Origin of the sequence: Caballeronia sp. GAFFF1 (genome assembly GCF_023630705.1) — a bacterium.
In the GTDB taxonomy this organism is placed as follows: domain Bacteria; phylum Pseudomonadota; class Gammaproteobacteria; order Burkholderiales; family Burkholderiaceae; genus Caballeronia.
In genome coordinates, this window is record NZ_JALQEM010000040.1 from 1 (window position 1) to 57,671 (window position 57,671).

A 57,671-nucleotide genomic window follows, 5' to 3' on the forward strand; every position below is an offset into this window, starting at 1 on the left:
TTGCGGGAGCCGCGCAAGCCGCAGTCAACGATACCGCGCCCGCGTCGCAGGATACGCAGTCGTCGGCGGTGCATCGCGTCGCGGGCAAGACGCGCGCCGAAGTCCGCAGCGAACTCGTGCAGGCGCAAAAGAGCGGACAGATCGCGGCGCTGGCGAGTCTGTATCGCGGCAGCTGAAGACTCGCGCATCGCATCGCCTGATTCCCGACTATTCGAGGATCACTTTCAACCTCAAGGAGCTCAATCATGAAAACTTCGATCATCGCTTTGTTCGTCGCCGCCAGCGCTTTCGCGGGAGCCGCGCAAGCCGCAGTCAACGATACCGCGCCCGCGTCGCAGGATATGCAGTCGTCGGCGGTGCACCGCGTCGCGGGCAAGACGCGCGCTGAAGTCCGAAGCGAACTCGTGCAGGCGCAAAAGAGCGGACAGATCGCGGCGCTGGCCAGTCTGTATCGCGGTAGCTGAAGACTCGCGCGTCGCATCGCCTGATTCCCGACTATTCGAGGATCACTTTCAACGTCAAGGAGCTCAATCATGAAAACTTCGATCATCGCTTTGTTCGTCGCCGCCAGCGCTCTTGCGGGAGCCGCGCAAGCCGCAGTCAACGATACCGCGCCCGCGTCGCAGGATACGCAGTCGTCGGCGGTGCATCGCGTCATGGGCAAGACGCGCGCTGAAGTCCGCAGCGAACTCGCGCAGGCGCAAAAGAGCGGACAGATCGCGGCGCTGGCGAGTCTTTATCGCGGTAGCTGAAGACTCGCGCGTCGCATCGCCTGATTTAAAACATTCGAGGATCACCATGACGACACACATGGATACTGTGCTTTATACCGGCAAAACGCGGGTGACCGGAGGCCGCGAAGGACACGCGCGCAGTTCCGACGGCCGGCTCGACGTGAAGCTCTCGACGCCCGGCGCGGCCGGCGCGGGCACCAACCCGGAGCAGATGTTCGCGGCAGGCTGGTCGGCGTGTTTCATCGGCGCCATGCGCAAGGCCGCCGCCGTGTTGCAAGTGAAGTTGCCCGACGATACGGCCGTCGACGCCGAAGTGGATCTCGGCACTCACGACGGCGCGTATCTGCTGCGCGCGCGGCTTGCGGTGAGTCTGCCGGGCATCGACCGCGATACGGCACACGCGATCGTCGAGGGCGCGCATCAGACCTGCCCGTACTCGAAGGCGACGCGCGGCAATATCGACGTGACTATCAAGGTCGTGTGAGAGCGGCGGCGCGAGGATGCGTTCGCTGCCGCCGCAATCTCGTGACTTCCGGGGATGCGTAAGAGCGGGCACGGCGCGTGCCTTGCCCCGAACCGCCGTGCGATTGCGGTCCGCGGTTGAACGGCGCGAGACGACCTGATATGTTCGCTTGAACCTCACTCAGCCCTCGGAGTCACGATGCAGTCCAAGTTGCGCGAAGAAGATATCCGAACCCGTGCCTATCTCCTCTGGGAGGCCGATGGCCGACATTCCGGGCGCGATCACGTTTATTGGCAGCAGGCCATCGCTCAACTGAAGGAAGAAGGCGCCACGCCGTCGCGCGATGCGGTCATCGACGAGCATGCGGCGTCAGGCGCAAAGAAGCCGGCGAAAGCCAAGAAGGGCGCTGCATCCGCGAGCCCCGATACGTCCGATACGTCCGATACGTCCGGCGCCGACAAGAAGGCGAAAGCCAAGACGAAGCCGCCGGTAAAGACCGCAGCCAAGACAGCGGCCAAGACCGCAACCAAGACAGCGGCGAAGTCGGCACCGAAGTCCGAACCGAAGTCCGCCGCGAAGAAGCCAACGAAGGCGAAAGAACCGGCGGCCGAAGCGAAGCCGAAGTCTGCCGCCGCTGCGAGCGAGCCGAAAGCCAAACGCGGCAGCAAGACGGCTGGTGCCGAAGCTCCCAAGCCCGCGAAGAAGCCGCGCAGGGCGAAGGCCGTCGAAGGGCAGGCCGAGTCGAATTAACACGGCGGTAAGCGTCCGACAGGCATATCGGACGCCAGGCGCGGTTCGCTACGCTTGCGCGCCGCCGCGCCTGCTCACGATAGCCAACGCCACCGCGCCCAGCGCCAGCGCCGCAGCCGCGATCCACAGCGCGTACGAGAAAGATCCCGTTCGCTGGGCGATCGGCGCGGCGACGATCGGCCCGACGATCTGTCCGAGACCATAGGCGCCCGTGGCGTAGCCCATCAGGCCGGCTGCCGCGTCGCCGCGCAACCGGCGCGCTTCGCGCATGGCGAAGAGCGTGATCGCGGTGAATGGCAAGCCGAGCAGCACGGTGCCCGCGCCCAGCCCGATGGCGGTCGGCGACACGACGCCGAGACCGATGCCCGCCGCCTGCACGACATAGCACGCGGCCAGCAAGCGCCGGTTGTCCCATGCAATCGGCAGACGCGCGGCGAAGAGCGCGCCCACCATCAGCGCCAGACCGAAGGCCGGCCAGAACAGATCGGGCCACGGCGACCCCGGCAACGCATGTCGCGCGATGACCGGCAGAAACGTCGCGGTGATGATGTAGCCGAAGCCGGCGAGACCATACAGGCTGACGAGCCAGAACGCATCGCCACGCGTCGAGGCGTGCGCGGTGGCGTTTGTAGCGCGCCCGTGCGCGGAGGCCGGCGAGGGCGTCAGCGCGAACGCCTGCCAGATGAACGCGATCGCCACGGCCGAGCACGCCGCGAAGCCCGTCCACACCCACGGCGCGCTGACGCCGGAGGCGGAAGCGCCCGCGCCAAGCAGGCCGGTCGCGACAATGCCGACGCCCGGCCCCGCGTAGATCACGCCGCTCATGCCGTGCGCGTTCAGTTCCGCGAGACGTCGCAGGCCCCACTGCGATGCGAACACGAACGCCCACGCGCTGACGACGCCCGCCGCGAAGCGTATGGCGGTCCACGCCCAGAAGGCGTGCACGAGGCCCATCGCCAGCGTGAGGACGGCGGTCGTCACGAGCGCGAGTCGCACCATGCGGCCGTGATCGATGCGAATGGCCGCGCACGTGAGCGCGCCGACCAGATATCCCGCGTAATTGGCCGATGCGAGCCATCCGCCCTGACGAATATCGAGCGCGCCGCTCTTGAGCATCATCGGCAGCAGCGGCGTGAACGCGAATCGCCCGACGCCGAGCGCCACGGCGAGCGCGACGGCACAGGCGAGCGCCGCATCGCGCGCGGGATGCGTTGACAGTGCGTGAGCTTCAGCAGACGTAGCCATGACAGATCGAGAAAGACGAGCAGTTTTTCGATGCTAGCTTGACCGCCGCATCTTGAAAAATGAATAATCAAGATGCGATCAATCTCGGATGCAGATCATGGACCTGGGCTCATTGGCGATTTTCCGGACTGTCGTGCGCGAAGCGGGCGTGACCAAAGCGGCGGCGAAGCTCAATCGCGTGCAGTCGAACGTGACCACGCGCATTCGCCAACTGGAGGAGACGCTCGGCACCGAGCTTTTCGAGCGCAACGGCCGAAAGCTCGTGCTCACGCCCGCGGGCGAGACGCTGCTGCCGTACGCCGAACGCCTGCTCGCGCTGGCCGACGAAGCGCGTCACGCGGTGCGGGAAAACCGTCCGCAAGGGCGTTTGCGTCTCGGCACCATGGAAAGCACGGCCGCGAGCCGGCTGCCGCGCGTGCTCGCGGCTTACCATCAACGCTGGCCTGATGTGACGCTGGAACTGGCGACGGGCGTGACTCGCGCGCTCATCGACAGCGTGCGCGCCTATGAAGTCGATGCCGCCGTGCTTGCGCGTCCCATCGAGCCGAACGCGCTTCCCGCCGAACAGTTCGAAACGATCCCCGTGTTCGAGGAAGAACTCGTGATGGTCACGCCGCGCGGGCAGCATCCGACCGCCATGGCGCAGCAGATCGCCGGCCTCACGCTCGTGGCATTCGAGCGCGGCTGCGCGTATCGGGCCTATGCGATGCGCTGGTACGACATGCAAGGCGTCCGGCCGGCGCGCGTGCTGGAGCTGGGTTCGTATCACGCGATTGTCGCGTGCGTGTCAGCAGGCGCGGGCGTGGCCGTCGCGCCGCGCTCGGTGCTGGAACTGGCGGGACTGGCCGACGAAGTGGAACTGCATTCCCTCGGTGATCTCGGCCGGGTGGACACGCTGCTCGTGTGGCGCAAGGGGCACTTCTCGGCGGCGCTCGGCGCATTGCGCGACTTGCTGCTCGCGCGTTCCTGAGCGCCGTACGCGTCGCCCGTCATGAGGCTTGGCCGATGCTCAGCTGCACCTGATCGATCGCCGCCATGACGAGATCGTCTGCGTGGCGAATGCCTTCGGCGGATGCGGCCAGTCCGTCCAGACGACCATCGACCAGCAGCAAGGCGAGCCCGTGCACATACGCCCACGCTGCGGTGAGCGCGACGGCGCGCGACGCGTCCATCGGCCCGAAAGTGTGCTTGCCGGATGGCGGCGCGGGCGGCGCGTCGCCGAACACGCCTGCCAACGCGAGGCCAGCGGTTCTTCTCGCTTCGATGAGCGATGGCCTTTCGGAATCGAACATCTCGCCGCGCGACATCAGCCGCATGAGATCCGGGTTGTGCTTCGCGAACTCGATATAGCCACGCGCGATGGCCCTCGGCCTCTCCGACGCGTCCTGCACGTCCCGCGCGCGATTCGCGATGCACGCCGACAGACGCATGAAGCCATCGGCCGCGAGTTCGCTCAGGACGCCCGCTGTGTCGCCGAAGTGATGTTGAGGCGCGGTATGCGACACGCCCGCCTGGCGCGCGATGGCTCTGAGGCTTAGTCCGCTGATTCCGTCGCGCTTCAGGACCACTTCGGCGGCCTGCAACAAGGCTTGCGGCAGCGACCCATGATGATAGGGCTTGTGCTGTTCTTTTTCCGTTGGCGTCGCCGCGCGCTTTCTGGCTCGCGTCGGCTGGGCGAGGCCGCTTTCGCTCTTGTCGATCATGACGGTAGCATCGAATTTTTACATTGGAAACTTATGGTGATGCGTTCACGGCGAAATGTCAAAGACCGCTTCACATGGCGAGCGTGAGCGGCGCGTCCGGTCACGGCGAAGACGATTCCCCGCGCGTCGGCCGTTCGCCCGTCATCGCGCGATGCGCGCCTGCAACGGGCGCTTCGTCCGCGAGCGCGCCGAACCGCGCGGCCAGCCATTCCTGCGCCCATTGCCGGGCGAAGGCCACCGCGTCGTCGCGCAAGTCGAAGCCTGCGAGATCGCCGCTCATGAGGACGTCGGTCTCGCTGCCGTCCGCGTTTCTCGCACTGATGCGCGCGTGAGCAATGTATTCGCCGTCCGCCCTGCGGGGCGTCGGGTCGATGCGATAGGGGGATGAAGTCGATTGCATGATGCCTTCCTTCGATGCAGCGTGTCAGCCATTCCGCGCGTCAATCGAAGAGCGTCCGATCCTTCGCGCACGTGTCGATCATTGTCTCGGCATAAGCGGTCGATGCGCGCCGCGCGTCGCCCGCGTTACGGAACGGCTCTCGCGCGTCGAGCCTGAACACGCGGCTTCGCGTCACGCCGTCTGGGACGCTCGGATCCTGAATGCGCACGGCGGCGTCGAAACCGTCGTCGTAATTGTGCGCGCGGCCGGCCATTGCGGGCCGGTGCGGAAACACGAGCGGATAGATTTCCAGACCACGGTAGAGACGGAAGTCGACTGTCATGAGATGCTCTCGCGCCGCGCGATGGCGGCAAAGTTGTACAGGGCGTGGAAGGTATCGGTACTGATGACGCATTGGCCGTGTTGCACGGCCGCGATCCATGCGGGCATGAGCTTGCGGAGTGCCGCTCGCGTCTTTAGCCGTTATTCGCCGTCGGTCACGACTCGCTAAGCCAGTCCATCGTACGCGCTTCGGAGACTTTGTACAGCGAAATTTCCGGCTGCCGTCACGAGCGGCTCGACGTGCTTCAAAGAGGCCGCGGCGTTGCGCGGTTATGTGCCTATAATGGACCGCGCTCGACACATGCTCCCCGCAAGGGCGAATGATTGCGGCACCTCGAGCGCCTCATGGTCCGTACCCTTCCTTCTCGCGGCTTCAAATCGGAGACTCGCATCCAGGGCAAGCCGCGATCGACTTGCTGCTCGTTCATGCGAACGACGATTGACCGCTAGCGTCGGTTGCCGGATTATCCTCATCGGCCGAATGCGCAATGGCGCTCCAACAGGACACTCACTCATGCAAGCGCATATCCTCGACGTCTATTCGAGCCCCAATGGCGATACATGGCGCTTGCGTATCGGCGCCGACAAATCGCGCGTCGTTCAACATGTCCCTAACGCGGCTTCGGGCGGGCAGGCATCGGAGATGTCGGTCGAGGCGTTCGTATCGTCCGACGAAGGAACGCCGCAACGCGAGGCGCTAGTCGTCCTGCTCGACCAGCTTCGACGCGATGCCGAGCAGTCGAGCACGCATGCTTCGAGCGAACGCGCAGTGCCCCGCATGCCCGCTGCCGACCCGCTATTGCTCACCGCTGCGCGCGTCAGGACCTTCGCGCACGAAGCGCATCTGACGAATGCGAGCGGGTTCTTCTTTGCTCGCGATGAACGGCTCTTTCTCGTGACGAGCCGTCATGTGGTCAGCGATGCGCCGAGCGAGCACTTTCCCGATCGGCTCGAAATTGAACTGCACATCGACGCCGACAACCTCGGCGCTTCGACGTGGTTCTCGTTGCCGTTGTATGCGAATGGCGTCGCGCTCTGGCGGGAAGGCGCGGACGACGGCGGCGCGATCGACGTCGCGGTGCTTGAACTTCAGCGTGATCGCCTGCCCGCGACCGCGCGCTTCGATGCGTTCGGTCCCGAGCATCTGCCGAAGCCCGACGGCGCGCTGCCGGTCGGCGCTTCGGTGCTGATCGTCGGTTTTCCGCTGGGCTTTCACGATTCGCTGCATCATCTGCCGGTCGTGAGGCAGGGCGTCATCGCGTCGGCGTTCGGGCTGCGTTTCCAGGGCAAGGGATGCTTCATCACCGATGCGCGCACGCATCGCGGCACGAGCGGCGCGCCGGTCGTGACCCGCGACCCGTCGAACGTAGGGACGCCTGAAGAATCACGTCTGCCGTGGCTGCTGCTGGGCATTCACTCATCGACGATCGACATGGGCTCCCGCGACGTGCAGATGGATGAGACGCTCGGCCTTAACAGCGCGTGGTACGCGGACATTCTCATGACGCTGACGCGTTGAGCGAGCGCGCCGCCCGGACGCGATTTTCACCATCCTGTTAAAATAGGCGCTCTTCGTCACGTCCCGACGCATCGCATGCGCGAGCCGCAGCTATCGCGTTGCTAGCGGGCCGAGCCTCTGTTGTCCCTGTGTCGGCGCACTCGCGCCGCACGTCTTAGTCCGAATCCATACCGCCATGACTCAACCCGCGACCGGGACCCACACGCGCGTCGTCTCGCGCCTATCATTGCCGTCATCACGCGCCGAATGGGTGCGGGAGATTCTCGCGGGCGTCGTGACGAGTCTCGCGCTGATCCCCGAAGTCATTTCGTTCGCCTTCATTTCCGGCGTCGAGCCGCGTGCGGCGCTGTTCGCCTCGGTCGTGCTGCTGATCGTCACGTCGCTGCTCGGCGGACGGCCCGCGATGGTGACGGCCGCGGCGGGTTCAGTGGCGCTCGTCGTCGCGCCGATGGTCCACGCGCACGGCGCGGGCTACATTCTGCCCGCCGTGCTGCTCGCGGGCTTGATACAGATCGCCTTCGGCGCGCTGGGCTTCGCGCGCATCGTGCGCTTTATTCCGCGCTCGGTCATGCTCGGTTTCGTCAACGCGCTCGGCGTCCTCATCTTCTGCGCGCAGGTTCCGCATCTCGTCGACAAACCGCTGGCCGTGTACGCGCTGTTCGCGATCACGCTCGCCATCGTAGTGATCGGGCCGCGCGTGACGCGCGCCGTGCCGGCGCCGCTCATCGCGATTATCGTGGCCACCGTGCTCGCCATTGCGTTGCACTGGTCGGTGCCGACGGTCGGCGGCGACCGTCCCATGTCGTCGGACTTGCCCGGCCTCACGCTCTGGTCCGTGCCGTTCGATCTGGGCACCTTGAAGATCGTGTGGCAGACGGCGGTGTCCATTGCGTTCGTCGGCTTGCTGGAGACGCTCTTGACCGCGAAGCTCGTCGACGAAGTGACCGCGACGCGTTCGCACAAGTCGCGCGAATCGTGGGCCCTCGGGCTCGCGAATCTCGGCGCGGGCGCGTTCGGCGGCATTGCCGGCTGCGCGATGATCGGGCAGACGGTCGTGAACGTGGAGATCGGCGGGGCGCGCACGCGCGTGTCCACGCTCGCGGCGGCGGCCACGCTGCTCCTGCTCATCACCGGCCTGAGTTCGGTGATGGCGCGCATCCCGATGGTCGCGCTCGCCGGCGTGATGATGGTCGTCGCGGTCAAGACGGTGGACTGGCACAGCCTGCGCCCGGCCACGTTGCGCCGCATGCCGCTCATGGAAACGTCCGTCATGCTCACCTCGATTGCGCTGACCGTGTACACGGGCAATCTCGCGATCGGTGTGGTCGGCGGCGTACTGTTGGCGACCGTCCTGTTCGCGCGCCGCGTCGCTCACGTGATCCGCACGACGCGCGCCGTATCGGACGACGGCGAAAGCGTGCGTTACGAAGTGCACGGACCGCTTTTCTTCGGCAGCAGCAACGATCTCGTCGACCAGTTCGAGTACGACGCCGATCCGCGCTCGGTCGTCATCGACTTCACGAAATCGCAGGTGTGGGATGCATCGACCGTCGCGGTGCTGGACTCGATCCAGAGCAAGTATCGGCAGCGCGATGCGGCCGTGCAGTTCGTCGGGCTGGACGAGCGCAGCCGTGCGTTCCACGCGCGGTTGAGCGGAAACCTGAATGCCGGTTGAAAGGCGTCGCGATCCGCCGTCGAAAGTCGCGCCAAAGTCAAAGGTAAGACGAATTCGCCCGATACGTTAAACACCGCACAATTGCGCGTTTGCCTAGCGTGTACTGTTCTCCCTGACCGCCCGACTTGAGAGGCGGAACAAGCGAAAACAAATACGGGGAAGCAAATGAAATCACGTGCAGCGGTTGCGTTGAGTGTCCTGTTGGCTGCGTGCGGCGGCGGTGGCGGTGGCGGTGCGTCGAACGGTGGAACGACGGCGGCGTCGGCCGCGCCTGCGTCCGGTTCCACGGCCACGGTGTGCTCGGGCGGTCCTTTCACCACGGACGCGTCGAAAGCATGTTCGGATGCATCGGGCAAGGTCGTCACGGCCTACGTGTACGCGCAGCCGCAAACCGTCATCGCCGATGGTACGGTCATCTCCGCGGATACGACGTGGCCCGCGAGCGGCTCGCCGTACTACATCGCGGGAACGGTGCAGGTCGCCAAGGGCGCGACGCTCACGATTCCGGATGGCGTCGTCGTCGAGGGCCTGAAGCCCGTGCCTTGCGCGGCCGACTGCATCGGCACCGTGCCGGCCAAGGGCATCATCAACGTGGCGGGGCAACTGAACGTGGGCGGCAGCAATCAGGCGCAACTGCTCGGCGTGACCGTCAGCAACGTGGACGGCACCGTGGGCGGCGGCACCGTCAGCATCCAGCACGCGCTGCTGCAAGACGCGTTCGTGCAGATCAGCCCCGCAGCGCCGTTCTCGATGACCTACAGCCAGGCGTACCGGATGAACGTCACGCGGATCGTTCGCGCGGGCGTCACCACCTATCAGGCCGGAACGAACGGCTATCCGAGCTTCAAGAACGCCACGCTGAAGTACAACACGTTCGTCGACTCGGCCGCGTTTGCATTCGATCCTTCGGTCGTCATGCAGAATAACCTGTTCGTGAACATGGTGGACGGGCTCGTGCTGATCGACGATTTTCCGGCGACGGGCGCGCCCACCGGCATCGCGAAGAACAATTCCTTCCTCTTCAAGAAGGATTCGCCGAATCTCAATCGCCAGGTCATCGCGGCGCATGGCACGTATAACGCGTCGGCGGTCCATACGCTCGATTTCTCGAACAACTTCTGGGGCGTGACGGACAACACGACGATTCAATCGCGCATTCTCGACAGCACGAATTCGAGCAGCCCGCGACTGCCCAACATCGTGAACTACGCGCCTGCGGCTACCACGGCCGACCCGGCCACGCCGGCCGATCCGCAAAGCGGCACACCCAACGTCTGATCTCTGCCGGCAGGAACAGTCGACGGCCTCACCGAGCTTTCGGGTTCGGCGGCCGTCGGCCGCGACATCCTGCACAAAAGGCGACGAACGCAGCGAATGCGCGTGGCATACTCGACACGGTACTCATCGGAACGTCGGGCTCATGCGAAGCCGTTTTACTCGGACCATTGGCACGCTGTTGGGATTGCTTGCAATCCTGATGGTGTCGCTCGCCCCGACCGTTTCGCAGACAGTCGCCGCGTCGCACCACGAGCACGCGGCAGCCGACATGGACTGTTCCATGCCGGAGATGCAGCATGCGCCCGCCGGGAAGTCGAAGGACGGCACGTCGATGTCCGACGGGCAGGCGTGCGGCTATTGCGGCCTCTTTGCGCACATGCCCACCGTGCCCATCGCGCCGACCCGTTTCGCGCTGACGGTCGAGGCCATCGTCCATCGGGCGGCGACGCGCTTCGAAAGCGTTCGGCTGGTGGCGCGCGTGTCGCCGTCGCAGCCTCGCGCGCCCCCTGTCTTGTCCTGAAGTGATTCTGATCGACGCGATGCGTGAAGCGCATCGCAATGCCCCGCGCATCGGCGAACCGACCCGCGGCGGCATGACGACGACCTCATTCAAGGACACGACATGCACGTCATCTCGACGCGCTGCGGGCATTTGCTGCCTGCGGCGTCACTCGCTTCGGCCATCGCGGCCGCCCTGTTTCTCTTGCCTGCTGTGGCCGGGGCGCACTCCGTTGCCGGCGATCGCATCTTTCCCTCGACCATGGCGGTCGACGACCCCGGCGTCGGCGACGAGGCCAATCTCCAGTTCGGGCACATTCGCGTGCCCGGCGACGACGGCGATCAGAGCATCAATACCTTCGAATTCGAATACGACAAGCTGATCACGCCGAGGCTCGCGGTGTCGGTCGGCGGCGCGTACGCGATGCAGAACAATCCGACGGCGCACGGCTTCGACAACGTCGAGGTCGGACTCAAGTACCTTCTTTACGTCAACGAGGCGCACGAGTTCATGACGTCGGTCGGCGTCAGCGCCGAGCTGGGCGGCACCGGAAGCCGCGCGATCGCGGACAGCCATTCGACCATTTCGCCGACGCTTTATGCGGGCAAGGGCATGGGCGATCTGCCGGACTCGCTCGCCTACCTGCGGCCCGTGGCGATCACGGCGGAAGCCGGGCCCGCGCTGACCACGGGCTCGGGCCAGCCGAACGCCTTCAACTACGGATTCACGGTGCAGTACAGCCTGCCGTATCTTCAGCAGCACGTGCGCGACGTGGGCTTGCCGCAGCCGTTTTCGAACATCGTTCCGCTCGTCGAGATTCCGCTATCGAGAAGCCAGGGACAGACGACGGGCACGGTCAATCCCGGCTTCATCTGGATTAATCGCTACGGGCAGTTCGGCGTCGAAGCGCAGATTCCGCTCAACCGCGCGAGCGGCTCACATGTCGGCATTCTGGTTCAGGCGCACATTTTCTTCGACGACGTCGCGCCGAAGACGCTCGGCAAGCCGTTCTTCAAATAAGCGAGGCCAGAAAATGAGAAAACATCGCAATGCCGGGCGGTGGCTCGCGAGCGGTGCGGCGTGGGCGGTCGGGCTGATGGTGTCCGCCGCCGCGTGCGCGCATGTGTTTCCGCAGAAGCAGGAACCGGGCGCGGGCGCGACGGTGGCCGCGCCGCCGCGCATCCGCATTGTCTTCGACGGGCCGCTCGAGCCCGCCTTCTCGACGCTGACCGTCACCGATGCAAGCGGCAAGCAGGTCAACACCGAGAAGTCGAAGGTGGATGCGCAGCAGCCGTCCATCGCCACGCTTGCGCTGCCGGCGTTGCCGGCGGGGCGTTACACCGTCCACTGGGCGGCTGTCGCGGACGACGGGCATCGCACGCACGGCGATTACAGCTTCGAAGTGAAGTGACTTGCGTGAGGGCGGCGGCGGATCGGGCACAGGGTGAGTCGTCCCGCCGCCCGCCGCCCGCCGCCCGCCGCCGCCGTCCGCCGTCCGCGGCTCGGCCGGCGCGGCGAGCGGCATACCCTGAAATCCGCCAGGTGCGTGCACGTTGCGGATGGTTCGTCCGCTTCATCGACGACGAACCCTTACCGATGTGTACGGTGTGCGCAGGCTAGGCCGTGGCCAGGGCCGAGAACGGCCGTTCGGGGCGTGTGCATCGTGGACAGACTGGGGCGAGGCCTTGCGGTCGGGAACCGAACGGCGCGGACGTGACGCGCCTCGGCCGCCGCCGGCGATTGCTGTCGCGAGCGGCAAGTCAAATGGGCGCTCGATGATATTTGCAGCACCATCGCCCCGGCGCGGTGAGGGCAACGCGACGAGCCGAGGGACGTCCGCTACCAGGCCCGAACTCGCGAGCCGGTACACCGTAAGCAGGCTGCGGCACCGCTTGTAAAGGATCCGCAAAGAGCCGCCGAGGTCGCGGCACAACGGTTGCGTAGCCCGAAGGGACTTCCACGCCGGCGGCCTCATGACTTGCGTTCTTCTGGTCGATGACGACACACTCTCTCTTCACGCGCTCGAAGCGGTCTTCGAGTCGCGCGGCTTCAAGGTGCTTCTGGCGCGAAACGGTGTCGACGCGCTCGCCACCGCCGTTCGCATGCTGCCGGACCTGGTCGTGACCGACTGGGAGATGCCGCTGTTCGACGGCGTGACATTGTGCGAGCGACTCCGCTCCGTTCCCGGGCTGGCGCGCATCCCTGTCGTTCTGACGTCGGGAAAAATGCGTCCCGCCGATGGCCCGCAAGCGTGGGACGTCTTCCTTAAGAAGCCGCTGGACTTTCGCCTGCTCGAACCGATCTTCCGGAGGTTCTAGTCGAACGTTCGTCGCGGGTGCTCAATGTTTCGAAATGGAGAAACCGCCATGAATCGAACGGAAACGGCGCTGATCGTCGGCGCTGGGCAGGGGCTGAGCGCATCGCTGGCCCGGCTCTTCGCGAAGGAAGGCATGCAGGTCGCGCTCGCCGCGCGCGACACGATCAAGCTCGCGCCACTCGTCGATGAAACCGGCGCGGTCGCCGTCGCATGCGACGCGAGCCAGGCGCGCGACGTCGAGAATCTCTTCGCGCAGGTGAGCGCTCAATTCGGTGCTCCGGACCTCGTCGTGTACAACGCGAGCGGCCGCTATCGTTCGCCCGTCGGACAGATCGACGCCGGCAGGCTCCGCGATGCGCTCGACGTCACGGCCATAGGCGGCCTGCTCGTCGCCCAGGCGGCGGCCGTGGGCATGCTCGCGCGCGGAAGCGGCTCGATCCTGTTGACCGGCGCAACCGCGAGCGTGAAGGGCCTGCCCGGGTCGACGCCGTTCGCGATGGGCAAGTTCGCGCTGCGCGGCATGGCGCAATGCCTCGCACGGGAATTGGCTCCGAAGAATATTCACGTCGCGCACTTCGTGATCGACGGCGGCATTGCGAGCAGCGCGATGCAGCGCGACGGCGCGGACGCGCCCGACGCATGGCTCGACCCCGACGCGATCGCGCGGGAATATCTTCACGTTCACCGGCAGCATCGGAGCGCCTGGACGTGGGAGATCGAATTGAGGCCGTGGGTAGAGCGCTTCTAAAGCGAACGACACTGCGTCGACATGCGCTCAAGTTCAGGGAAGAATTGCCGATACAGACCGGCTCGCCAGGCGGGGCGAGCAAATCTGGCTAAAGCGTCCTCGCATCCTTGCCGATAAGAACGAACGGAAACGTTCATAAGAAAGCCGCAAGAGATGTTGATCCCCTGTGTCCCATCGCGACGCCCGTGCCTCGCCGCCGCGTCGGTGCCTCTGCTTGCCGGTACGGTCCTCGCCGCGGCATTGAGCGCTTGGACCCCGCCTGCTTGCGCCGCGTCAGCGGCGTCGCTGGCGGGCGCTTCCGCACAGGCCGACGGCGGCGCGAGCGATGACCTCGCGTCGATGCCGCTCGAATCGCTGATGAACCTGACCGTGAGCGGCGCGACGCGGATCGAACAGTCTGCATCGAGCGCGCCTGCCGCCGTCATGGTCCTCACAGCGAGCGACATCCGCGATTACGGCTGGCGCACGCTTGGCGACGCGCTCGCCACGCTGCCGGGCCTCTATGTCAGTTCGGACCGCATGTACTCGTATCTCGGCGCGCGCGGCTTCCAGCGTCCGGGCGACTACAACAGCCGCTTCCTGCTGCTGATCGACGGCATGCGCCTGAACGACGCCGTCTATGGACAGGCGCCCGTCGGCCGGGATTTTCCGGTGGACATGGATCTCGTCGAGCGCATCGAGTACATACCCGGTCCGGGATCGGCCGTGTACGGCTCGAATGCGTTGTTCGGCGTCGTCAACGTCGTCACGAAGAAGGGCAGCGCAATCGGCGGCGCGCAGGTCGCGGGCGCCGTCGGCAGCTTCGGCGAGAAAGAAGCGCGCGGCACGTACGGCTGGCATGGCGCGAACGGCGCCGATCTCGTGCTGTCCGCCACGGCCTACGAGCGGCACGGACAAGATCTCTACTATCCGGAGTTCGATACGCCGGAGCAGAACCACGGCATCGCGCAGAGCCTCGACGGCGAGCGCAACCAGACGGTGTTCGCCAAGTTCGGCGTGGGCGGATTTCGCATCAGCGCGGGCTACGGCAACCGGACGAAAGACGTGCCCGGCGCGCCGTACGACGCCGTGTTCAACGCGCCGATGAGCGTGACCGACACGCATTCCTTCGTCGATGCCACTTACACGCAGAGCGTGCGTGAAGACATCGCGATCGACTACGAGCTGTATGCCGGCCGCTATGACTACACGGGCCGCGAGTTGCAGGCGCCGGCGCCCGGAATCGCGAACCTCGACGGCGATCATGCAGCCTGGTACGGCGGCGATGTCCACGCCACCTTGCGCACCGTGCCGCGCAATCGCATCATGGTGGGCGTCGATTACGCGATGAACGCGGCGCAGAATCAATGGAATTACAACGTCGCGCCGTACGCCAAGCTGCTCGACGATCATCGCATGAGCCAGCGCGCAGGCTTTTATATCGACGATGAAATCAAACTCGCCGAACCGCTCACGCTCGATATCGGCGGGCGCTTCGATACGGAGACGCACGTGGGCGGCAACTTCAGCCCGCGGATTGCGCTGATCTGGCAACCGACCGCGAGCGATACGCTCAAGCTGATTTACGGTGGATCCTATCGCGCCCCGAACGCGTACGAGATGTACTACGCGATTCCCGGCGATGGCGGCCAGCTCGCGAATCCGTTGCTGAAGTCAGAGCATATCGACACGCAGGAAATCGTCTATGAACGCGCGCTCGGCAGCCTCGGGCGCGCGACCGTCACGCTCTTTCGGTATACGTTGCGCGATCTGATCACCGAGTCGGTCGATTCGGACACGGGCCTCTATGTCTTTCGCAACGTCGATCGCGCGCAGGCACGCGGGGCCGAACTCGCGTGGCAGCAGCAGTTCGCCTCGGGCGTGCGCGCCCGCGCGAGCTACTCGTATCAGTTTTCGCGTGATTCCATCAACGGCGGCGCCTTGCAGAATTCGCCGCGCCACATGGGCAAGGTCAACGTGAGCGCGCCGTTGTTCGCAAAGTGGGCGCGCGTGGGCGCCGAAGCGCAGTGCATCTCGTCGCGGCTGGCGCAAGCCGGTTCGGCTGGCGGCTACTGCGTCGCGAACGTCTCCGTTCATAGCCGTAAGCTCGTGCCGCGCGCGGACGTGTCCTTGTCCGTCTATAACGTGTTCGATCGCCGCTATGCCGATCCCGCCGGCCCCGGCTTCGTGCAGGACGTCATCGCGCAACAGAGCCGCACGTTGCTCGCCAAAATGGTCTACGGGTTCTGATGATGTGGATGCGTCGCTGCATAGCGTTGTCTCTCTGCGCGGCCGGATCGGTCACGGCATGGCACGCGTACGCGCAGGCGGACATGCGTAAGCTCGAAAGCGCGTACATCTTCAACTTCACGCAGTTCACGCAATGGCCCGCTGACCGCACGCGCAACGGCGAGTTGCGTGTCTGCGCGAGCGCGCGCAGCTCGATGCGCGAGGCGCTCGCCGCGCTCAACGGACGCGCGGTCGGCTCGCGCGTGTGGCGCTTCATCACCCTTGCGGAAAAGCGCTTCGCCGATTGCGACGTGCTCGCCCTCGATGACGGCGACAGCGCGAACGCGGAGATCCGCGATGCGCTCGCCTCGGACGATGCGCTGCTCGTCGTCGCGGGCGTGGGCGCGACCCCGCCGGGCGAGCCGGTTGTCGCGCTGATTGCGCAGGACGATCATCTGCGCTTCGATATCAACAATGCCGAGGCGGTGCGCCGCAAGCTCGTGCTCAGTTCCAAACTGCTGCGGCTTGCAAGGAGGCTCAAATGACCGCCATCAAAACGCGCAGCGCAAGCACGAGCCGCCTCACGGTCCGCGCGAATCTGGTGAGCGTGGGCATCGCGCTCGTGGTCGCGAGCGTCGTGCTGCTGCTGTATCAGGCCGTGGCCTTTCGCAGCGCGCTTTACGACGATGCATCCTTGCAAGCGACAGTAATCGCGGAGAACGTGAGCGCGTCGCTCATGTTCGACGACGAGGGGTCGATGCAGGACGTCTTGCGCTCGCTCGGCCGCGTTCCTTATGTCGAGACGCTCAGTGTCTATAAGAGCGATGGCCGGCTCTACACGCGCTATGCGCGCGCGGGCATCACCCCTGAGGAACAGGCGGAGGGCACGCTGGAGTCGACGGAGCATCGTGCGGCGCTTTCGCTCGGCGACGTCTTCGTGCGCGCGCCCATCGAACACAACGGCCGCGTTCTGGGACATGTGGTGCTCGTCGCGACGAGCGAGCTCGTGCGCCGGCACCTCGCGCACTACGCGTGCTTTCTCGGCATTGCGTGTCTTGGCGCGATGTGGATCTCGACACTCGTGATGAACCGCATGCGGCGGCGCGTGAACCAGGCCGAACGCGAACTGGAGCGTCTTGCCCGGACCGATCCGCTCACCAATCTGCCGAACCGTCGCACGTTCTATGAAATGCTGGAAGAGCGCGTCGCGAGCGCGAAGGAGCCGAGCCGTTATTTCGGCATCGTGCTGATCGACCTCGACGACTTCAAGACAGTGAACGACACGCTCGGTCACGGCGCTGGCGATGAACTGCTGCAGCACGTTGCGCGCGTGCTGAGCGACACGGTAGGAGGCCGCGCCATCGTGAGCCGCATGGGCGGCGACGAGTTCGCGGTGACGCTCACGACCTCATGGAAGCGCACGGCGGTCGCGGAACTGGCGCGCGAGATTGGCACGGCGTTGTGCCGCCCGGCGACCTTCTTCGGCCGCGAGATCAACGTGACGGCGAGCGTGGGGTATGCGAGCTTTCCCGAGGCGGGCGACGACAGCGGCAGTCTTATCACGAGCGCCGATATTGCGTTGTACGAAGCAAAAGCGCTCGGTAAGAACACGGTGGTCGGCTTCTCGCCGGAGATGATGCACGCGGCGCAGCGGCGCGCGTATCTGGAAGCGGAGTTGCGCAAGGCCGTCGACAGCGACGCGCTCGAACTCGCGTTTCAGCCGCAGTTCGACTGCCGCAGCGGCACGCTCGTGGGCGCCGAGGCGCTGGCTCGCTGGACTCATACGAAGGAGGGCGCGGTGTCGCCGGGCGAGTTCATACCCATTGCGGAGAACAGCGATCTGATCGTGCTGCTTGGGCGCTCCGTCCTGCAGCGCGCGTGCGTTGCGGCCGCAACGTGGAATGCCGCGTGCCCCAGCGTTGCCGTGCGCGTGGCGGTGAATGTGTCGGCGCGTCAGTTGCGGCATCCGGCCTTCGTCGGCGACGTCATGGCGGCGCTTGAGACGAGCGGCCTCGCGCCGGCGCTGCTCGAACTCGAATTAACCGAAAGCCATTTGATTGCGAATCGCGAGACGGGTATCGCAGTAATGAATCGTCTTCGGGCAGCGGGCGTGTTGCTGTCGATCGACGACTTCGGCACGGGCTATTCGTCGCTCTCTTATCTGCATGCGTTTCCGGTGAACGCGCTCAAGATCGACCGGTCGTTCATCGAGCGGCTGCCGGAGGACGGCCAGCCGATCGTGACCGCGATCCTTTCGATGGCGCATAGCTTCGGACTCGATGCGGTGGCCGAAGGAGTCGAGGATCCGAAGCAACTCGAGTGGCTCGTCGATGCAGGTTGCGACGTGGTGCAGGGATTCCTGACCGGGCGGCCGATGTCGTTGCAGCAGTTCCGGGAGCTGGTGGCGAGGGAGCGAGAGGAGCGCGCTGAACGCGAGATCGGAGGCGGGACTGCGTTGGTGGCGGAGGCTTGAATGTCGCTTGCGTCGCTAAGAGAGTGGTTTTGTTGGCCGACTGTTTGATTCTCGAGCGACGTCGCACCATCTGCTTGCCGCCATCGCTGAACGAAGTGACGGCAAAAACCGAAACCGCTTCTGGTTGATTGCTGTTTGTTCGAATCCTCCAGTGCGATTTCGTACGACGCTTATCGAAAGTGTCTTGATCTGCGCCTCGGTGACTACACGCGGTGCTGACACCGCGGAACCTGGCGCGAAAACAGTCAGACGGTTCAGTTCAGTTTGCGAAATATGTCGCAGTGGACGTTGGTTCCTATATATCAACGGTCGTAAGCAAAACGACGAAATCTTTTTTGGACAACTTACATTAACGACACGCGCTGGCGTTATGCTTATGCGTCCCGACGCTACGGAATACGCATAGGAGTGCGTGTCTTACGGGCGACACGATCGAGACAGCTTCATAGTCACTCAGTCATCTTATCAAATGAAGTTTGACGCGCGGAGGTTTCGGCTATGGTCCAGGTTGTCATTCTGAGCCTTGCGAGATTAACCGAAGACAGCGATGGGGAGTGTGTTATCCCGTTTCGGTTGAGTGATGAAAGCGGATCTGTCTTGGACCAAGGGGTCCTGTCCTCGAAGCGCATTAAACGTATTACCATTTCTCGCGACTCTCGCGGGGACATCAAAGCCTTTGCTGGGGCGAGTTCAAATCCTTCGGCTTTGACGTATCTGACGCTCGAGTTGATGAGGAGAGACGGCACTAGTATGTCGTGTCGCATCCCGTTGATTGGTCAGTTCGTCACGCACACAGTCGATCTCGTGCCCGATGAACTTCCGGGCTGGCTCAGGTGGGCTGCGGCAGATGTCGACTTGTCGGAACGGGCGAGGGCTCGCTTTATCGATACCCGCGCGCACGACGTTTGGGGTCGACTCTGGACGCGGCGGTTGAGTACATGGCGCCCTGGCAGTCTTAGGATCGAGCAGGAACAGCGGAATGCGTACGCGGCACAGTTTGAAACGACGATAGACGAACCATCGGTACTGGAAATCGGAGGGCCGGAGCTTCGTTCGAGATTCATAGTCCTGCCGCAGGGGCGAATAAAGGTACTGCTCGCGCCGAACAACGCATGTCCCGGGTCTGAAGATCCATTGCGAGTTGTCGTCACTCGATGCTCGTCTTCTGCGAGAAATGTGCTGTTGTCTCTTCTTTCGATAAACCAGAACATTTACTCGGCCGATGTAACGCGGGAGCTTGCAAGCGACTTCGACTGGGACGCCATTGGCCAGGACACGCTGAGCGGATGTGCGTTGGGTTACGCCGCGCTGCGGCTGGGTGCGTTAGATCTCTTCTCCCAGAGCGACGCAGAAACTCTTTTCGAAATGGCGCACGCTTCGTCTGACGCTGCTATCCTCCTCACGACGCGAACCATTGCAGAGGGCACGACTGATTCGGCCAAACTGCTTCGATTGTTGGACGTCGGCATCGGCCGAGGATTACCCGTGTTTGGCCAGTCACTCAGCGCAGCCAATGTGGCTTTTGATCGACTGCGGCGAAGCGCAGATTCCATCAACCAAAAAAAGCTCGACACGCTAGCAGAAAAAGGACGAACGTATGCTCATGCCCGGGCCGACGTGTCGCCATTCATGAATTTCTACGGGTGTTCGCCCGATGCGCCCGGGCGGTCTCGAAGCACTGGCTCAACAAGGCACGGCACATTGCATGGTGCAACCGCAGCGGCGGCTGCGCTCATGTCATCCCTCAGGCCCATGCCGTGGGCAACGCTAGTTTGCAGCGAGAAAGCTGCCGTTGCGCCGCAGCATAATCAGGTCGATATTCTCTAGACCATAACATTCGCCGAAACCCTGAAACGCAATGTGACGAACGAAAGGCTGGACTTCGCGCATCCAGAATTTTTTCGGTGATAGTGTTAGAAACAGTAGCCAAGGTTTCATGCCTTCGACGCAATCGCCGTTTCACATTTGACAATAGGCTGACCGTCCCAACCATTGGTCGCGGGGATGCCCACCTGACTCAATACGGACTGCAAATAGTCCTATCAAATTACTAATGAGCGTTGCGAAATCGCGGATTAAGACCGGCACGATTTCGATTGAAACGTTTTCTTAACGGGGTGCCCGTTAATGTGTGGGTTGCCGCACGTACATAAACTTTCGTTAACCCGAATGTAGCACTCTCCAGAAATAATTACGCTCAACGACAGTCGATTCACGCCTTAGTACAAAGGCCTCTTTCGCTGGTGTCCCCGTGATGGATTGATATCGGCCTATCAGTCAGCGAGATGGCTATCGAACGACATACTGTAAGGAACTTGTAGATGAACACACCTATCCTTGGTCTTGACCCAGTGCCGCCCAGGAGGGTGGACGACTCATTTTCTGCAAGCGATTTCTGGAAGTTGATCGTTGATAATGCATGGCTGGTACTCAGCATAGTCATTCTGGTGACGGGCGCCGCAACGCTCTATGCGTTTATTGCCACGCCGGTTTATTCGTCAGACGCGTTGGTCAAGGTGGAGTTTCCTAATCCCAATGCCTTGGGCGTCAACGCGCAGCCGCAACCTCAAACCGTGCCTTCCACGCTCCCGACCGACGCGGAGATGCAGATCATTCAAAGCCGTGCGGTGCTTTTGCCGGTGATCAAACAATATAGCCAGAACGTCGTTGTCAAACCTCATGAAGTGCCCTTGTTTGGCCGCATTTCCGAGTTGTTCGCGACCACTGGCGAGCCGTCCGCGCCGCTTCTCGGCCTGAATTCCTTCGCTTGGGGCGGCGAGGTCGTGAAAGTCGCGAAGCTGGAAGTGCCCGCGCGTCTGGAAAACATGACGCTGAGCTTGCGAGCTCTGCCGCAAGGCGCGTTCGAGCTAACCGATCCCAGCGGTAATTCGATTCTTCACGGTAATGTCGGGCACCCGGCAACCGCGGACGGCACGACCATTTTGATCGACAACCTTGTTGCCAGGCCAGGCACCGAGTTCAAGGTCGTGCGTTACAGCGACTATCAGGCGATGACGCGATTCCTGAAGAGTCTGAAAGTCATGGAGTCGATGAAAGACTCGGGCGTCGTTCAGATCGTCTATGAAAACGAGGATCCGAATCTCGCGCAGGAGATCACGAACGCAATCGCTCAGAAGTACATTGCGGCTCACGTTAATGAGCACCGGCAAGAAGCGAGCGTGACGCGCGATTTCATCATCGGCGAACTCCCGCGTCTGGAGCAGGAACTGCAACGCGCAGAAAGCGCACTGACTCAATACCGCACGTCCGCGAGTTCGATGACGCCGGGCACCGAAGCGTCGTCTTATCTCCAGGGCAGTATTGACATCGAGCGGCAGATTGCGGCGCTTCAAATGCAGCGTACCCAGACGGCAAGCCGCTACGCGCCCACCACTCGTGAAGTACGCACGATCGACGAACAGCTTGCCACCTTGAACGCTCAGAAGCAGGCGTTCGACCAGCGTTTCGGGCGGCTGCCTGCGTCGGAACGCAAGCTGATGGATCTCACGCGCGACGCGAAAGTCGCTGAGGATATCTACGTCGCGATGCGCGAGAAGGCCAGTGCGTTGGCAGTGACGCGCGCAGGAACGATCGGCAACGTGCATCTTGTCGACTCCGCTATTTACCCGACGGATCCGGCTAAGCCCAAGCGTCCCCTTATCATCGCTGGCGGCGCAGCTGCGGGAATGATTATCGGACTGCTGTTCGTTTTCTTCCGTGATCAACTGTCGCGCAATGTCAAAACCCCGGAGGCAATCGAGCGCCGTCTGAGCTTGCCCGTGTTCGGCGCAGTCAGTTTCAGCCCGGTTCAGGCGCGTCTCGATCGTCGGACGAAGCCGTCGCTTCTCGCCAGCAAGAGCCGCGCTCTTTCGTTGACCGACAACTCGTCCGCGCGCGTATCCGGCGATGAGTCGGCCTCGGAAGGGGGAATCGATGCGACGCAGCTGCTCTCGGCGCACGGCGATCAGGACATGGCCGTGGACGCGTTGCGCGCGGTGCATGCTTCGCTCATGCATGACATCGCCCCGGCGCAGAACAACGTGCTCGCTATCGTCGGCGCCGCGCCGGGCACCGGCAAGACGTTCGTGGCCTCGAATCTCGCCGTGCTGCATGCGCAGTCCGGCAAGAGCGTTTTGCTTATCGACGGCGACATGAGGCGTGGTCGCATCGCTTCGATGTTCGGCCGTACCAATATCAACGGACTCTCCGAAGTGCTCGCAGGCAAGGTGCACGTCGACCAGGCGGTCGGCGAGACCGACATACCGGGTCTTTCGTTGATGACCGCGGGGCGCTCGCCGGCCAATCCGTCGAAGATGCTATCGACTCCGCGTATGCCGATGATCCTCGAGCATGTGCGTGAGCGCTTCGACCTCGTCATCATCGATACGCCCGCAGTCCTTGCGGTCAGCGATGCGAATTTCATCGCGGCTAATGCAGGATCGTCGGTCATTGTCGTGCGTCCGGGTCTGCAAAGCGAAGACGAACTCGAAGACGCCATCAAGCGACTGGACTCGACGGGTGCGCGCATCGCAGGCGTGATCTTCAACGCAGTTCCGAAGCGCCGTAGCGAAAGACGTACGTACGCTTACGCCAGCGCGTACATGTCGCGCTCCACGGCGGAGTAGCGCAAGCATGCACCTTTCGCGATGGACAGTAGATTCGCAAGAAGTGCGGCGGGATAGCGTGGTGTCGTCGGAAGGCTGCTTCACTGGAGCTTCGCTGCCGCTCCAGTGGGGCACTTTCAGCACGGCGCGTCGAAAGCGGCGTTTCATCGCGATGGCCCGCGCCGCCTTGATACTCGCCGCACCGTTCGCAGCCTTGATCGACGCCAGCCCCGCGCGTGCTCAGAATGCGTTGCAGTTGATGAGCGCGCCCGGTTCATTGATCATCGAAGACGCGGGTGACAAACGACTCAATTTCAAAGTGACACCCGCGAATGCGTTCGACGGCGAGGCCATCGCGACGCTTTATCGCTACGACGATAACGGTGAGCTCTCACAGTCGCCAATCAAGGACTACCGCATCTCGCCCACCAAAAGTTCCGGTGGCCAACAGCTATCGTTGAACGTGTCTTTACCGGGCGCGGGACTTTATGTGCTCGACATGAAACTCTCATCGAAAAGCGGTGATGAGATCGCCTCGCAGAAGGTTAGTCTTGCAGTTCTTGCCGCTGGTCAGGGCAGCTTCAGCGAAGCAGGCGTGCAAACTCACTTCGCGCATGGGAAGGGCGTGCCGTCGATCGTGTTGCCGCTCGTCAAGCGAGCGGGCTTCACATGGATCCGCGATGAAGTCTACTGGAGTGCGATTGAAAAGACGCCCGGCCAGTTTCAGTTGCCACGCAATGACAACGACTATGGCGGATATGTCCGCCAGGCGGTTCGCATGAATCTGAAGCCGCTCATCGAGCTCGACTTCGGAAACAGGCAGACGTACCCGAATCTGTTCAAGGGACCGCAAGGCTTTCCCCAGACGCAGGAGGAACGCGAGCTTTTCCTGCGTTATGTCGATAAGGTCGTCGGATTCTACAAGGGCTATGTCAAGACCTGGGAAGTGTGGAACGAGCCGAACTTCGCAAGCATGGGGGGCTACGACACTTACCTTGCGTTGCTGAAGCCCGTCTATAGCCTCATCAAGAAACAGAGTCCCGACGCCACGGTACTTTCGTGTGGTGGAGGCGGCGCAGGAGGCGGCCCCGGCGGCGACTGTATTGCGGCGATTGCGAAGGCAAATGCGCTCGCCTATCAGGACGGCTTCAGCATTCATCCGTACATGTCTCCGTACGATCCGGACCACGGTTATAGCGCGAAAGGCTCTCCGCTTTCTCAGGTCAATGTGCCGAGCGTATGGCAGCATTTGCAGCGCATGGCGCAATCTCATCCGAAACCGGGTGTCGGGCCGCTTGGGGTGTACGTCACGGAGATCGGATGGCCGTCGAGGCCGGAGGATGCCGGCTTGTCGGAGCGCAAACAGGCAGCGGCAGCGGCCCGCACTTACCTGTTGTCACGGCGCTTCAACACGATGAAAACGGTCATGTGGTATGACTTCGTCGACGACGGAGTGAATCCACGCGACAAGGAGGCCAATTTCGGTCTCCTGAGACTGGATCTCTCGCCGAAGCCGGCGTATGCCGCTGTCGCCACGGTTTTTCGGACGGTCGGGAATCGGATGTGGAAAAGGTCGTTCGTCGATAACGAGACGACCAAGGTGTACCAATACTGCGAGAGCGATTGCGTTATCGCGGGCTGGAGACGCGACGCCGATGACGGTCCGGTCGCCACGTCGGTGCCCATTCCGCCGGGCAAATATACACAGATCGACTGGCAAGGTTCGACATCGACCATCGAGGTCAACGACAACTTCGAATGGAAGCTCGGCGTGATGCCGAAGTACCTCGTGCCCGCCAGAAAGTAGTGACGGCTACCGCGGAAGTGTCGCGGAGCGCTTTGATTCATTGCGAAACGGAGCGCTCCTTGCGTGATTGATCAAACGGGGTTGGCTTTAACGAAATTCTTGTAGGTGTTGTAAGCCGGTGTCTTGGTGACCCCGTCGTTCTTGATAAGTCCGAAGCTGTCGTCGATTACGGCGTACATCATCACGGACTGAAGGTTGTACTTGTCCTTCACCGACTTGTACTCGGCCAGCGCTTTGTTGACATATGCAACTTGCTGGTCCGGCGTGTCCGTCTGACCGTGGAAACCCCATTCGGTCAACCAGATCGGTACGCCGAACGCATCTTTCAGGGACTGGAGCACGTCGAAGCACTGATTGTTGATCCATCCGCAGACCACATCGCCCGAGCTCTCATACCAGTGATAGCACGTGAAGTCCCAGCGGATAGTCGCGGCACCCGAGGCGCCGTTCGCGGAGCCATCCGGCGTAATGCCGTTCCACAGCATCTGCAGTGCGCGGAAAGCGAGAGGAATACCGACGCCCACGCCGACCTTGATGGTCGGATCGATAGCACGCACGCCATCGACCATGCCGCGAATCACGCCACGGAAAGAGCCCCATGCCTTCGGGTCCCAGTTGCTGGTCAGGTTGCCGTTACCGTTCGAACGCGCATTCACGTCGAGCTCGTTACCGCATTCGATGTATTTCACCAGGCCCTTGAGTACCTTCGTCACGCTCGTGGCAAGGTTGTAGCCGAGCGTATAGGCTGCCGACTCGCTCAGGGAGACATTCCAACCGATCGAGGGCGGATTCAGCACGGGCAGAATCGACACGCCGCTATTCTTGAACGGTCCGTTCAGCGCATTCGCGAGAATCTGGGCCATTGCGGCCGTGCAGACGTCTGCCCGATAGTTCGTCACGCCCAGGTCTTTGAGGATAGCGAGCTGCGCGGCGGCCGACATGGTGTTGTAGATGCTGCCCGAGCCCCAGGCCATATGCCCGTTCATGCCGTAGAACAGCGAGTTGTTGCTGACAGCGTTGCTGGTTGCCGTTCCACGCGGGTCTGTCGAACCAATGTTCGCCCACGGGCTGCCGTTCTTGTACCAGACGCCAGATGAGTTCTTCGCGTAGATCGTTCCGTTGTAGTACAGGATGTTGACCAGCGCGACAGAAGATCCGGTAGACACGTTCGAGCCGTTACGCGTGACATGGCCGCTGGAGAGCGCCCACACATTGCCCGCACTGTCGGTAATGGAAGAAGCCGGAGGAATAACCGTGCCGCTCGCCGATGCGGCCTTGGAGACGCCGGTTGCAACGTTTGCCACGCTGCCCGACGAACCGTCGCCTTCGCTGCCACCGCCGCAAGCCGCTAAGGCCGCGCTGCCGGCACCCGCCATGAGCAGAGACAAAAAGCTTCGACGCGAGATAAAGTCGTTTTTACCGTCGATTCCAACAGGTAAAAGATGCTTAACTTGAGTTGAGAGTTTTTTCGACACGGTAAGAGTTTCGTTGTTTTTCAAAGTGCACGCAGTATATGTCTGATAAGTCTCCTAAGATGTTTCTGAATGTAACGGTATCGGAAAAAAGAAATTCTGTATTTTCTTACTATCATAAGCGGGAAAATGCTCCTAATGAGGCGGGTCATAGGGAAGAACTGACCACCCCGATTCAGGCGCCGAGGGACAATGAGGTAAAAGGATCGCTTTGTGATCCTTAATATTGATCTGCCGGTCGTTGCTGAGTACTTTTTACTCAGCACTACTTTGTGGCATAAATTGCGAGTGACGCGGGGAGGCGTATTTTTGACCGGGTTGACTGCGGGATATAAGCGCCCGATCGAGCGGCTTGATGGGCGAGAGGCCCACGACGTGCGGACTGTGGCTGTTCGTTTAACTAGTGGGATTCCCTTCAAAGTCGTGCCTGCTTCCACGACAATGTTCGGGATTAGTTGGCGCTGCGTAGGCGATTCCGCGCATGACGCTGCCAGCGGAATCTATATATGAGCGTGCAGGTTCTTGATCGCGCGGAGGACGTTCGTACATTGCGAACGAACGTCCACTTCTGGTTGCAGAAGGCAGGGGCGATTAGGGAATGTATCTACGGAGTGACGGCATTGACGCGGCCATACACTCGTCGGGCCCTTTGCGTGGGCTGTCGTGGGACGGCATCGAAGACGACGCCGGCGATATTTGCCCGTACTCGATCGAGTCGTCTCACGGCCTCCTGAAGATTCCCGACCGCGTAACTGTCAGGTTGTTCGACCAGTAAAGTGCATGCACCGAGCGGCGCGATCAAGCAGGCGTCGTCGGCCGACAGCACTTCAGGCGCGGCGATGATAACGAGGTCGTAGGCAGACGTTAGCTCCCGCATCAGATGCGAAAGACGCCGATTGGAGAGCGACAGCTCCGGTGCCGGGAGCAGATCGCCAACGGGTATCACATCGAGGTTCTTCGATCCTCCGACAGAATGAATGACATGTTGAACTCTGATGTTGCTTTCGAGCACTTGCGCAAGTCCCAAAGAATTGGATAGGCCGAACGAATCAGAGATCGCACCGTGGCGGAAATCTGCGTCAATGAGCAGTACGCGGTTGCCCGCCTTCGCGTTCATGGACGCCAACTGGGCCGCCAACACCGTTTTCCCGTGGTTAGACCGCGAACTGGTCACGATCATCACGTTGCGTTTCCAAGGGGTATAGGGCAGCCTGAGCCGTTCTCGGCGTCTGAGTTGAAAGTGTTCGAGCGGAAAGAGTTTGAAGCTGGCCGCCGGAAATGAACTGCGTTTCGCGCGATATGCCTTGAATCTCGGCCAATAGAGAACGAGGTAGCCAATCACCACGAACGACGTCACGGTAGTGATACTGACCGTCGATGTGATGAGCAAGAGAAGCAGCATGAGAAAGCCGTCACTCGCTGTGAAGGCAATGAAGCCAAGCAGGAGCAGCGCGCTGAACAAGCCCATTTCTGCGAAGCTCGCAGGAAGGCCCGCGAACGGCACGCCAGAAGAGATTTCATACTCGACCAAACGAAACGACGGCAGATACATATACCGCGAGCGTACGTCGTCGGCAGTGACGCCTCGCAATATGTCCTCCAGCGACGCATCGAACATGAACGGATAACCACCGAGCCGGTGCGAAAATGTGGTCGAGCCATAGAACGTATGGCTTCCCAGGTAGATGCCCACGAGGCCGACGACACAAATGAATCCGGCAAGCATGACAAGCGGATGGACCATCCGAAGTCTATTGCGCAACGGATACAGCCCCAGAAATATGAACAAGATAAACGATGACTTCGAGAAGCAAAGAAAGAGTCCGAGGCAGTACATCGCAACGATCTTCTTGTTGACCTTCTCGATCAGAAGATGAGCAATGAGTGACGCCACAAGTAGGGACGAGAAGAAGCCGGCTTCTCTCGAAAATCCAGAGGCTCTGGCAAAGAACAGGAACTCATAGAAGTTGGAGTAGGCGCGCGTCGCGTACTCTCCCCATATCATCCGCGAGAGCGCGGCCGGTCCTAGCATCTCGGCAAGCCCTCGGTCAACGTAATAAGCCGCAAATTGCACAACTGCGAACCCTACGTTGATAGCCATCCAATGGTGCAGATAGCAGATGCGGGCGCCTATTGTGTACATCATGTAGCCGATGCACACCCCAATCGAGACGACCCGAAGCGCTACGCTCGGTGAGCCTATCGCGCTGACAGCCACACCGATCGCCAACGGACCACTCCAGCTACGGGCAGTGGCAGAAAGAAAGCGTAGAAACTTAAGGTCGAGAAAAGGGATGAAGAGATAAAAATAAATTGTGAAGCCATTAACCCGCGGGTTGAAGATAATGCAGGTGAAAAACATGTAAAAGAGGATTGATACGATCTTCGAATACATGAGGTCCTCTTTGTTCCAGCGTCCGAGTCGGCGCCAGAGAACCGAGTCACGAACAGATTTTTATGCCACCGGGTCGTCAGGCGAACAGTACCGCAGAGTCTTTGCAGCGGAACTGCCACGAGTGCTCCTGCGCTCGGACTTCGCGCCAGCTGCCAAATTATCGAACTGTATACCGCCGATTTTCTTTTGGCTCGGAATTTGAGCGCCCATGCGTACGGAAACAGACACGCGTTTTCGTACTATTAAAATAGGAATATCGCGGCCGGACTATTGATAAGCACGGCTAGCCGAACGGGCGTGCGATCCGGGATTCCTAAAGCTTCGCGATTCAGGCAGAGTCTGTCATTCGACCGTCTGACGAGTTCGATCAGTGGCGGAGGCCCTACGCAAGGCCATGACTTCCGCCGAGCCGGTACATTGGGTGGTTTCGGGTTGATGTGCAAGGCCGTCGCAAAGGGCGTAGCCGGCGACGACAATATCCATACCGGCGCCCCGTGCGGCGAAATGGCAAGCCGCACTCGAAGCAGCGCGACAGGTCGCTTCGGCCTCCGATCGCCCGTTGTTTATAGAACGCCACTTCGCCGCGAAGATAATGCCGCCCCGTAGTACACCCGCGTCGAATGATGAAAAACGAAGTCGCTCTCCGAATCACGGATGATTCGTGCTGCGTCGCGAGCGGTGCTCATGAAGCTACCCGTTTTCGTCGTGCGTACACCTATCTGCGGCGGTCAATCCGGCGAGTGAGTCACCGCGCCAGGATTATTGCGGTTGACCGTCCAGCCGACATCACGCGTGCTGATAAGTGGAATGATTCGTCCCGCCGCGCCGATGCAAAGCGGTCGCGCAACGGCGCAGAAGCGGCAGGGCGCTTACTGTTCCATCACGGCCTGCGGCGTATTGCGGAAACTGATTGCCAGGCGGTTATACGTATTCATCAAGCTGATGGCGATCGTCAGGTCCACAAGTTCTCGCTCATCGAACACGGCGCGGGCAGCTTCATACGATGCGTCGGGCACGCCGGTTTGCGCCACCAGCGTGACCGATTCCGCCCACGCGAGTGCTGCGCGCTCGCGGTCGTCGAAGAGATGGCCCGCTTCTCTCCATGCTTGCACGAGCGCGAGCTTCTCGATCTTCACGCCTTTCTTCAGCAGGTCGCGTGTGTGCATGTCGAGGCAATAGGCGCAGTTGTTGATCTGCGAGACGCGCAGGTAGACCAAATCGACGAGAACCGGCGACAGGTCGCTCTGCATCACATAGCCATAGACGCCGCCAAGGGCTTTGACGCCCGCGGGCGCAATCTGAACGTAGTCGAGACGCTTGCTCATGAGGTGACTCCTGAAGGGAATGAATTACTTGATGGGGGTGGTCAGCGCCTTGTCATCGCTGTCGGCGACGAATACGGCGAGCAGCTTCGCAGGCTTCGATCGGCTCGCATTGCGGCTTATGCGGTGAACGGAGCCGGGCTCCTCGAAGAAGCTTTCGCCGGCATGGTAGACGCGCGTCGGACCGTCATCGACTTGCGACTCGATCTCGCCCGATACGACGTAGGCATAGATGAAAGCCGAAGCCGCATGCCTGTGCGCTGAGGACGCCGCGCCGGGCGCGTAATCGACTACGACGGCGGTTAACGACTTGCCCGGAACGTTGGGAATGGCGTGCCGGAAGTTCGGCGTAACAGTCTCAGCCGCGCCATGCGCCGAGGTCGATACGGCGATGCCCAATGCCACGGCTGCGCAGGCGGCTCGCTCGATAAATCGAATGTTCATGGGTGTTTGGCTCCTTTGTGTTTCTGCATTGTCGTGTCACGCAGGGACACGCAAAAGCACCAGGAATCAACATTTTCGATGCACCAAGCAAGCAGGGCGCGGCAGGTCTCGCTATGTCGTCAGTGCCGCCCGCGAACGACTTCCAGCAGGCGCGAACAGTTAGCCGCGAGGGTTCTTTCGTCGAGATTGGTCACGCCGAGCAGGAGTCCCTGTTGCCCCGGGTCGGTCGTGTACCAGGGCGAAAGAGGAACCGGGGCCAGTCCGAAGACTCGCGCGCGAGAAGCGATCTCGATATCCGATACCGCGGGTTGCGAAAGCGCGGCCACGACGGTCATGCCCGCAGAACCGCGCACGTCGATTGACTCCGAGCCGAGCTCCTTCAGACAACGAACCAGCGCTTCCTGCCGGCCCGCGTACAGACGCTTCATGCGCCGCAGGTGGCGAAGGAAGTGTCCGTCGTGCATGAACTCGCTGACGGCGTGCTGCACCGATGCAGCCGGGGCGGGGGAAAGGCAGGCCGCGACATCGCCGAAGCCGCGTGCCAACGACGGCGGCACAACGAGAAAACCGAGGCGCAGCGCAGGGCTGATGGTCTTGCTGAAGGTCCCGATATGAAGCACGCGTCCGTCACGAGCGAGCGAGGCCAGAGCCGGTGCGGCCCGTCCCCTCAACTGCATCTCGCCGAGATAATCGTCTTCCACGATCCACGCATCGTGGTGTCTGGCCCAGTCGAGCAGCGAGAGCCGTCGAGCGAGCGACATCGTCATTCCGAGCGGCGCCTGCTGGCCCGGCGTCACCACCGCTAGCGCGGCCGCAGGCGCGATCCGGATGCCTGCCTCGACATCGAGCCCATCGGCGTCCACCGGCACGCCTGCCACGGTCATGCCGGCCAGGACGAGCGCCGTGCGCGTGAGCGGAAAGCCGGGCTCTTCCATCCACGCTAGTTTGCCTTCCATGTGCAGGCCGCGGATTGCGAGGTTCAGCGCGCCGGCGAAACCCGCGGTGACGAACACCTGCGAGGGACTGCATGGAAGCCCGCGAGACACCGCGAGATACGACGCGATCTCTTGCCGTAATTCAGGATCGCCGCGAGGATCGGGATAGCCGACAGGAGCCGCTGCCGCCCGGCGGGCGGCGCGTGCCTGAATCCGTGACCAGAGCTTGAACGGAAACGCGTCCTGCGAGGGCACGCCCATTTGAAACGCCAGCGGCGCCGTGCTGAAGTCGTTGAACAGTTCCGGAAGCGGCGGCGACTCGGGCGACCATCCGGCCTTCGCCGGCGCGGGCCTCGCCACGACTCGCGTGCCGGCCGCACCCAAGCCCACCGCGAACTGCTCGTCGATCAGGCGTTCATAGGCGGTACGAACCGTGCCTCGCGATACGCCCAGCTGGGCGGCCAGATCCGACCACGACGGCAGCCGCGCGCCGGCCGCGAGCTGACCCGACTCGATCGCCTGGCGGATCGAGCCATAGATTTGCGCCGACAGCGGGAGGCCTCCGGCACGATCGAGTCCAATGGAAAGTGTTGCCATAGACGCGATAGTACAGTGGCTGTTACCGATCTTGGGCCTGTTCTCAGAGCCATGCGAAGCGTAACTTTTCGGCTGTAGCGCCGCGAGTCAGTCGGCACTCGATGACCGCCCGATTCACAAGACGCGTGCAACAGGGAAGCACGCTCCAACTAGTTCGAGTAAGCGATGAAGCAAGATACACCCGCGCCGACGAAAGCCGTGCTCGATGTCGTCATCCCCGACAGCCAGCTCGCCCGTGAGGCGGCCGAACTCATCCGCGACACCGAAAGCGAATTGCTGTTCAACCACTCGACGAGGGTCTACCTGTGGGGCGCGCTGTTGGGCAAACGAAACGGTATCGAGTACGACCCGGAGTTGCTTTACGTTGCCGCCATGTTTCACGATATCGGTCTAACGTCGGCGTATGGCAAAAGCGGATTGCGTTTTGAAGTGGACGGCGCCAACGCCGCGCGGGATTTCCTGCGCTGCCACCGTGTCGACGAGGCGGACGTGGCGAAAGTGTGGACCGCCGTGGCGCTGCATACGACGCCGGGCATTCCCGAGCACATGCATGGCGAGATCGCGCTGGTGCAGGCCGGCGCGGGCATGGACATAGCGGGACGCGGCTTCGATGCCTTTTCGGAAGCGCAGCGCGCGGCGGTGGTTGCGGCTTATCCGCGCGGCGCCGACTTCGCCGCCAGAATGATCGATGCCTTCTACGACGGCATGAAGCATCGCCCGGGCACCACGTTCGGCACCTTCAACGACGATTTCCTCGCGCACAAGGATCCCAGTTTCGAGCGCGTCAACCTGTGCAGCATCATTCTCAATTCGAAGTGGGGCTGACGTCGTAGCCGCAATCGGCACGCATGACGTTCGTCGCGAATCGCGGCCGCAGAAGCGACTGTCCAGAGATCAGTCACACGCCATAGCGAGCAATGTCTTCGCACGTGCCCGTCGAAGCCGGCCTGCTTGAAAGGCGGGACCGAGTCCAATAGGCAATCAGCAGTCTCGCGGTCCGGTCGTCTTCGCGCAGGCTGCGAACGAATGCATAACGCGAATCCACATGCAGCCGGGTATCGAATAACAAGGCTTGGGGACGCCAACAGGCCATCTGGCGCGAAAGCGTGGCGAGGTTCGTGGCGTAAAGAATCTGGTAGTGCTTGACCGCCAACAGCAAGGCGAGCGTTGCGCCGATCGCTTCATCGCGATGACCGATCATAATGCGGCAATTCCCCATCGTCGCTTTGGATTCGCGCTCGTCGTCCAGCGGTACGCGACGTGTCATAGCGCATCCTACCTGCTCCGCTTGCAGGAACCGCATCTGCGATTCGTGCCCCAGATCATCTGGCTGGCACAACGTTAGGAAGCTCTTTGAAGAAATAGTTGTATGCCGCGTTTCAAATCAAGACAAGCGGTCTCGAAACTATTGCGGCATGAGCGTCACGGTAGGAGTTGCGGGGACCTCGAATGCCCGGTCGATCCGGGTGATTCAATCGGTCGCCGCAGGTGCGGAGCATCCGCTCATCGAACTATGATAAATCGGTCATCCAGCACATCCGTTCAGTAACGCGTTCGGTGAAGTGGCAACCGTATTGCTCCGCTCCGATAGCTGTACCGCTTCGCTGGTCCTACAATAGGCATTTCAGTACACCAATCGGCATTGGTCGTGCTTAACACAGCCGCGCATTGGACTAGGAGAGGCGTAGTGTCAAAGCCAAGGTCGACACTCCAGCGAGCGACGGGTTCGCCCATTGCTGTCAAGAGCGACTTGCCGTTTCCAGTAGTAGGTATCGGCGCGTCGGCCGGCGGCGTCGAAGCCTTGCAGACGTTTTTTGAGAATGCGCCAAACAGTATGGAAATGGCGTTTGTCGTCGTAGTGCATCTGGCGGCAGAACGCGCAAGTCACGTCGACGACATCCTGCAACGGGCGACCGGCATGCCGGTGCGTCAGGTGACTTCCACTCTGCCGCTCGAAAAGAACCATGTGTACGTGATCGCACCCGGCAAGCTGCTCGAGATGTCGAATGGCTGCGTCAGAGCCATTGATCGCGAAGCATCGGAAAGCCCGCCTTTCACGATCGACCATTTTTTCCGCACGCTCGCTGAAGCTCATGAGCAGCATGCAATCGGCATCGTGCTGTCCGGCGCGGGATCGGATGGCGCGGCAGGGCTCATCCGCATCAAGGAAGCGGGCGGCATCACGTTCGCGCAGACCCCCAGCGACGCCGAGCACGCGGAGATGCCGCAAAACGCCATTGCGACGAGCCAGGTCGACATTGTGCTGCCCGCGTCCGAGATGCCTCAGCGATTGATCGAATTGCTGGCGAACGCGCAGCGCATCCAGTGGGAGAGTTTCGAAGTTTCAGAGCCGGCGAACGACCGCACGCGTCGGATTGCCAACGACCCGGCGCGCGCGCTGTCCGACATACTGATGCACCTGCGCGTGCGCACGGGACACGACTTCCGGCTGTACAAACGCGCCACGGTGCTGCGGCGCATCGAACGGCGCATGCAGGTCAACGGACAGCGCGATCTCATGGGCTATCGCGACTTCCTGCGCGCGACGCCCGACGAGGCGAACGCCTTGCTCGGCGACATGCTGATCGGCGTGACGCAGTTTTTCCGCGACCGCGGCGCATTCGATTACCTCCAGCGCGAGGTCATTTCCACCCTTTTCGCCGAGGACCCGGGCGAGGGCCAGGTGCGCGTCTGGGTGGCGGGTTGCGCCTCCGGAGAGGAAGCCTATACCATCTCGCTGCAACTGGCGCAGGCGCGCGACGCGGCGGCTTCGGCCCGCTCCATTCAGGTGTTCGCCACCGACATCGACGAAGCGGCGATTTCGCGTGCGCGCGCCGGCTTCTATCCGCTCTCGATCGCGAACGACGTGCCGCCCGCGCTGCTGCAGCGCTATTTCGCGCGTCAATCGGCACACTACGTCATCGCCAAGTCGGTGCGCGAGCGCATCCTGTTCGCCTCGCATAGCCTGCTGCGCGATCCGCCCTTCTCGCAACTCGATCTGATTTCCTGCCGCAACGTGCTGATCTACCTCGAACGGGCGGTGCAGCGGCAGATTCTCGAACTGTTCCACTTCGCGCTGCGGCCGAACGGCTACCTGTTCCTCGGCACCGCTGAATCGGCCGATGCCGCCGACGACCTGTTCGTCGTCGTGGACAAGAAATGGCGCATCTATCGGGCGCGCACGGTCGCGCATCGCACGAAGCCTCCGGTGGGCTTTTTACCGCTGCCCCAACCTGAACTGAGCACGGCCGACGAACGCGCTGCGCCTACCGCGCCGCGGCGGGCGCCGGCCAGTCCCGCGCAGCGCAGCTTCTCGTTCACGGAGTTGCATCAGCGCGCGCTCGAAACCTATGCGGCTCCGAGCGTCATCATCGACCGCGACTCGAACGTCGTCCACCTCTCGGACAACGCGGGCCGCTTCCTGCGCCATCCGGGCGGCGAGCTGTCGAGCAACATCATGTCGCTGGTGCTGCCGGACTTGCGCCTGGAACTCCGCACGGCCATTTTTCGCGCGCTGCAAACCGGCACGAGCGTCGAGGCGCGCCGCGTGAAGTGGGTGCACGAGCCGCGCGCCTCGTGGATCAACATGACGGTGCGGCCGTTTCACGACAAGGTCGCGAATGCCGCATTCCTGCTCATCGTGTTCGATGAAGTGGCAGCTCGCATGAACGACGAAGAACACGCCGAAGCAGCGGGTCAGGATCCCGTGCTCGCGCAGCTCGAACAGGAACTGCAGCAGAGCCGCGAGCAACTGGCAACGATCATCGAGCAGTATGAAACGTCGGTCGAGGAACTGAGGGCGTCGAACGAAGAGCTGCAGGCGATCAACGAAGAATTGCGCTCGACTAGCGAAGAACTCGAAAGCAGCAAGGAAGAACTCCAGTCGGTCAACGAGGAACTCACCACCGCGAACGCGGAACTGCAGGCACGGATCGAAGACACCGCGAAGGCGAACGACGACTTGCACAACATCATCGAATCGAGCGAGATCGCGACGGTGTTCGTCGACAAAGAGATTCGCATCAAGCGATTCACGCCGAACGCGACGGCGATCTTCAATCTCATCGATACCGACATTGGCCGGTCGCTCTTTCACATCACGCATTCGCTGCGCTACCCGACACTCGCCGACGACGTGCGGCAGTCGTTCCAGTCGTTGCGGCTGACGGAGCGCGAGATTCGGAGCGAGACGGGCCGCTGGTATCTGATGCGCCTGTTGCCGTACCGGACGGCCGACGATCATATCGACGGCGCGGTGATCACGCTCATCGACATCACCGACCGGCACCACGCCGAAGAGGCGGCGCGCGCAAACGAGCAGAGGCTGCGTCTCGTCGCGCAGTCCACCAAGGACTACGCGATCATCATTCATGACCGCGACGGCTTGATCGTGAGCTGGAACGCGGGCGCGGAGAAAATCTTCGGGTACGCGGAAGACGAAGTGGTCGGGCGGGACATCGAACTGATCTATGAGACGAACGACCGGCTGGCGTTCGTGCCCGCGCACGAGCGCGAAACCGCGTTGAGCGAAGGCCGCGCCGACGACGAGCGCTGGCATCGCACCAAGGACGGCCGGCGTATTTATTGCAGCGGCGTGGTCACGCCGATCTCGGACGCTTCGTTCAGCGGCTTCGGGAAGATCGTCCGCGATCTGACCGAGCGCAAGCAGCGCGAGGACGCGAGCCGCGAGGCGCTGGAGCAGGAACAAAGAGCGCGCGAGCAGGCGCTGAGCGCCAATCAGGTGAAGGACGAGTTCATCGCGGTGCTGTCGCATGAGCTAAAGCATCCGCTCAATCTGATAGGCGTGAAGTCGGAGATGCTGCCACGCTTGCCGGAGGTCCGGCACATCGATGCCGTGCGCGAAGCGGCCGTTTCCATCAAGCAGGCGGTGCGCAGCCAGGCGCAAATCATCGACGATCTGCTCGACTGGTCGCGCATTCAAACCGGCAAGCTCACGCTCGAAGTGCAGCGGGTGGACGTGTCCGCTATTCTGCGCAGCATCGCGGATGCTTGCGAGGAAGACGCCGGCGCGCGTGGCATCTCACTTGAAACGCACCTGGCGGAAGCACCGGCGATCGCGCTCGCCGATCCCGTCCGGTGCGAGCAGATTATTTGGAACCTCGTGTCGAACGCGCTGAAGTTCACGCATGCAGGCGGCCATGTGAGGCTGCATCTGTCGCACGAAGGCCCCATGTTGCGCATCGACGTAGCCGACGACGGGCAGGGGATAGACGCGTCGATGGTCGACTATGTATTCGACATGTTTCGTCAGGGCCCGCGCGACCGCGTTCGTGGCGGTCTCGGCATCGGCCTCGCGCTCGTCAAACAACTGGTCGAGAAACATGGCGGCAGGGTCGCGGCGGCATCCGAAGGTCACGGCATGGGCACGACGATGTCGGTATGGCTGCCGGCGGCGGACGCCCCGCCGCCCGTCAGCGCAATCATCCGAGACAACGCGAATATCGTCGGGCTGCGCATCCTGCTGGTCGAGGACGACGAGGACACCGGCGCTTCGCTGACCACGCTGCTCGAACTGGAAGGCGCCGTGGTCGAAGCCGCTGCGAACGCGGACACGGCGTTGAAGATCCTCGCGGAACGGCCGATGGACGCAGTCGTGTCGGACATCGACCTGCCCGGCATGAACGGTTATGAGCTCGTGCGCAGGATCCGAGCGAATCCGGCATGGGCTGCGTTGCGCTGCGTCGCGCTGAGTGGACACGACGGTCACGAAGACGTCCAGGCCGCGCACGAAGCCGGTTACGACGTGCATCTGGCAAAACCGCTGGACTTCTCGCTATTGATGGATGCGCTGGGCGCTCTGACCCGCGATCAGGGAAGCCAGGCTACCGGCTAGGCTTTCAAGCTAACGAGCCGGGTGCAACGCGTGTCGGGGCGGGTCGAGCGGCGCAGTGCGATCGACGCTTGTATCGCGACGGCTACAGAGGTCGCCCGGAATGTCCGCGTGCTTGTCGCTGGCCGCCCGGCGGCGTCGAATCAACCACTTCGTGCATATGCGCGCAGCAGTGGGCCCTAGTCGCGTCATTTCTTCATAGCAGGCCGAGCAAGTCGGTCAAGCCGGCAGCGCACGCCGTCACGCGCCGTCCTGGATATCGGACCCTGCAACTGTTCCCTGGCCGATACAAGAGCGGGCGCAAATAATGCGAGCCGAGTTCGACGGAGGCGCTATGGAACATCGAGATATTGTTGTCATTGCGGCATCTCGTGGCGGGATTCCCGTCCTCAAGAGGCTGGTGACACAGTTGCCTGCGGACCTGGATGCCACGCTTTGCATCGTGGTGCACATCGGCAGGCATCGAAGCTTCCTGCCCGAGCTGCTGTCGCAATGGGGGTCTCACACGGCGACTCATCCGAGGCACAAAGAAGTGCTCCAGCGCGGCAGGATTTACGTGGCGCCACCGGATCGCCACATGGTGTTGCGCGACGGCATGCTCTGTCTTCTCGATACCGCCACGGAGAACTTCGCACGGCCTGCCGCCGATCCGCTGTTGAGATCGGCCGCCGTCGAATACGGAAGCCGCGTAGTGGGCGTGGTGCTGAGTGGCGATCTGGACGACGGCGCCGCGGGCCTCGCCTCGGTTCACGCCCGAGGCGGTTATGGCGTGGTCCAGCATCCGGATGATTGCGAGGCTCCATCGATGCCGCGTAGCGCGATCGCTGCCGGGGGCGTGGATGTCATCGCGAAGCTGGACGAGCTTCCGGCGGTCCTTGTTGCAGCCGTCAAGGGGGCGAAGCGGCGCAAGGAGCAATCCATGACGACTGATCGGCCAGACCTCGATCGCGAGGCAAAAATTGCAGACACTGGGCTCGTCGAACCTCGGGTGCTCGATGAGATAGGGCTGCGTTCGGCGCTCACCTGTCCGAGTTGCAACGGCGCGCTTTGGCGGCTCAACGACGACCGGCCTTTACGCTACCGATGCCATACGGGGCACGCGTTCTCCATGTTGTCGCTGGAAGAAGCCACCGCGCAAACCGCGGATAACGCGATCTGGAGCGCGCTGCGCGCGGTGCACGAGCGCATCATCTTCGCTCGCGAGCGGCAGCAGTGGGCGCAGCGCGTGGGCAGCGACGCGGACGTGGCTGTGGAGCAGGCGCGCATCGACGAGAACGAGAAGCTGGCAGAACTCCTTCGGGCCGCAGCCAGTACGCATGAGCCCTGATCGGCAATAGCGAGCCGCGAACACGACTGCCATTCCATCGATACACTTGCGCTTGGCGCAAACCGGCGCACGAATTCACTGGTTCGAGCGGGACAATGGCCGCTTTGCGTCGCGTTGGACAGCGAACCGCTACGGCGCTCTGACAGCGTGCCGTGAAGTAGGCGCTTCACTGATCGTAAGCTGCGATGTAGCTCGCGGCTATCTCCGTCGCGCAGGCGCGACTACACGATTCGCCAGGCCATGCAGAGAGTGCGCCATGAAACTCGCCAGGTGGTTCGCGGTTGCGCTAACGCTGTTGATGACGGCATGTGCAAGCCTTCCGCCGCAAGCCGGACGCGAGGAAACACACGCCCTGACCGACACCGCGAGCACGCGCCTCGGCAGGTCTTTCGCGGCGAGCGAGGCCGCTCATCCCGGCGATAACTCGTTCCACCTGCTACCGGACGGCATGGATGCGCTCATTGCACGCGTGATCCTGAGCGAGACCGCCGATCGCACGCTCGACCTCCAGTACTACATCTGGCACGCGGACCTCACCGGCCGCGAGATGGCCGCGTCGATCATGCGCGCGGCCGATCGCGGCGTGCGCGTGCGTCTTCTGCTCGACGATCTCGGCACGAACGCCGACGATCAGTTCCTGCTCGCGCTGGCATCGCATCCGAACGTGCAGGTGCGTCTCTTCAATCCTGTGGCGAATCGCACGTTCAAGAGACTCGGCTCGGCAGCGGAGTTCTTTCGCGTAAATCGCCGCATGCATAACAAGGCGCTCATCGCCGACGATCAGGCCGCGATTCTCGGCGGACGTAATATCGGCGACGAGTACTTCGGCGCATCGAGCACGGTTGCGTTCGGCGATCTCGACGTGCTCGTGCATGGCCCCGTCGTGCGCGAAGTGTCGAGCGCGTTCGATCTGTACTGGAACTCGGATGCGGCCTATCCGATCGAGAATCTCATGCGACGTCATGCCGATGCCGACTCATTAGCTGAGTATCGCGAGAAGCTCGATGCTTATCTTCTGTCAGAAGAGCATTCGCCGTATGTGGCGAACGTGCGCGAGCGTCTCGCGACCGTGATCCAGCAGCGCGGCACCGAATTCTCATGGGGCAAGGCAACGCTTCTCTACGACGATCCCGCGAAGATCACGCGCGCGCCCGGCGATGCCGAAGGCCATCTGATGTCGCAATTCAAGGCTCTGAAGCTCGATCCCGAGAAGGACATGCTGATCGTGTCGCCATATTTCGTGCCGCGGGAAGAGGGTGTGCGCTGGCTTCGGTCGATGACGTCGCGGGGCGTGCGCGTGACGGTGCTGACGAATTCCCTCGCGGCCACGGATGTCGCGGCGGTGCACGCCGGCTATCAACGCTATCGCAAGGAGATGCTCGAAGCAGGCGTGCGCTTGTATGAGTTGAAGCCGGTCGCGTCGACGGATCAGCACGAGAGCACGAAGAAATCGACATTCGGTTCGTCGAAGGCGTCGCTGCATGCGAAGACCTATGTGTTCGACCGCAAGCGCATCTTTATCGGTTCCATGAACCTCGACCCGCGTTCCATCGAGCTCAACACGGAGATCGGTGTCTATTGCGAAAGCGCGGCGGCGGCCGAACAGGTGGCGCACGGTATCGGCACGAATATCGATCGCATTGCGTGGCGTGTGGAATTGCACGACAACGGCAACGGCGGCACGCGCATGGTATGGATCGACACGGACGCCAACGGCAAGACTACGCTGCTCGAAAGCGAGCCGGGCGTGTCGGCGCTCAAGCGAGCGGGCATCTGGATGCTCGGCATTCTGCCGATAGAATCGCAACTGTGAGTCACCGCGAACGACGTCTTGCCGATGCAGCGTTGCGCGCATGACACGTCAATGGTATCTATGCGATGTGGCATGTTCGCGAGGAGCATCGACATGACATTGCACGTTTCCCGGCTTCCGTCGAGGCGCGCAAGGGCGCTCGCGCCGTGCGAAACGCTTCATGCGGACGGCAGCGTCCACGTCATGCGATGAGTCCGTTCGGCTGGCTAATGGCGCGCATCGAGCGTCTCGGTCGCTCGCGTAGCGATGCCAACTCTACCGACGACATTCGCGAGGCGCTCGATCGCATCCTGCGCATTGCGCCGCAAGTGCGGCTCGCGAACCGCTACGAGTCGCGGCTCGGGCCGCTGGTTCGCGGGGCACTCCGTTATGCGCGCGAGCTCGTCGACGCGCTTCCTGCGCCGCGCGATGCGACGCCTTCCGCCTGGGCCGACGATGCCTGTCTGCGCGCCATGTTCGCGACTTCGGACGACATCACGCATGTCGTCGGCCAGTCGTACGATCTGCGCAGCTGGTTCGACGCGCATTACGCCGCGCAATACGCCTATGCCGTGCTGAGTAGCCGCTTGGTCGAGCGGCGCGTGCTCGGCGTGGCCGATGAGGCCGGCGTGGTGCGCTCGGACGTGCCGCGCATCGCCGTGAGCTTCGACGACAAGCGTATTCGTATTTGCGACGAGACCGACGCGGCGCTAAGAAATGACATCGTGCTGCGGATTATCGAGCAACTGGCACTGGAAGCCACGTCGCGCATCTCGGCGCAGGAGGCTCAACGCGAGGTGTTGAAGGAGACGCGCGCACTGCTCGTCGCTCGAATGCAGATGCTCGGACGGCGTGGCGCGGGCATGTCGGGCATGAGCGGCGCGTCGCCTGCATACGGCGTTGCCCCGACGGACTTCGCGCGACTGGAGCGCGAGATGGCCGAGAACCAGGCCGCGCTGGCGTCGCTCGGTTCGCGCGCGGAAGCAGTGGAACAGCAGCTTGGCGCGCTTGCGGACGTGCTGGGCGGTCCTGCCGCGCTCATACGCGTGGATCGCAAGACGCTGCGGCTGGATTGCATGAACCTGGTCGTCGAAGCGCCTGGCGATGAGCGGGCCGCCGAACTGACGCTCCATCTCGCGCACTTGCCGATGCAGCCTCCCGAGGTCCGCGCAGTGCAACTGGTGCGCGTCGCGCGGCGAGACATGCCGGCGGCGGGCGGCGCGATCGACGATGTGGCGCGGTGGCTGATCTGAGCGCGCCTCGTCATTCGCGCACGCTGCCTTGTCTGATGTACATGCCGAGACTCAGCGTGCAATCAATATGGCCACGTCCATTCGGTGATCTCGTCGGGATCGGTGCCATGCGTATGCGCGTAATCGAGGTGGCGAATGACCGCGTTTTTCATGTCCTCTCTCAAATGCGCAGTGCTTCCGCGCAGGCGAGGCACGCGGTCGATCACGTCGATCACGAGATTGAAGCGGTCCACCTGATTGAGTATTGCCAGCTCCAGCGGTGTATTGATGTTGCCCTTCTCCTTGTAGCCGCGCACATGCAAGTTCTCGTGATTGCGGAACTTGTACGCCAGCTTGTGGATGAGCCACGGGTAGCCGTGAAAGTTGAATATCACGGGCTTGTCGAGCGTGAACAGACTTTCGAAGTTCCGCACGCTCGATCCGTGCGGATGCTCGGTATTGGGCTGCATCTTGAACAGATCGACTACGTTCACGAAGCGCAACTTCAGTTCCGGCAGATGCTCGCGCAGAATGGCCGTGGCCGCGAGCGCTTCCTGCGTCGCGACGTCCCCGCACGACGCCATGACGACATCCGGCTCCTCGTTTTCGTCGTTGCTCGCGCGCCGCCAGACGCCCATGCCCTTTGCGCAATGCACGATGGCTTCGTCGATCGTCATGAACTGCAAGTGCTTCTGTTTGTCCGCGACGATCACATTGATGCAATCGGTCGACCGCAGGCACTGATCGGCCACGACGAGAAGCGTATTCGCGTCGGGCGGCAGATAGACGCGCGTCACGGACGGACTCTTGTTCGTTACGAGATCGATGAAGCCCGGGTCCTGATGCGAGAAGCCGTTGTGATCCTGCCGCCAGACCGTGGATGACAGCAGGATGGTCTCGGACGAAACGGACGCTCGCCAGGGCACATGGTTCTTGCAGATGTCGAGCCATTTGGCGTGCTGATTGAACATCGAATCCACGACATGCGCGAAAGCCTCATACGTATGGAAGAAGCCGTGACGTCCGGTCAGGAGGTAGCCTTCGAGCCACCCGAGCAAGGTGTGCTCCGAGAGCATCTCCATCACGCGGCCGTCGCGCGAGAGCTCGCCGCCGTCTTCGTCCTCGGGAAGCATGTCGGCCATCCAGACCTTCTTGCTTGCCTGATAAACGGCCTGTAGCCGGTTGGAGGCCGTTTCATCCGGACCGAACACGCGGAACGTGTCCATGTTGGCGCGCATGATGTCGCGCAGGAATTCGCCCAGCGGGCGGGTGTTCTCGTGCTGGACGGTCCCCGCCTGGCCGACATCGACGGCATACTCGCGGAAGTCGGGAAGCTTGAGTTCCTTGCGTAGCACGCCGCCGTTTGCATGAGGATTCGCGCTCATGCGGCGCGTTCCAGCAGGCGCAAGCGCCCGGAGCTCTTCGCGTAGCCGGCCGGTCGCGTCGAAGAGTGCATCGGGCTCGTAGCTCTGCATCCAGCGTTCGAGCACCGCGAGATTGGCCGGATTCGTATGCACATCCGAGAACGGCACCTGATGCGAGCGCCATGAGCCTTCGACCTTATGCCCGTTGATTTCCTTCGGTCCGGTCCAGCCCTTCGGCGTGCGCAGCACGATCATGGGCGAACGCGGACGTTCCGCGCCCTTGCCTGCGCGGCTGTTCTCCCAAATCGCACGGATATCGGCGGTGACTCGATCGAGTGTCTCGGCCATCTTCCGGTGCATCTCCGCGTGGTCCGATCCTTCGACGAAATACGGCGTGTAGCCGTAGCCGACGAAGAGCGCCTCCAACTCTTGATGGCTGATGCGCGCGAGGATCGTCGGGTTCGCGATCTTGTAGCCGTTGAGATTGAGGATGGGCAGCACCGCGCCGTCCCGTGCGGGATTGATGAACTTGTTCGAATGCCATGCGGTCGCGAGCGGTCCGGTCTCCGCTTCGCCATCGCCCACGACGCACGCGACGATGAGTCCGGGATTGTCCAGCACCGCGCCGTAGGCATGCGACAGGCTGTAACCCAGTTCGCCGCCTTCATGAATGGACCCCGGCGTTTCCGGCGTCACGTGCGAGCCGATATGGCCAGGAAACGAGAACTGCTTGAAGAACTTCTGCAAGCCCTCGATATCCTCGCTCTTGTCGGGATAGACCTCCGAATAGGTGCCTTCGAGATAAGCGGGGCCGAGCACGCCGGGCGCGCCATGTCCGGGACCGGCCATGAAAATGACATCGAGGTCGTCGCGCTTGATGACGCGGTTCAGATGCGCCCAGACAAACGAAAGAGCAGGGCTCGCGCCCCAGTGTCCGAGCAGGCGGTGCTTGACGTGCTCCGCTTCGAGCGGCTCACGCAGCAGCGGATTATCCACGAGAAAGATCATGCCCGCCGATAAGTAATTGCACGCGCGCCACCATGCATCGACGAGCCGTAGTTCGTCGTCTTCGATCGTAGTTGCTTCAGACGGATTGGTGCTGGAACGATTGTTCATCGACGTCTCCGTTCAATAGCGGCGCATCGGAACGCACGTCGTGCGTTTTTCACGGGGCGTCGCGCTGCGCGAGTTTCGCAGGTCGGTATGTGCGCTCTCTCGTGCCTATTTTTATGCGCCTTATCGAGTCGATATCACGCAATGCCACTATGTTCAAGATTCAAGGCGCGGGTTTCGCAACATTTGATCTGTCTGCGCAAAGAGCGCATTCAGTACTTGATGTCTCTTGCAGCCTGGCGCCCATGTTGCTTCGTCTCGCGCTTGTCCTGCCGGCATTGCGCATTCGATTGCTGGTTGGCGGCGCGGCAGTCCTGTTTGGTATGCCGGGCGGTCTGGCGCGTCTCCTGGCGGACATCGCGCCCGGCGCGGCGTTGCTGCGCCTGCTGCGTCGGCAAGGCGCTGTCGGGCCACGACAAAGCGAGCAGGGCGGTGGCGATCGCAATGAACCTGAGTGTGCACGCGGGCATGATGGGGGCTCCGAAAGGATGGGAGGACTTTTCGACTCTTCTTCTTCAAGATAGCGGCCTTGCCGGCCCATGTGAATCGGCTTTTGCGAAGAGATAGCTTGACTGTCGGCGGCGCATGGATTTAATTGATTAAAGAAGCCGAGATGCTGTCGACGGCGTGGTGCTTATCGACCGGAGCTGATCCCGTGAGACTCCTTTCCGCAGTCACCGGAGCGTGCTTCTCGCTGGTTCTGCATGACGCGTGCGCGAGTCCGGTCGACTTTTCGAACGCACTGCCGAATTTTTTCGGCGCGGGCATCGGATCGACAACCGAGTACGCCGGCGGCAAGGACCGCATCGTAGGCGTGCTTCCCGGCATGCGCTACGCGACGAGCGGGGGGCATCTGTTCGAGTGGTACGGAACCTATGCGCAATACAACTTCGGTACGCTGACCGGCTTCCAATGGGGGCCGGCACTGGCGCTTCGCCTCGGTCGACGCAACGTCGATGACGCCGTGGTGTCGCAGGTCCATGACGTGTCCACGACAGTCGAAGGCGGCGGCTTCGTCGGTTACGAATACAGCCACGCTGGCGACGTCCCCTACCGCCTGCGAGGCGAGATCACCGTCGTGACCAATGCAGGAGCCGTCTATACGGGCGCGCGGGTTTCGCTGAACACGAGCGCGTGGTTTCCGCTGCATTCGCGCGTGTTTGTCGGCGGCGGAGCCGGCGCGACGTGGGTGAGCGGCGGGTTCAACGAGACTTACTACGGCGTCACTCAAGAAGACGCGCAAAAGAGCGGGCTGCCTGTCTTCCGTCCGGGCGGCGGACTGAATCAACTGACAGGCTGGATCGCCGGAATCTACAAGATCACGCCGAAATGGTACGCAGGCGCGATGGTCTACTATCAGCGTTTGATGGGCGACTCGGCGGCGAGCCCAATCGTGACCCAGCGCGGCACCCGCAATCAGCTGACCTACGGCGTTGGCGTTGCTTATGCGTTTCAATAAGCATGCCGGGTTCCGATGCCAGCCGTTCCAGAGGCAACCGACACGACATAAACGCGCGTGCCTCGACGGGTGAACGTCATCGACGAGCCATGCACGCAATGCCGCGCTAGTGCATCGCGCCCGCGAGCGCTTCCGCGTCGAGGCCGACGATGAGATCGACTTCGCCGTTAGAGAGCTTTTGCGTCGCCGGCACGCCAGCGGTCGTCAGCGCCGCGTTATCCATTCGCGATGCGTCGTTCAGCAGCACGCGCAGGCGCGTCGCTGCGAGCGGCTGCAGCGTGACGATGTTCGCGCCGCCGCCGAGCGCCTCTCGAATCTTCTCCGCGCGCGCCGCATAGGCCGAACCGTCCGAAGCAGGCGCAAAAGCCGGCGGTGCGGCTGCACTTGCCGGCTGCGCCGCGCCCGCCGCGCCCGTTGCCGGCAGTTCGGCTTCGGCGCCCGCGCGCTTCAGGTAGTCCTGCATGTCCGTCTTCATGTTCTCGGAGAGCGGCCCGAAGATGGCCTGCACGCCGTTGCCCACGCGCACGACGCCTGCCGCGCCCAATGCCTTGAGCCTTGCGTCGTCGACGAGCGCGGGGTTGTTCACCGAGATGCGCAGCCGCGTGATGCATGCATCGAGACTCTTGATGTTCGAACGCCCGCCGAACGCGAGCACGAGATCCCGGGAGCGTCCGCCCATCTCGGCCGTGCTTCCTGCGGCTGCTTCGACCGTATCGTCCTCGCGCCCCGGCGTCTTGAGATCGAAGCGCGTGATGACGACGCGGAACACGGCGTAATAGATCACCGCATAGATCGGCCCGACGATAAAGACGTACCATGCGTTGGTCGCCTTGTTGCCGATCAGGTTGAACATCACGAAGTCGATCGCGCCCTGAGAGAACGTGAAGCCCATGTGCATGTTCAACGTGTTGGCGACGAACTGCGCGGATGCCGCAAGACACGCGTGGATGAAATACAGCACCGGCGCGACGAACAGAAACGCGAACTCGATCGGCTCCGTGATGCCCGTGAGGAACGAGGTCAGCGCGGCGGACACCATCATGCCCCCGACCGCCACTTTCTTTTCCGGCTTCGCGCAATGCCAGATTGCGATGGCGGCCGCAGGCAGGCCGAACATCTTGAAGAAATACGCGCCGGCGAGAATCCCGGCCGTGCGGTCGCCCGCGAAGAAGCGCGTGATGTCGCCGTGCACGACCTTGCCGGTCGTGGGATCGAGATAGCTGCCCGCTTCGAAGAAGAACGGCACGTTCCAGATGTGGTGCAGGCCGAACGGAATCAACAGCCGTTCGACGAAACCATAGATGGTCGCCGCCGTGCGCGGATCGGACACCGCCGCCCATTGCGAGAACGCCTTGATCGCGCTGCCGATAGGCGGCCAGATGACCGAGAGAATCGCGCCGAGCACGATCGAGCCGATTGCCGTGACGATCGGCACGAAGCGCTTGCCCGCGAAGAAGCCGAGATACGGCGGCAGCGTGATGCGGTAGTAGCGATTGAACATCCACGCCGCGAGACCGCCCGCGAGAATGCCGCCGAACACGCCGGTCTGGATCGACGGAATGCCCATGATCGTGTCGGGCTTCACGCCTTCGAACGTTGCGATGACGCCGAGCGTCGCCGTCATCACGAGAAAGCCGATGGTCGCGGCGATGCCCGACACGCCGTCGTTCTCCGTGAAGCCGAGCGCGACGCCGATGGCGAAGATCAACGGCAGGTTGCTGAAGATCACGTCGCCCGCGTTCTTCATGAGCGCGAGCACGATGCCGGGGATATAACCGTGAAAGTCGGTGGAGCCGAGGCCGAGCAGCAACCCCGCGACCGGCAGCACCGCGACCGGCAGCATCAGCGATTTGCCGACCTTCTGCACCACGCCGAAAGCGTTCTTGAACATGGTGTCTCTCCGCTTCTTCCGGTTATCGCCTTCTACCTATTCCGCGTATTGAGCGAGCAGCGCGCGCACTTCCGCCGTCGTGCCGAGAGCCAGTACCTTGTCCGCGAGCGCGCGGCATTCGTCCATCGTGAGGCGCGCAAGCTGTGCCTTGATCGAGCCGATGGCCGGCACGCTGACCGACAACTCGTCGATGCCTAGTCCGGCAAGCACGGGCACGGCCATCGCATCCGACGCAATCCCGCCGCACACGCCCACCCATTTGCCGTGCCGGTGCGCGCCGTCGATGGTCATGCCGATAAGACGCAGCACAGCCGGATGCAGCGCGTCGGCCTGCTTGGCGAGCTTCGGATGCCCGCGATCCATCGCGAGGGTGTATTGGGTCAGATCGTTGGTCCCGATGGAAAAGAAGTCGGCTTCCTGCGCGAGCGGCTCGGCAATCAGCGCGGCCGATGGCACTTCGATCATCACGCCGACCTTGATGCGGCTCATCTGCTCGCCGGCCTCCTCTTGCAGAATGCGTTTCACCGCGCGCAGTTCGTCGAGCGTCGCGATCATCGGGAACATCACATGCAGATTGCCGATGGGCGCGGCTCTCAGGATCGCGCGCAACTGCGTGCGAAAGAAGTCGGGCAGTTCGAGACTCACGCGCACGCCGCGCAGGCCGAGGAACGGGTTGTCTTCCTTCGGCAGCGGCATATAGGAAAGCGGTTTGTCGCCGCCGACATCGAGCGTGCGAACGACGAGCGGACGCTCTCGGCCAAGCGCTTCGGCGACGGCGCAGTACTCGGCCGCCTGTTCGTCTTCCGAAGGCGCGGTGTCGCGATTGTCGAAGAGAAACTCGGAGCGCAACAGACCCACGCCTTCGGCGCCCGCCGCGACGGCATCGCGCGCTTCCTGCGCGTTGCGGATGTTGGCGACCACTTCGATGCGATGACCGTCGGCGGTCACGGCGAGCTTGTTCGCGGCGGTTTGTTCTTGCGCGCGCTTCTCCGTCTGCCGCTCGATGCGCTCGCGCGCCTTTTGCAGGTCGTCAGCGCCGGGATTGCGCCGCAGGCTTCCGCGCGAGCCGTCGAGCACGACGAGCGTGCCGTCGGGCAACTGCAATGCGCTTTCGTCGATGCCGCAGATAGCCGGAATGCCCAGCGAGCGCGCCAGTATCGCGACATGGCTCGTCGCGCCGCCTGTCGTCGTGCAAAAGCCGAGCACTTTGCTTCTGTCGAGCGACGCGGTGTCCGAAGGAGAGAGTTCCTCGGCAATCAGGATGGATTCGCCGGGCACGTCGATGCGCGCCTGCTTCACGCCCGCCAGCAACGCGAGCACGCGGCGGCCGACATCGCGGATATCGCCCGCCCGTTCACGCAGAAGCGCGTTGTCGAGCTTCTCGAGATGGCTTGCCTGCGCCTCGAACGCGGCGCGCCACGCAAAGCCCGCGCTTTTGCCGTCGCTGATGCCGGCGATGGCCGCATCGTTGAGATCCGGATCGCCGAGCAGTTCGAGATGAGCATTGAGAATCTCAGCCTTCGACGGATCGCTCAGCTTCGCCTTCAGCGCCTCGATCTGCTGACGCGCTTCATGGTGCGCCGCGTCGAGCCGTGCGCGCTCCCGTTGCGGCGATTCGCCCGTTTCGGCCACGTCGATGACTTCGCGGCGGAACTGCACGATCTTGCCGACCGCGAGTCCCGGCGACGCCGAGACGCCGGTGAACTCGTTCGCGTCCGCGGGCGCTGCGCGTGGCGGCGCGGCGGCTTCGCCCGTCATGGCCGCAGCGGCAGGCGCGGGCGCTTCGCCGGGCTTCTCGCCCGAACCCGACGCGAGCAGGCGCGCGAGTGCGGTCGCGGCTTCGTTCGCATCGGGCCCGGCGGCTTCGACCCGCAGCTTGTCGCCGAAGCTCGTCGAGAGCGCCATCAGCGCGACCACGGACTTTGCGTTCGCGCTGTCGTTGCCGCGCACGACGCGAATCTCGGAGGTGTATTTCTTGGCTTCGGCGGCGAACACGGCGGCGGGTCGCGCGTGCAGGCCTTGCGGATTCGGCAGCGTGACTTCATCGGATACGGCCTCGCCGCCTGCGTCGCGGCTCGCGTTGTCTTTCGTCGGCGCGACGAACTCGACCCTGAGCGCGACGTCCTGGCCCGCCGTCACGAGGCCCGTGGCCGGTTCGTAGCGGGTGACGAGCTCGCCGTTCGCAATGACCATTTCCGTGAGCAGACTTACGGCCTTTGCGCCGACGACGAGCGGATCGAAGCGAATCAGCGGCTGGCCGGTCACGACGGTATCGCCTTCCTTCACGAGCGGCGTGAAGCCTTCGCCGCGCAGCATCACCGTATCGAGACCGATGTGAATCAGCACTTCGAGCCCGCAGTCGCCCGTCACGGTCGCTGCATGAGAGGCGCGATGCAGTTGCGTGACCTTGCCGGCGAGCGGGGCGAGCAATGCGTCGGAAGTCGGATCGATCGACACGCCGTCGCCGACCATCTTCTGAGCGAACACCGGATCGGGCACGGTATCCAGTTTGACCATGACGCCAGAGATCGGCGCCATCAACTCGATTCGCTCTAAACGTCGCGGAGCTTTCATCTGAACGACTCCTTGTCCCTTGACTGCGCGAGGTCGATTCATAAGACGTCTGCGCAAGGTTGTTCAACGGACCATTTGCCTACGATGAATCATAGGCAAACGAAGAGCGAATCGCCGAATTATGTGGGCAGGGTTTGATCTGATGCAGACCGCTTTGCGATTGAATCGAATCGGCGGAAATGATGCGGGAATTGAAACGTTATTAGCAACGCTAACTGATAGGTCGGTTCTTCGCTCTCGCGATATCGGCTACCTTGTCTGAGGAGAGACTTCGGAATTAGGCGATTAGAGAATAGCGCTGCGAGCGCGCAGTTTGCGTCAACTGGGTATCTTGGCGTCGATGACGCGTTGCGCTGCGCCGAGCCCGCTCGACAGAGCGTCGTCCTCCGTGCGGAAGACAGTATGGGTTTCAGAGACCAGCCGAACCGGTACGCCGACAGGCCGCTTCGGTTCAGCGGTGCAAACACTCACTACGGCTATGAATCCGACCGGGTCGCTGAATTCCGCATCGTGCGACACGGCCCGAACTGGCTCGAGGTGAATGGTGATCTCGAACCCTCGATACGGATAGCTTCGCTCCATCGATTCGCCCTCGAAAGGTTCATCAATTGCAGTGCGGATGCCGCCCGACAGCGAGCGGCAAAGGCATTCTACTTCTCCGCAATGTCGATTCGCAGCGGCGTAGGGTTTGTGCTTAGCCGGGTCGTTTGCGACTGGCGTATCTTTCGCCGATCCAAGCGCCGATGTCGCGCCGCGTGCGAATGCGCTGTAGCGGTTCCGTTCGCTCTTGCGTTACACGAGGCGCGCGCCGCCATCGACGTTCAGCGTCGCTCCGTTCATGAAGCCATTGGTCATCAGGAACACTACGCCTGCGCCGGCTTCGCTAGCGGTGCCGAGACGATGCAGCGGCAAGGTCTTCTCCATATTCGCCACGACCGCATCGCGCGCGTCGCCGAGCGCCTTGCGCAGAATCGGCGTATCGATCGGACCGGGCGACAGCGTGTTGACGCGCACCGGCGCGAGTTCGAGTGCCAGGCCGCGTGCGAGTGCTTCCATCGCTGCCGACGCGGCCGCGAGCACTGCGGTGCCGTAGGCGTTCGGACGGTCGGCGAGACTGCCCGAGATGAAGGTGACCGAGCCATCGGCGCTCAACCGATTCCCCAGGGCGCGAATGACGTGCACGGCCGCCCAGATCCGTTCCTCGAACGCATTTCGAAGATGCGCTACGTCGGCCTCGCGCACCGTCCCTGCGACAAAGGTGCCCGCCAGCAAGACCAGATGATCGACCTTCGCAATGTCTCGCACGGCCTGCTGCAGAGCGTGCGCGTCGGTCACGTCCGCCGCGCGCCATCCGGCGAAGCCATGTTGCGCGGCGACGCGTTGAGCCGTGTCGGCAGAGCGTCCGACGACGATGACCTCAGCGCCCGCCCGCTTCGCCTGAATAGCCGCGTCGAGCCCGATGCCCGACGTTCCGCCGAAGATCAGTGCCGTCTTGCCTGCCAGTGCGCGGTGAGCGACTGCTTCGGCCGGTGCGTCTTGCGGTGTCGTATTCGCGTTCATTTCCCTCTCCTTTTGGCTTCGCCGCTTTGGCGTCGATGGAAGAAGGTTAATTCGAGAGACGGAGCTTGATAATCGGGCTAGGCTTCGCTTTAATGATGCCATCATGGAACAAATCGCCATCGAAAGGCTCACTGGGCTCATCGCTTTTGCGCGTGCCGCGTCGCTGGGCAGCTACACGGCGGCGGCGCGTTCGCTGTCGGTTTCGCCATCGGCGATCAGCAAGAGTATCCAGCGGCTGGAGCAGCATTTCGGCCTCGTGCTGTTCACCCGGACCACGCGCTCGCTGACGCTGACGCCGGAGGGGCGAGATCTTCTGGAGCGCACGCAACGGTTATTGCGCGAGGCGGAAGGTATCGAGCAGGGCGTCGCCGCAGCGCGCGCCGAGCCGGCCGGAACGCTCAAGGTGACCGCGCCGCTGCCCGTCGGCGTGAACATTCTCGCGCCGGCCTTACCCGCGTTTCGCAGACAGCATCCGAAAGTGACTGTCGATGTGCGCCTCAGCGACCGCTACGTCGATCTGGTCGAGGAGGGCGTGGATGTCGCCATTCGGGTCGGCGATCCCAGCGACACGCGGTTGATCGCGCGTCGTCTGGCACCGCATCGGATTTGCGCATTCGCATCGCCCGAATACTTGCGGGAGCGAGGCGTGCCGCAGCATCCGAACGATCTCATGCAGCATGACTGCGTGAACTTCAGGTATCAGTCGACGGGGCAGGAAGCCGCGTGGCCCTTCAACGTGGGCGGCAAGCTCGTTGAGTTCACGCCTGCTTCGGCTTTGATGATCGACGTGAGCGACGCGGTTGCCGCGGCGTTGGCCGCTGGCGCCGGGATCGGGATTTCGACGACGTATATTGCAGCCTCCTACGTTCGACGGCGCGAACTCGTACCTGTGCTGCATGAGTTCGCTTACGACCGATTTCATCTGCATGCCGTGTGGCCCGAGAGCCGCCGCAGCAATCCGGCGGTAAAAGCGTTTGTCCGCTTTTTGCAGGACATCTTTCCGTCGCCGGCGCCTTGGGACGTGCTGGTGCGGGATCATGCTTCCTAGCGGCTGTTTCTGGTTCTACTCGCATTGCGCTCGGATGCTTCGGTCACTGGAGCGCCAGCCGCATTGACGAAGCGCTCTACCATAACGTTCCGCTTCCCCAGATCGTCGGCCGAGAGAACGTCAGAGCGTTTCACGCCGACTTCGGGATCGGCCGAATCTTCACGGTCGATTAACGGGTCACGCAGATCGCGGCATCCGGCAATGCCGTTCTAAAGAGCGCGTGGATATCGGTTACGTCCTTGACAGTGAGCGTGCCGTCACCGGCAGCGATATCTCACCGCCGTTTTATGTCGGAAGATCCATCAAGCGTGCTTCCCGGCGGCGGCGTCGACTCCCAGCGCCGCGCGCGTTTCACGAAGAATCTCGTCGGACAGCTCGGGATCGTCAACGGCACGAGCCAGAATAAGAGCGCCGACGATGCTCGACAGCGTGTGGATCGCATCGCGGCGAATGCTTTTCTTGCTAGCTTTCGCACGAGCCTCGGAGAAGCCTTCGATCATGCTTTCCACGTGATGGGTGAACGCCGGTTGCGCCGTAGGTTCATGCGCGATTGCTCCAGCCAGTCCCGCCATCAGACATCCATTGCCTCTATCGTCGCGGTGCTGCCCGGTCAGATAACCGTTGACGTAATCGATTCTCGACGCGCCCCGAGCCACGCCTTCCTTGAAAGATTCGAGCGCTTTGGCCGATGCATCTTCGATGCTCTTTCCGATCAGATCTTCTTTGGACTCGAAGTGATGATAAAACGCGCCGTGAGTAAGGCCCGTCGCCTTCATGATTTCGCTCAGGCTCACGCCGGAGAACCCACGCTCGCGAAATAGAATCGATGCCTGTTCCAGAATACGGGCGTGCTTCTCTGCCGTCTCCTCTGGCGGGTAACGCATACATCCTCCCAACGAACCGGTAAGAAACAAGTTGACTTCAAACAGTATAGCGATCATGCTTCGCGAATGGAAGCATGATGACCATCATGTTTGGCCGATGGCAGGCTCGTGTGGTCAATGCGTCCGTGCGTTCTGAAACATGATGGTCATACTGCTTAACCGCGTTGTTCTTTCTGCCGAGGTTCGTATGAAGAAGTTTCTTGTCACAGGTTCCACCGGTACCACGGGGGCCCCTACGGTTCGCCTTTTGCTCGAAAACGGCCACCGCGTTGCGGCATTCGTGCGCCGCGAAGACGCCCGTTCCGCGGCGCTCGCGAAACTGGGCGCCGAGATCGTGACCGGTGATCTGCTCAACATCGAAGATGTGCGCCGTGCGACGATGGGCGTCGACGGCGTCTACTTCTGTTATGCGTTGACACACGGAGCGGTAGAAGCCACGGCGATACTCGCACAAGCGGCGATCGAGCAAGGCGTCGGGCAGATCGTGTACCTGTCGCAACGACAATCGCGCCCGCACGCACGCAGTCCCGCGACTATGAGCCACTGGCTATCGGAGAGGATTCTCGATCGCTCGGGCGTTCCCACAGCGCATCTTCGCGTCAACTTCTTCGCGGAATGGATGTTGTACACAGCCAATGAGATTCGCGCCGGTCGCTATCTGACGCCGTTCGATGCACAGAGCCGCTTCGTTCCGATCGCCGCAGTCGATATCGCCCGTCTGGCCGTGCGGATCCTCGAAAATCCCGAAGCGTTCGGCAGCACGATCATTCCGCTCACTGGCTCCGTCGAAGTAAGTCACATCGAACTCACGCACATGCTTGCGGAGACGCTCGGAAAGGAGGTGCTGTTCAAGCAGGTGTCGCCGGAAGAGTTCGTGAAGACGATCGGACTGGACGGAGATCCTTCCTTTGTCCGGCATTTCAGGGCGGTCAAGATCGATCAGCAGGAGGGCTTGCTTGCCGGCGTCGTCAAGAGCGCGGCGGAGATCATTGGTCGGCCGCTGGTGACGCCCGAACAGTTTATCGAAGGGCATCGCCATCTCTTGGCTTGATCGTCATGGACGGACAGGTCCGGCCGCATGTCACCGTTCCGTCGTTCCGCGATCCTTTCGCGTGTGGCGCCGCCTTAGTTGACACGGTTGCGGTGCGCAACTATAGTAGTTGCGCACCGCAACTAGCAAAGCTATCTATGTCGCCTGAAAGCCGTCAAAATTCCCCGTCGCCGAGCAGTGTGCGTCAGGTCCGAGATTCGTCGCGCAAGCTGGTACGCGAATTGGGCTTTATGAGCGCAACGTTGGCGGACACCGACCTGTCGCCTTCTGCCGTACACGCAGTACTCGAAATCGGCGCGAGTCCCGGGATCAACGGCAAGGAACTGGCCGAGCTCCTGAGATTGGATAAGTCCAATAGCAGCAGGCAGATCGCGCGTCTGGAGGCGGCGGGGATCGTCGAACGGCGCGCGTCCGACGGCGACGCCCGTTCGTCGGAACTCTATTTGACGCATGCGGGAAAGCAACTCAGGCAGAAGATCGACCGGTTGGCGTCGTCTCAGGTGTCCAAGGCACTTGGACGCTTGAGCCATTCCGACCAATTGGCCTTGGTGCGCGCAGTCGGACTGTATGCCGATGCATTGAGGCAAGACAACGGTACAGATACACCGGTTAACAGAACCGTTTCCGCCTCTATAGTCGAGGGATACCGCCCCGGCTGCATCGGTGACGTGGCCAGCCTGCACGGGCGCTTCTATGCACAGCACTGGGGTTTCGGCGCCTTCTTCGAGAAGAGAGTCGCGACCGAACTGGCCGCGTTCGCCGAAGCCTTGCCGCAGGATGGCAAGGCGCTCTGGCTCGGCGAGCGGGATGGCCGCACGCTTGCATCGCTTGCCATCGATGGGAATCTCGAGAGCGGAGTGGCACATCTACGTTGGTTTATCGTGGACGACGCGTTGCGCGGGACGGGAATAGGAAGGCAGCTGATGACGCGCGCCATGAACTTCGTCGACGAGCATTTCACCGAGACTTACCTCTCGACGTTCAAGGGTCTCGACGCAGCGAGGCACCTGTATGAATCATTTGGCTTCAAACTGTGCGAGGAAGCTCAGGGCACGCAATGGGGAGCGAGCGTCACGGAACAGCGGTTCGTCCGTCGGACGGCCTGACCTTCGCGGCTGGCGCTTGGACCGTCGCTGTGCTCGACGCTCGTCAGCGCATCCGTCTGTCGACTAGAGACGAAGATGAATACCGTGCAGGAGCCGACGCCAACCGTCTCCATCTACCCGTTGCCGATCTAGCAACTGCCGCACACGCCGCTTGTCCGGCTCTGCCGCGTCGTGCGTGCCGACAGCAACACTGGCCCTTCATGCGCCATTGGAGCTTGCCTAACGACGCAGCCGAGATCGTCTAAGTTCATTCTGCGCAGGAGGACGATCTCTTTCTTTCCCATGTTGTTCAGTGGCCGCCGTATTCCCTCATTTTTCGGCGTAATGCTGTCCGGACACTTCGTACAAGGACTCGGAACGTGCAAACAAATTTCATCTGTTGCAGCACGCACTCATGTTGCATCGCAATGCTATCGCCCGATGACGCGCGGTTCCGAATGAAGCATCATACGGCCTGAGACACGCTCGTGCGGATCGGTCTATCCGGATTCGCACGCGAGACCAGGAGAGCACGATGGACATGCGGCAACGCGAGCACATCGAGGCAGTCGTCGCGGCGACCACGCGGGCCGAAGCGCAAGTCGTGGCGCGCACGCACGAGAGCATCATCCAGTCCTCGTGGCGGCGTTGCGTGCATCAGTACGGGCTCGATCCGTCGCGCATGCAGGAAGCGCGCATCCTGCCGCAGACGCGGCTGCGCGAGCATCAGCAACGCATCGACGGTTTCGCCCGCATCGCGCGTCACGGTCTCGAAACGCTCTACGAGCACGTTGCGGGCATGGGCTACGTCGTGCTGCTGACCGATGCGCTCGGCGTGACCGTCGATTACATCGGCGATGCGAACACCGACATCGAACTGCGACGCGCGGGTCTCTATCTCGGCGCGGAATGGAGCGAAGCCGGCGCGGGCACGTGCGCGGTCGGCACGGCGCTTACGACGGGCCAGGCGCTGACCGTGCATCAGGTCGATCACTTCGACGCCACGCATATCCCGCTGACCTGCACCGCTGCGCCGCTCTACGATTCACGCGGCGCGCTGGCCGCGATTCTCGACATCTCCGCGCTCACGTCGCCGCAAGCGCGCGACAGTCAGAATCTCGCGCTGCAACTCGTGCGCATCTACGCGGGACATATCGAGAACGCGAATTTCCTGCGCACGCATCGGCAGGACTGGATCTTGAAGCTCAACGCGTCGCCCGAATTCGTCGATGTCGCGCCGGAGTACTTGATCGCGCTCGATGCGAGCGGGCGTATCGTCGGACACAATCGTCGCGCGCACGCGATGCTCGCGGCGGAGATCGGCAGGCCCATCGCGCCCGGGGAAGTGGCCGCGTCGCTGATCGGCGTGCCGTTCGACACGCTCTTCGATGCGCGCATCGAAGAATTGGGCCGCTTCGTGTATTCGCGGCCGAGCGAGCTGCGCGCGGTGCCGCTCGCGAAATCGGGCGGACTGCTGTATTTGAGCGTAATGCCGCCCGCGCCGTGCGTCACGCCGGCCCGCAACGCGGCG

At 62.5% G+C, this 57,671-nt stretch carries 47 protein-coding genes (1 of these 47 running past the window's edge); 30 read left to right on the forward strand and 17 right to left on the reverse strand.

Going from position 1 to position 57,671, the window contains the following annotated elements:
• The 5 genes from NCR37_RS24270 to NCR37_RS24290 form a co-directional block, all read left to right on the forward strand.
• On the forward strand, window positions 1-176 hold a 176-nt coding region (locus tag NCR37_RS24270), incomplete at its 5' end, for a DUF4148 domain-containing protein (protein WP_250475565.1).
• A 69-nt stretch (window positions 177-245) separates the two neighbouring features.
• Window positions 246-464 carry a DUF4148 domain-containing protein gene (locus tag NCR37_RS24275; RefSeq protein WP_250475361.1) on the forward strand — a complete coding sequence of 73 codons (219 nt, stop codon included), beginning with the start codon at window positions 246-248 and terminating at the stop codon, window positions 462-464.
• A 69-nt stretch (window positions 465-533) separates the two neighbouring features.
• On the forward strand, window positions 534-752 hold the full coding sequence (locus NCR37_RS24280; RefSeq protein ID WP_250475362.1) for a DUF4148 domain-containing protein: 219 nt from the start codon (window positions 534-536) through the stop codon (window positions 750-752).
• 46 nt (window positions 753-798) lie between these two features.
• Window positions 799-1,218: an organic hydroperoxide resistance protein gene (locus NCR37_RS24285; protein WP_284507016.1), complete on the forward strand. Its 420-nt coding sequence runs from the start codon at window positions 799-801 to the stop codon at window positions 1,216-1,218.
• A gap of 177 nt (window positions 1,219-1,395) precedes the next feature.
• Window positions 1,396-1,947: a DUF2934 domain-containing protein gene (locus NCR37_RS24290; RefSeq protein WP_250475363.1), complete on the forward strand. Its 552-nt coding sequence runs from the start codon at window positions 1,396-1,398 to the stop codon at window positions 1,945-1,947.
• Window positions 1,948-1,995: 48 nt separating this feature from the next.
• Here the strand turns inward: NCR37_RS24290 and NCR37_RS24295 are convergent, their stop codons facing one another.
• Window positions 1,996-3,192 (reverse strand): YbfB/YjiJ family MFS transporter, encoded by a 1,197-nt coding sequence (locus tag NCR37_RS24295; protein WP_250475364.1) that lies wholly within the window; start codon window positions 3,190-3,192, stop codon window positions 1,996-1,998.
• Between the two features lie 97 nt (window positions 3,193-3,289).
• On the opposite strand from NCR37_RS24295, the gene NCR37_RS24300 reads away from it, so the two are divergent.
• Window positions 3,290-4,162 carry a LysR family transcriptional regulator gene (locus tag NCR37_RS24300; RefSeq protein WP_250475365.1) on the forward strand — a complete coding sequence of 291 codons (873 nt, stop codon included), beginning with the start codon at window positions 3,290-3,292 and terminating at the stop codon, window positions 4,160-4,162.
• A gap of 19 nt (window positions 4,163-4,181) precedes the next feature.
• Here the strand turns inward: NCR37_RS24300 and NCR37_RS24305 are convergent, their stop codons facing one another.
• The 3 genes from NCR37_RS24305 to NCR37_RS24315 all read right to left on the reverse strand — a co-directional run bounded on the left by NCR37_RS24305 (window position 4,182) and on the right by NCR37_RS24315 (window position 5,617).
• Window positions 4,182-4,895 carry a TetR/AcrR family transcriptional regulator gene (locus NCR37_RS24305; RefSeq protein ID WP_250475366.1) on the reverse strand — a complete coding sequence of 238 codons (714 nt, stop codon included), beginning with the start codon at window positions 4,893-4,895 and terminating at the stop codon, window positions 4,182-4,184.
• Between the two features lie 100 nt (window positions 4,896-4,995).
• Complete coding sequence (locus NCR37_RS24310) at window positions 4,996-5,295, reverse strand: hypothetical protein (protein WP_502800583.1); 300 nt, start codon at window positions 5,293-5,295, stop codon at window positions 4,996-4,998.
• A 40-nt stretch (window positions 5,296-5,335) separates the two neighbouring features.
• On the reverse strand, window positions 5,336-5,617 hold the full coding sequence (locus NCR37_RS24315) for a hypothetical protein (RefSeq protein ID WP_250475367.1): 282 nt from the start codon (window positions 5,615-5,617) through the stop codon (window positions 5,336-5,338).
• A gap of 513 nt (window positions 5,618-6,130) precedes the next feature.
• On the opposite strand from NCR37_RS24315, the gene NCR37_RS24320 reads away from it, so the two are divergent.
• The 14 genes from NCR37_RS24320 to NCR37_RS24385 all read left to right on the forward strand — a co-directional run bounded on the left by NCR37_RS24320 (window position 6,131) and on the right by NCR37_RS24385 (window position 24,744).
• Window positions 6,131-7,135 (forward strand): S1 family peptidase, encoded by a 1,005-nt coding sequence (locus NCR37_RS24320; protein ID WP_350029090.1) that lies wholly within the window; start codon window positions 6,131-6,133, stop codon window positions 7,133-7,135.
• Between the two features lie 226 nt (window positions 7,136-7,361).
• Window positions 7,362-8,810, forward strand: a complete 1,449-nt coding sequence (locus NCR37_RS24325) for a SulP family inorganic anion transporter (RefSeq protein ID WP_250475368.1) — start codon at window positions 7,362-7,364, stop codon at window positions 8,808-8,810.
• 165 nt (window positions 8,811-8,975) lie between these two features.
• On the forward strand, window positions 8,976-10,088 hold the full coding sequence (locus NCR37_RS24330) for a hypothetical protein (RefSeq protein ID WP_250475369.1): 1,113 nt from the start codon (window positions 8,976-8,978) through the stop codon (window positions 10,086-10,088).
• Window positions 10,089-10,230: 142 nt separating this feature from the next.
• Window positions 10,231-10,608, forward strand: coding sequence for a DUF2946 domain-containing protein (locus NCR37_RS24335; RefSeq protein WP_250475370.1), 378 nt, complete (start codon window positions 10,231-10,233; stop codon window positions 10,606-10,608).
• Between the two features lie 102 nt (window positions 10,609-10,710).
• Entirely contained in the window at window positions 10,711-11,607 is an 897-nt protein-coding gene (locus NCR37_RS24340; RefSeq protein ID WP_250475371.1) for a copper resistance protein B, read from the forward strand.
• A gap of 76 nt (window positions 11,608-11,683) precedes the next feature.
• Window positions 11,684-11,998, forward strand: a complete 315-nt coding sequence (locus NCR37_RS24345; RefSeq protein WP_502800591.1) for a copper resistance CopC family protein — start codon at window positions 11,684-11,686, stop codon at window positions 11,996-11,998.
• Between the two features lie 562 nt (window positions 11,999-12,560).
• Window positions 12,561-12,905 (forward strand): response regulator, encoded by a 345-nt coding sequence (locus tag NCR37_RS24350; RefSeq protein ID WP_250475373.1) that lies wholly within the window; start codon window positions 12,561-12,563, stop codon window positions 12,903-12,905.
• Between the two features lie 48 nt (window positions 12,906-12,953).
• A complete protein-coding gene (locus NCR37_RS24355) occupies window positions 12,954-13,652 on the forward strand; it encodes an SDR family NAD(P)-dependent oxidoreductase (protein ID WP_250475374.1) in 699 nt (232 codons plus the stop codon).
• Between the two features lie 240 nt (window positions 13,653-13,892).
• Entirely contained in the window at window positions 13,893-15,881 is a 1,989-nt protein-coding gene (locus NCR37_RS24360; protein ID WP_502800584.1) for a TonB-dependent receptor plug domain-containing protein, read from the forward strand.
• An 83-nt stretch (window positions 15,882-15,964) separates the two neighbouring features.
• Complete coding sequence (locus NCR37_RS24365) at window positions 15,965-16,405, forward strand: YfiR family protein (RefSeq protein ID WP_250475375.1); 441 nt, start codon at window positions 15,965-15,967, stop codon at window positions 16,403-16,405.
• The gene (locus NCR37_RS24370) at window positions 16,402-18,333 is read left to right on the forward strand and encodes a putative bifunctional diguanylate cyclase/phosphodiesterase (protein ID WP_250475376.1); all 1,932 of its coding nucleotides are present in this window, start codon (window positions 16,402-16,404) and stop codon (window positions 18,331-18,333) included. Before NCR37_RS24365 ends, NCR37_RS24370 begins: the two co-directional genes overlap by 4 nt.
• 498 nt (window positions 18,334-18,831) lie before the next feature.
• A complete protein-coding gene (locus tag NCR37_RS24375; RefSeq protein WP_250475377.1) occupies window positions 18,832-20,160 on the forward strand; it encodes a hypothetical protein in 1,329 nt (442 codons plus the stop codon).
• A 575-nt stretch (window positions 20,161-20,735) separates the two neighbouring features.
• Window positions 20,736-22,958, forward strand: a complete 2,223-nt coding sequence (locus tag NCR37_RS24380) for a polysaccharide biosynthesis tyrosine autokinase (protein ID WP_250475378.1) — start codon at window positions 20,736-20,738, stop codon at window positions 22,956-22,958.
• Window positions 22,959-23,019: 61 nt separating this feature from the next.
• Window positions 23,020-24,744, forward strand: coding sequence for a beta-glucosidase (locus NCR37_RS24385; RefSeq protein WP_250475379.1), 1,725 nt, complete (start codon window positions 23,020-23,022; stop codon window positions 24,742-24,744).
• A gap of 71 nt (window positions 24,745-24,815) precedes the next feature.
• Here the strand turns inward: NCR37_RS24385 and NCR37_RS28595 are convergent, their stop codons facing one another.
• From NCR37_RS28595 to pdxR, 5 genes are all read right to left on the reverse strand, one after another.
• Window positions 24,816-26,219 (reverse strand): glycosyl hydrolase, encoded by a 1,404-nt coding sequence (locus NCR37_RS28595; RefSeq protein ID WP_250475380.1) that lies wholly within the window; start codon window positions 26,217-26,219, stop codon window positions 24,816-24,818.
• 601 nt (window positions 26,220-26,820) lie between these two features.
• A complete protein-coding gene (locus NCR37_RS24395; RefSeq protein WP_250475381.1) occupies window positions 26,821-28,611 on the reverse strand; it encodes a CpsD/CapB family tyrosine-protein kinase in 1,791 nt (596 codons plus the stop codon).
• An 869-nt stretch (window positions 28,612-29,480) separates the two neighbouring features.
• A complete protein-coding gene (locus tag NCR37_RS24400) occupies window positions 29,481-29,936 on the reverse strand; it encodes a carboxymuconolactone decarboxylase family protein (protein ID WP_250475382.1) in 456 nt (151 codons plus the stop codon).
• A gap of 24 nt (window positions 29,937-29,960) precedes the next feature.
• Window positions 29,961-30,377, reverse strand: coding sequence for a cupin domain-containing protein (locus tag NCR37_RS24405; RefSeq protein WP_250475383.1), 417 nt, complete (start codon window positions 30,375-30,377; stop codon window positions 29,961-29,963).
• Between the two features lie 119 nt (window positions 30,378-30,496).
• Window positions 30,497-31,909 carry a MocR-like pyridoxine biosynthesis transcription factor PdxR gene (pdxR, locus tag NCR37_RS24410; RefSeq protein ID WP_250475384.1) on the reverse strand — a complete coding sequence of 471 codons (1,413 nt, stop codon included), beginning with the start codon at window positions 31,907-31,909 and terminating at the stop codon, window positions 30,497-30,499.
• Window positions 31,910-32,074: 165 nt separating this feature from the next.
• Here pdxR and NCR37_RS24415 point away from each other — a divergent pair, with 165 nt between their 5' ends.
• Entirely contained in the window at window positions 32,075-32,734 is a 660-nt protein-coding gene (locus tag NCR37_RS24415; protein WP_250475385.1) for an HD domain-containing protein, read from the forward strand.
• Window positions 32,735-32,807: 73 nt separating this feature from the next.
• On the opposite strand, the gene NCR37_RS24420 is transcribed toward NCR37_RS24415, so the two are convergent.
• Window positions 32,808-33,176 (reverse strand): hypothetical protein, encoded by a 369-nt coding sequence (locus NCR37_RS24420; RefSeq protein ID WP_250475386.1) that lies wholly within the window; start codon window positions 33,174-33,176, stop codon window positions 32,808-32,810.
• Between the two features lie 420 nt (window positions 33,177-33,596).
• Here NCR37_RS24420 and NCR37_RS24425 point away from each other — a divergent pair, with 420 nt between their 5' ends.
• From NCR37_RS24425 to NCR37_RS24440, 4 genes are all read left to right on the forward strand, one after another.
• The gene (locus NCR37_RS24425; protein ID WP_250475387.1) at window positions 33,597-37,763 is read left to right on the forward strand and encodes a CheR family methyltransferase; all 4,167 of its coding nucleotides are present in this window, start codon (window positions 33,597-33,599) and stop codon (window positions 37,761-37,763) included.
• Between the two features lie 331 nt (window positions 37,764-38,094).
• Complete coding sequence (locus NCR37_RS24430; RefSeq protein WP_250475388.1) at window positions 38,095-39,087, forward strand: chemotaxis protein CheB; 993 nt, start codon at window positions 38,095-38,097, stop codon at window positions 39,085-39,087.
• 256 nt (window positions 39,088-39,343) lie between these two features.
• Window positions 39,344-40,900: a phospholipase D family protein gene (locus tag NCR37_RS24435; RefSeq protein WP_250475389.1), complete on the forward strand. Its 1,557-nt coding sequence runs from the start codon at window positions 39,344-39,346 to the stop codon at window positions 40,898-40,900.
• Window positions 40,901-41,046: 146 nt separating this feature from the next.
• Complete coding sequence (locus tag NCR37_RS24440; RefSeq protein WP_250475390.1) at window positions 41,047-42,132, forward strand: hypothetical protein; 1,086 nt, start codon at window positions 41,047-41,049, stop codon at window positions 42,130-42,132.
• A 62-nt stretch (window positions 42,133-42,194) separates the two neighbouring features.
• On the opposite strand, the gene NCR37_RS24445 is transcribed toward NCR37_RS24440, so the two are convergent.
• Both NCR37_RS24445 and NCR37_RS24450 read right to left on the reverse strand, forming a co-directional pair.
• Window positions 42,195-44,591 (reverse strand): phosphoketolase family protein, encoded by a 2,397-nt coding sequence (locus tag NCR37_RS24445; RefSeq protein ID WP_250475391.1) that lies wholly within the window; start codon window positions 44,589-44,591, stop codon window positions 42,195-42,197.
• A 209-nt stretch (window positions 44,592-44,800) separates the two neighbouring features.
• Window positions 44,801-45,058, reverse strand: coding sequence for a hypothetical protein (locus NCR37_RS24450; RefSeq protein WP_250475392.1), 258 nt, complete (start codon window positions 45,056-45,058; stop codon window positions 44,801-44,803).
• Window positions 45,059-45,243: 185 nt separating this feature from the next.
• Here NCR37_RS24450 and NCR37_RS24455 point away from each other — a divergent pair, with 185 nt between their 5' ends.
• A complete protein-coding gene (locus NCR37_RS24455) occupies window positions 45,244-46,047 on the forward strand; it encodes a MipA/OmpV family protein (RefSeq protein ID WP_250475393.1) in 804 nt (267 codons plus the stop codon).
• Between the two features lie 106 nt (window positions 46,048-46,153).
• Here the strand turns inward: NCR37_RS24455 and ptsG are convergent, their stop codons facing one another.
• The 4 genes from ptsG to NCR37_RS24475 all read right to left on the reverse strand — a co-directional run bounded on the left by ptsG (window position 46,154) and on the right by NCR37_RS24475 (window position 52,072).
• Window positions 46,154-47,938 (reverse strand): PTS glucose transporter subunit IIBC, encoded by a 1,785-nt coding sequence (gene ptsG / locus NCR37_RS24460; protein WP_250475394.1) that lies wholly within the window; start codon window positions 47,936-47,938, stop codon window positions 46,154-46,156.
• Between the two features lie 36 nt (window positions 47,939-47,974).
• The gene (gene ptsP, locus NCR37_RS24465; RefSeq protein WP_250475395.1) at window positions 47,975-50,512 is read right to left on the reverse strand and encodes a phosphoenolpyruvate--protein phosphotransferase; all 2,538 of its coding nucleotides are present in this window, start codon (window positions 50,510-50,512) and stop codon (window positions 47,975-47,977) included.
• A 318-nt stretch (window positions 50,513-50,830) separates the two neighbouring features.
• The gene (locus tag NCR37_RS24470) at window positions 50,831-51,094 is read right to left on the reverse strand and encodes a hypothetical protein (RefSeq protein WP_250475396.1); all 264 of its coding nucleotides are present in this window, start codon (window positions 51,092-51,094) and stop codon (window positions 50,831-50,833) included.
• A gap of 210 nt (window positions 51,095-51,304) precedes the next feature.
• Window positions 51,305-52,072 carry an SDR family oxidoreductase gene (locus NCR37_RS24475; RefSeq protein ID WP_250475397.1) on the reverse strand — a complete coding sequence of 256 codons (768 nt, stop codon included), beginning with the start codon at window positions 52,070-52,072 and terminating at the stop codon, window positions 51,305-51,307.
• A gap of 103 nt (window positions 52,073-52,175) precedes the next feature.
• On the opposite strand from NCR37_RS24475, the gene NCR37_RS24480 reads away from it, so the two are divergent.
• Window positions 52,176-53,120, forward strand: a complete 945-nt coding sequence (locus tag NCR37_RS24480) for a LysR family transcriptional regulator (protein ID WP_250475398.1) — start codon at window positions 52,176-52,178, stop codon at window positions 53,118-53,120.
• A gap of 302 nt (window positions 53,121-53,422) precedes the next feature.
• Here the strand turns inward: NCR37_RS24480 and NCR37_RS24485 are convergent, their stop codons facing one another.
• A complete protein-coding gene (locus NCR37_RS24485; RefSeq protein ID WP_250475399.1) occupies window positions 53,423-54,004 on the reverse strand; it encodes a TetR/AcrR family transcriptional regulator in 582 nt (193 codons plus the stop codon).
• Between the two features lie 187 nt (window positions 54,005-54,191).
• On the opposite strand from NCR37_RS24485, the gene NCR37_RS24490 reads away from it, so the two are divergent.
• The 3 genes from NCR37_RS24490 to NCR37_RS24500 form a co-directional block, all read left to right on the forward strand.
• Window positions 54,192-55,055, forward strand: a complete 864-nt coding sequence (locus NCR37_RS24490) for an NmrA family NAD(P)-binding protein (RefSeq protein WP_250475400.1) — start codon at window positions 54,192-54,194, stop codon at window positions 55,053-55,055.
• Window positions 55,056-55,192: 137 nt separating this feature from the next.
• Window positions 55,193-56,161, forward strand: a complete 969-nt coding sequence (locus NCR37_RS24495; RefSeq protein ID WP_250475569.1) for a bifunctional helix-turn-helix transcriptional regulator/GNAT family N-acetyltransferase — start codon at window positions 55,193-55,195, stop codon at window positions 56,159-56,161.
• 514 nt (window positions 56,162-56,675) lie between these two features.
• A protein-coding gene (locus tag NCR37_RS24500) for a sigma-54-dependent Fis family transcriptional regulator (RefSeq protein WP_250475401.1) crosses the window boundary here: on the forward strand, window positions 56,676-57,671 show its 5' portion. Its footprint extends 978 nt past the window's final position; the window shows 996 of its 1,974 coding nt (coding positions 1-996); its start codon is at window positions 56,676-56,678; its stop codon lies off the right edge, out of view.

Bases quoted from the DNA above. Each gene is read 5' to 3' on its own strand.
- NCR37_RS24275 (WP_250475361.1), top strand. From the start codon at position 246: ATGAAAACTTCGATCATCGCTTTGTTCGTCGCCGCCAGCGCTTTCGCG.
- NCR37_RS24280 (WP_250475362.1), top strand. From the start codon at position 534: ATGAAAACTTCGATCATCGCTTTGTTCGTCGCCGCCAGCGCTCTTGCG.
- NCR37_RS24285 (WP_284507016.1), top strand. From the start codon at position 799: ATGACGACACACATGGATACTGTGCTTTATACCGGCAAAACGCGGGTG.
- NCR37_RS24290 (WP_250475363.1), top strand. From the start codon at position 1,396: ATGCAGTCCAAGTTGCGCGAAGAAGATATCCGAACCCGTGCCTATCTC.
- NCR37_RS24295 (WP_250475364.1), bottom strand. From the start codon at position 3,192: ATGGCTACGTCTGCTGAAGCTCACGCACTGTCAACGCATCCCGCGCGC.
- NCR37_RS24300 (WP_250475365.1), top strand. From the start codon at position 3,290: ATGGACCTGGGCTCATTGGCGATTTTCCGGACTGTCGTGCGCGAAGCG.
- NCR37_RS24305 (WP_250475366.1), bottom strand. From the start codon at position 4,895: ATGATCGACAAGAGCGAAAGCGGCCTCGCCCAGCCGACGCGAGCCAGA.
- NCR37_RS24310 (WP_502800583.1), bottom strand. From the start codon at position 5,295: ATGCAATCGACTTCATCCCCCTATCGCATCGACCCGACGCCCCGCAGG.
- NCR37_RS24315 (WP_250475367.1), bottom strand. From the start codon at position 5,617: ATGACAGTCGACTTCCGTCTCTACCGTGGTCTGGAAATCTATCCGCTC.
- NCR37_RS24320 (WP_350029090.1), top strand. From the start codon at position 6,131: ATGCAAGCGCATATCCTCGACGTCTATTCGAGCCCCAATGGCGATACA.
- NCR37_RS24330 (WP_250475369.1), top strand. From the start codon at position 8,976: ATGAAATCACGTGCAGCGGTTGCGTTGAGTGTCCTGTTGGCTGCGTGC.
- NCR37_RS24335 (WP_250475370.1), top strand. From the start codon at position 10,231: ATGCGAAGCCGTTTTACTCGGACCATTGGCACGCTGTTGGGATTGCTT.
- NCR37_RS24340 (WP_250475371.1), top strand. From the start codon at position 10,711: ATGCACGTCATCTCGACGCGCTGCGGGCATTTGCTGCCTGCGGCGTCA.
- NCR37_RS24345 (WP_502800591.1), top strand. From the start codon at position 11,684: ATGGTGTCCGCCGCCGCGTGCGCGCATGTGTTTCCGCAGAAGCAGGAA.
- NCR37_RS24350 (WP_250475373.1), top strand. From the start codon at position 12,561: ATGACTTGCGTTCTTCTGGTCGATGACGACACACTCTCTCTTCACGCG.
- NCR37_RS24355 (WP_250475374.1), top strand. From the start codon at position 12,954: ATGAATCGAACGGAAACGGCGCTGATCGTCGGCGCTGGGCAGGGGCTG.
- NCR37_RS24365 (WP_250475375.1), top strand. From the start codon at position 15,965: ATGCGTAAGCTCGAAAGCGCGTACATCTTCAACTTCACGCAGTTCACG.
- NCR37_RS24370 (WP_250475376.1), top strand. From the start codon at position 16,402: ATGACCGCCATCAAAACGCGCAGCGCAAGCACGAGCCGCCTCACGGTC.
- NCR37_RS24375 (WP_250475377.1), top strand. From the start codon at position 18,832: ATGGTCCAGGTTGTCATTCTGAGCCTTGCGAGATTAACCGAAGACAGC.
- NCR37_RS24395 (WP_250475381.1), bottom strand. From the start codon at position 28,611: ATGTATTCGAAGATCGTATCAATCCTCTTTTACATGTTTTTCACCTGC.
- NCR37_RS24400 (WP_250475382.1), bottom strand. From the start codon at position 29,936: ATGAGCAAGCGTCTCGACTACGTTCAGATTGCGCCCGCGGGCGTCAAA.
- NCR37_RS24405 (WP_250475383.1), bottom strand. From the start codon at position 30,377: ATGAACATTCGATTTATCGAGCGAGCCGCCTGCGCAGCCGTGGCATTG.
- pdxR (WP_250475384.1), bottom strand. From the start codon at position 31,909: ATGGCAACACTTTCCATTGGACTCGATCGTGCCGGAGGCCTCCCGCTG.
- NCR37_RS24415 (WP_250475385.1), top strand. From the start codon at position 32,075: ATGAAGCAAGATACACCCGCGCCGACGAAAGCCGTGCTCGATGTCGTC.
- NCR37_RS24420 (WP_250475386.1), bottom strand. From the start codon at position 33,176: ATGACACGTCGCGTACCGCTGGACGACGAGCGCGAATCCAAAGCGACG.
- NCR37_RS24430 (WP_250475388.1), top strand. From the start codon at position 38,095: ATGGAACATCGAGATATTGTTGTCATTGCGGCATCTCGTGGCGGGATT.
- NCR37_RS24435 (WP_250475389.1), top strand. From the start codon at position 39,344: ATGAAACTCGCCAGGTGGTTCGCGGTTGCGCTAACGCTGTTGATGACG.
- NCR37_RS24445 (WP_250475391.1), bottom strand. From the start codon at position 44,591: ATGAACAATCGTTCCAGCACCAATCCGTCTGAAGCAACTACGATCGAA.
- NCR37_RS24450 (WP_250475392.1), bottom strand. From the start codon at position 45,058: ATGCCCGCGTGCACACTCAGGTTCATTGCGATCGCCACCGCCCTGCTC.
- ptsG (WP_250475394.1), bottom strand. From the start codon at position 47,938: ATGTTCAAGAACGCTTTCGGCGTGGTGCAGAAGGTCGGCAAATCGCTG.
- ptsP (WP_250475395.1), bottom strand. From the start codon at position 50,512: ATGAAAGCTCCGCGACGTTTAGAGCGAATCGAGTTGATGGCGCCGATC.
- NCR37_RS24470 (WP_250475396.1), bottom strand. From the start codon at position 51,094: ATGGAGCGAAGCTATCCGTATCGAGGGTTCGAGATCACCATTCACCTC.
- NCR37_RS24475 (WP_250475397.1), bottom strand. From the start codon at position 52,072: ATGAACGCGAATACGACACCGCAAGACGCACCGGCCGAAGCAGTCGCT.
- NCR37_RS24480 (WP_250475398.1), top strand. From the start codon at position 52,176: ATGGAACAAATCGCCATCGAAAGGCTCACTGGGCTCATCGCTTTTGCG.
- NCR37_RS24485 (WP_250475399.1), bottom strand. From the start codon at position 54,004: ATGCGTTACCCGCCAGAGGAGACGGCAGAGAAGCACGCCCGTATTCTG.
- NCR37_RS24490 (WP_250475400.1), top strand. From the start codon at position 54,192: ATGAAGAAGTTTCTTGTCACAGGTTCCACCGGTACCACGGGGGCCCCT.
- NCR37_RS24495 (WP_250475569.1), top strand. From the start codon at position 55,193: ATGTCGCCTGAAAGCCGTCAAAATTCCCCGTCGCCGAGCAGTGTGCGT.